This is a genomic window from Methylobacterium sp. Leaf118, from assembly GCF_920984675.1.
GTDB lineage: Bacteria > Pseudomonadota > Alphaproteobacteria > Rhizobiales > Beijerinckiaceae > Methylobacterium.
The window spans coordinates 1-56582 of sequence record NZ_CAKLBV010000013.1; the positions used below are offsets into that span (position 1 = coordinate 1).

The window sequence follows — 56582 nt, forward strand, 5'->3', positions numbered from 1 at the left end:
CGACGGCGGGGCCGGTCTGGCCGGGCATGGCGGGCGCGGCCTCGCCGGCCTCGACCGCCGCCTTGCGGATCGTCGGGCCCGCCTCCTCGGCCCGGCTCGCCGGAGCGAGGGCGAGCAGCGCGGCGAGCGCGACGGACAGAATCCGCCAAACGCCCGATCCGGCTCCGGTTTCAGCGCGCATGGCGGCTCTCCCTGGCGACGGCCGAATGCGCCGCGACCATCGTTAAAGATCATCGTTCGAAGCGCGGCCGTGTGCAACCGCACGGTGGAAGGGGCCTCGCGCCGGGTCCCGGACGACCCTGTCCGGGTCGTCCGGGGGCCGCCGTCAGGCCGCGTCCTCGGAGCGCTCCTCCTCGTCGAGGCCGAGCTCCTTGAGCTTGCGGTAGAGGGTGGATCGGCCGATTCCGAGGCGGCGGGACACTTCGGACATGCGGCCGCGATAGAATTGCAGGGCGAAGCGGATCGCCTCGGCCTCGATCACGTCCATGGTCTTCATCTCGCCGGTGTCCTCGACGACCAGCGACATGGCATGGGGATCGCGCACCTCGACCCGCACGATCTCGCGCACCGGCTCCATCCCGCCCGCGGGCAGGGACGGCTGGCTGGGCGCCGGCGGGATGCGCACGTCGAAGCCCTCCACCTGTGCGGCGATCTGCGGGAACTCCGCCACCGTCAGCTCGTCGCCGTCGGCGAGCACCACGGCGCGGAACAGCGCGTTCTCGAGCTGGCGCACGTTGCCGGGCCAGGCATAGCGGGAGAGCAGGGCCATCGCCTCCGCGCTGATCCCGCGCAGGCGCTTGCCCTCCTCGGCCGCGAAGCGGGCGCAGAACGAGCGCGCGAGGTCCGGGATGTCCTCGCGCCGCGCCCGCAGCGGGGGCAGGGTCATCGGGAAGACGTTGAGGCGGTAATAGAGGTCCTCGCGGAACTTGCCCTGCTTGACGAGATCGAGGAGCGAGCGGTTCGTCGCCGAGATCAGGCGGATGTCGACGCGCACCGCGCGCTTGCCGCCGACGGGATCGACTTCGCCCTCCTGGAGCGCCCGCAGCAGCTTCACCTGCGCGTCGAGGGGCAACTCGCCGATCTCGTCGAGGAACAGCGTGCCGCCCGAGGCCTCGACGAACTTGCCGACATGCTTCTCGGTGGCGCCGGTGAAGGCGCCCTTCTCGTGCCCGAACAGGGTGGATTCCACGAGGTTCTCGGGGATCGCCCCGCAATTGACGGTGACGAAGGGCTTGCCGCGGCGGTCGCCCGAGCCCTGGATCGCCCGCGCCAGCACCTCTTTGCCGACGCCCGACTCGCCCTCGATCAGAACCGGGATGTTGGATTTCGCCGACCGCTCGGCGAGCCGGATCACCCGGTCCATGTCCGGACTCTTCGAGGCGAGGTCCTTGAAGCCCAGCGACCCGGAGGCGCGGCGGCGCATCCGGCGCACCTCCTCCTCCAGCTGATCGACCCGCAGGGCGTTCTTGATCGAGACCTGGAGCCGCTCGGCCCCGGCCGGCTTGACCACGAAGTCGACGGCGCCGGCCCGCATGGCGTTGACGACGGCGTCGATCGAGCCGTTCGAGGTCTGGACGATGACCGGGGTATCGATGCCCCCCTTCCGCATCTCGGCGAGGACCCCGAGCCCGTCCAGGCCGCCGGGCATGACGAGGTCGAGCAGCACCACGTCGATGCCCTCGCCCGAGCGCAGCAGGTTGAGCCCGTCATGGCCGTTCTCGGCGATCCGCGGCTCGAAGCCGAGGCGGCGCACCATCGCCTCGGCAAGGCGGCGCTGCACGGGATCGTCGTCGATGATCAGGACGGTGGTCGACATGCGGGGCGCCTCGCTTTCCGCTGAACCCGGCCGCCCGCGCGCCGTCTCCCGCGGGGAACCGGTCGAGCGCTGGGCGGAGCTGTTTCGTTTCGGCGCACAAGGTCGCTCAGATGCGTAAAGCGGCGCTTAACGACAGCCTCACTTTCCGCTGAAGACCCCGCATGGGGGCTTGCGCGGCCGTTTGGTGCGCCCGGCCAACCCGGTTGATCGGGAGCGCGGACCGCTCGATATCAGGGGCGGGAACGCGGCTGGGTCTCCCGACCTTGTCCACGGCCCTTCCAAGGAAGCACCGACACCATGCCGAGCCGTACCAGCCTCTCCGCTCTCTTGAGGGACCTGCCGAGGGTACCCGACGGGGCCGCCGCCCTGCGCGGCGTGGCGCAGGCGGCCGAACTCGGCGTGCTGCCCGAATGGGACCTGAGCGACCTCTATGCCGGCATCGACGCGCCGGCCTTCCGCGAGGACCTCACCCGGGCCGAGACGGAGTGCCGCGCCTTCTCCGAGCGCTATGCCGGCCGGATTCGCGACATCGCCGCCGGACCGGATGCCCCGGTCGAGCTCGGCCGGGCGGTGATGGCCTTCGAGCGGATCGAGGACCTGATGGGCCGGCTGATGTCCTATGCCGGCCTCGTCTATTCCGGCGACACGACCGACGAGACCCGCGCCAAGTTCTACGGCGACACCCGCGAGCGGCTGACCGCGGCCTCCGGGCACCTGCTGTTCTTCGGGCTCGAACTCAACCGGGTCGAGGATGCGGTGATGGACCAGGCGACGGCGCAGGAGCCGCTCGCCCGCTACCGTCCCTGGATCGAGGACCTGCGCCGGGAGAAGCCCTTCCAGCTCGACGACCGCACCGAGAAGCTGTTCCTCGAGAAGTCGGTCACGGCCAACGCCGCCTGGGACCGGCTGTTCAACGAGACGATCGCCGCGCTCCGCTTCCCCGTCGGGGGCGAGCGGCTGACCCTGGAGCCGACGCTCAACAAGCTCCAGGACCCGGACGGCGCCGTGCGCCGGGAGGCGGCGCTCGCCATCGGCGACACCCTGCGGGCGAACCTGCGGGTCTTCACCCTCATCACCAACACCCTGGCCAAGGACAAGGAGATCTCCGACCGCTGGCGCGGCTTCAAGGACGTGGCGGATGCCCGCCACCTCTCGAACCGGGTCGAGCCGGAGGTCGTGGCCGCGATGGTGGACGCCGTGCGCGCCGCCTATCCGCGCCTGTCGCACCGCTATTACCGCCTGAAGGCCAAGTGGTTCGGGGTCGAGGCGCTGCCCTACTGGGACCGCAACGCCCCCCTGCCGAAGGTCGAACAGCGCACCATTCCCTGGGCGCAGGCCCGCGACACGGTGCTCGATGCCTACAACGCGTTCTCGCCCGACATGGCGGGCATCGCGAAGCAATTCTTCGACGGCGGCTGGATCGACGCGCCGACCCGCCCCGGCAAGGCGCCCGGCGCCTTCGCCCACCCGACCGTGCCGTCCTCGCACCCCTACGTGCTGGTCAATTACCAGGGCAAGCCGCGGGACGTGATGACGCTGGCGCACGAGCTCGGCCACGGCGTGCATCAGGTGCTCGCCGCCCCCAACGGCGCCCTCATGGCCCCCACCCCGCTCACCCTCGCCGAGACCGCGAGCGTGTTCGGCGAGATGCTGACCTTCCGCAAGCTTCTGGCCGAGACCACCGACTCGACCCAGCGCCGGGCGATGCTGGCGGCCAAGGTCGAGGACATGATCAACACGGTGGTGCGCCAGATCGCGTTCTACAGCTTCGAGCGCAAGGTCCATCTCGCCCGCGTCGAGGGCGAGCTGACCGCCGACGAGATCAATGCCCTCTGGATGTCGGTTCAGGCCGAGAGCCTCGGGCCGGCGATCACCCTGGATGCGGGCTACGAGCCGTTCTGGGCCTACATCCCGCACTTCATCCACTCGCCGTTCTACGTCTACGCCTATGCCTTCGGCGACTGCCTCGTGAACTCGCTCTACGGCGTCTACGCCCAGGCCGAGAGCGGCTTCGTCGAGCGCTACTTCGCGCTCCTCTCGGCCGGTGGCTCGAAGCCCTATGGCGAGTTGCTCAAGCCGTTCGGCCTGGACGCGAGCGACCCGGCCTTCTGGCAGATCGGCCTCGGGATGATCGAGGGCATGATCGCGGAGCTCGAGGGGATGGAGACCCACTAGCACCTCGGCCTGGGAGGGAACGCCGGCTCCTCCGAAAAAGCCGGCCACGAGCCCCCGCACGCACGCGGGCTCGTGGCCCGTACGTCGCGCGCGGGCAGCGCCGATTCCGAGACCCGCGACCGCGCGGATCTCGGCCCCGCAACCGGCCTGTCCGGCTCACTTCGGGACGACGGGCCGGGCCGGACGGTCCGCGGCGCGCCGTCCCAGCGCCCTGGGCGTGGGGCGGGGCAGGGCCTATCTCCGGACTGTTCCCCAGCAGGACAGATCCGCAAGGCCATGGCCGAGACCGACCGCGAAGCCAACCGCTTCACTGCCCGCGCGAGCCGCTACGCCAGCGTCGGGGCCAATGTCGGGGGCGTGGCCGCCCGCATGGCCGCCGCCCGGCTGTTCGGCGGCAAGGACGGCGCGGCCCCCACCAACGCCGCGGCGCTCGCCCAGGCGCTCGGCGGGCTCAAGGGGCCGATCATGAAGGTGGCGCAGCTTCTCGCCACCGTTCCCGATCTGCTCCCGCCCGAATATGCGGCGGAGTTGCAGAAATTGCAGGCGGACGCGCCGCCGATGGGCGCCGCCTTCGTCAAGCGGCGGATGATGGCCGAGCTCGGGTCCGACTGGCAGAGCCGCTTCGGGAGCTTCGATCTGAAGCCGGCGGCGGCCGCCTCGCTGGGGCAGGTGCACCGCGCCGTCTCCCTCGACGGGACGCCGCTCGCCTGCAAGCTCCAATACCCCGACATGCAGTCGGCGGTGGAGGCCGACCTCAAGCAGCTTCAGGTCGCCTTCGCCTTTCATCGCCGCATGAATTCCTGGCTCGACACCACCGAGATCGCCAAGGAGATCGGCGCCCGGGTGCGCGAGGAGCTCGATTACGAGCGCGAGGCCAAGCACGCCTCCCTCTACGGCAACGTGCTGCGCGACATCGGATCGGTGCGGGTGCCGAAGGTGCATCCCGACCTCTCGACCAAGCGCCTGCTGACCCTCGGCTGGCTCGACGGCGAGCGGATCCTCGACTTCGCCGGCGCCCCGATCGAGATCCGCAACCGGATCGCCCAGGCCATGTTCCGGGCGTGGTGGCATCCCTTCAGCCGCGCGGCGGTGATCCACGGCGACCCGCATCTGGGCAATTACACCGTCTTCTCGGAGGGCGGCGAGGCCCAGGGCATCAACCTGCTCGACTATGGCTGCGTGCGCATCTTCCACCCGCGCTTCGTCGGCGGCGTCGTCGATCTCTACCGCGGCCTTCTGACCAACGACCGGGATCGGATCGTCCACGCCTATCAGGTCTGGGGCTTCAAGCGCCTCGACAACGCGACCATCGACATCCTCAACATCTGGGCACGCTTCATCTACGGCCCGCTCCTGGAGGACCGCACCCGCACGGTCGCCGACGGGATCGAGCCCGGCGCCTATGGACGGCGCGAGGCCTTCTCGGTGCATCAGGCGCTCAAGGAGCGGGGGCCGGTGACCGTTCCCCAGGAATTCGTGTTCATGGACCGGGCGGCCGTGGGCCTCGGCGCGGTGTTCCTGCACCTGCGCTCGGAGCTGAACTACCATCGCCTGTTCGAGGCGGAGATCGAGCGCTTCTCCCTCGACACCCTGACGGCCCGCCAGGGCGAGGCGCTGGCGGCGGCGGGTCTGCCGTTGCCGGAGTGACGTCACGGGCGTGCCTCGACCGGCGCGACGTGTCGCGCGCGGCACTGTGCCCGCGATGCGGTCAGGGGCCGGACGCACGGCGCGCGGCGAGCGTTTCCGTCCGGCGTCGCGGAGTGTCCGCGCGGGGGCCGACCATGACGCCGCAGGCCGAAGCGGCCGCTGACGTTCGCGGCCGGCGATGCCATCGAAGAATCGGTCGGACGATTGCTGATCGAACCGCCGAGCCGGCTTGAGAAAACCCGGCTCGTGTCCTATCGAGCCCTCTGTCAAGCTGATTGCTCCCCGCGGTGCCTTGCGCTAAATCCGCGCGTGACAAGCAGAACGAATGTCGGGGACGGACACGCAATGGCGGAAACGAAGACCCTCTCGGGCTTGAGCTACAGCCCGGCGATGGACGAGAAGACCCACGAACAGACCTATCGGGGCTTCATCCGCTTCGTCGAAATCGGGACCGTGACGGTTCTCTGCTGGGTGCTGGCGCTGGCGATCGGCGGTGTGCACGAGGCGTGGATCACGGCGATCATGGCCGTGCTCGTCTCCTGGGGCCTCGCCGCTCTGGGCGCCTTCGTTCCAGCGATTGGCTGGAAGGCGCAGGCCGGACTTTTCCTGGCCCTTCTGGCCGTCCTCTTCCTGAGTTGAGGTTCCGACAGGGCCGGCCGCTAAACGGCCGGCCCTTTGCTTGAGAAACTGGCCGTCCAACAGCTCGGATACCGGCGCGCCGAATGGGCGGCTGTAAGAACGGGAGCAACCGAATGCGTATCGCCGTCCTGACGGAGGCGGACCCCGCGGAGCCGCGGGTCGCCGCCGTCCCTGAAACGGTCAAGAAATTCGTCGGCCTGGGCGGCGAGGTGGTGGTCCAATCGGGAGCCGGCAAGGATGCCGGCGTGCCCGACGCCGAATACGAGGCGGCCGGGGCCAAGATCGCGTCCTCGGTCGAGGAGACCCTGTCCGGGGCCGACCTCGTCCTGAAGGTGCGCCGTCCGAATGCCGAGGAGATCGGCAAGATCGGCAAGGGCGCCACCGTCATCGCCATCATGGATCCCTACGGCCACGAGGACGAGCTGAAGGCCATCGCCGACGCCGGCCTGGACGCCTTCGCCATGGAGCTGATGCCCCGCATCACCCGGGCGCAGGTGATGGACGTGCTCTCCTCCCAGGCCAACCTCGCGGGCTACCGCGCGGTGGTCGACGGCGCCGCCGAGTACGGCCGCTCCCTGCCGATGATGATGACCGCCGCCGGCACCGTGCCCGCCGCGCGCATCTTCATCATGGGTGTCGGCGTCGCCGGCCTCCAGGCGATCGCCACCGCCCGCCGCATGGGCGCCGTGGTGACCGCCACCGACGTCCGCCCCGCCACCAAGGAGCAGGTCGAGTCGCTCGGCGCCAAGTTCGTCGCGGTCGAGGACGAGGAGTTCAAGTCGGCCGAGACCTCCGGCGGCTACGCCAAGGAGATGTCGGCCGAGTACCAGAAGAAGCAGGCCGAGCTGGTCAAGGGCCACATCGCCAAGCAGGACATCGTCATCACCACGGCCCTGATCCCGGGCCGCCCGGCGCCGAAGCTCGTCTCCGAGGAGATGGTCGCCTCGATGAAGTCCGGCTCGGTGCTGATCGACCTCGCGGTCGAGCGCGGCGGCAACGTCGCGGGCGCCAAGGCCGGCGAGATCGTCACCGTCGGCAACGGCGTGAAGATCGTCGGCCACACCAACGTGCCGGGCCGCCTCGCGGCGACCGCGTCCAGCCTCTACGCCCGCAACCTCTACGCCTTCGTCGAGACCATGGTCGACAAGGAGGCGAAGTCGCTCGCGGTGAAGTGGGACGACGAACTCGTGAAGGCCACCAACCTCACCCGCGACGGTCAGGTGGTTCACCCGAACTTCCAGCCCAAAGCCTGACCGAGCGCGGAGGATCACGACATGGCTAACCTACCCGTCTCCGCCGCAGATCAGGCTCAGGCCGCTGCGGCGGCCGCTCGAGCCGCGGCCGATATCGCTCAGAAAAACGCCGAACAGGCGCAATCCATCGCCGATGCCCTCGGGCACGGCGTCGCCGCCGCCACCCACGGCGCCGTCGATCCCACCGTGTTCCAGCTCGCGATCTTCGTGCTCGCGATCTTCGTCGGCTACTACGTCGTCTGGTCGGTGACCCCGGCGCTCCACACCCCACTGATGTCGGTCACCAACGCGATCTCGTCGGTCATCATCGTCGGCGCGCTGCTCGCGGCCGGCGTGCCGCTCATCGAGAAGGGCACCGGCGTGGCCCGGTTCTTCGGCTTCATCGGTATCGTGCTCGCCTCCGTGAACATCTTCGGCGGCTTCCTCGTCACCCAGCGCATGCTCGCCATGTACAAGAAGAAGGCCTGAGGCGATGTCTGAAAACGTCTCATCCCTCCTCTACATCGTCGCCGGCGTCCTGTTCATCATGGCGCTGCGGGGGCTCTCGCACCCCACCACGTCGCGACAGGGCAACCTGTACGGCATGATCGGCATGGCGCTCGCCGTGTTCACGACCCTGATCGGCCATCCGCCGGCGGGATTCGGCGCCTGGATCCTGGTGCTGCTCGGCTTGGGACTCGGCGGCGGCGCCGGCGCGGTGATCGCCAAGCGGGTGCCGATGACGGCGATGCCGCAGCTCGTTGCGGCGTTCCACTCCCTCGTCGGCCTCGCCGCCGTGGCGGGCGCGGCGGCGACGCTCTACGCCCCCCAGGCGGTCGGCATCCTCGAGAACGGCCACATCCACAAGGAGTCGCTGTTCGAGATGGCCCTCGGCGCGGCCATCGGCGCGGTCACCTTCACCGGGTCGGTCATCGCCTTCGCCAAGCTCGACGGGCGCATGTCCGGCAAGCCGATCATGCTGCCGCAGCGGCATGCCATCAACATCGCCCTGGGCCTCGCCCTGGTGGTGCTGATCGCGATCTTCATCGGCAACGAGAGCAAGCTCGTCTTCTGGCTCATCGTGCTGCTGTCGTTCGCCCTCGGCGGCCTGCTCATCATCCCGATCGGCGGCGCCGACATGCCCGTCGTCGTCTCGATGCTGAACTCCTACTCGGGCTGGGCGGCGGCCGGCATCGGCTTCACGCTCGGCAACCTCGCGCTGATCATCACGGGATCGCTCGTCGGCTCCTCGGGCGCGATCCTGTCCTACATCATGTGCAAGGCGATGAACCGCTCGTTCATCTCGGTCATCCTCGGCGGCTTCGGCGGTGACACCGCGGCGGCCGGCAGCGGGCAGGTCGAGACGCGCCCCGTCAAGCAGGGCTCGGCGGACGACGCGGCCTACATCATGAAGAACGCCGAGAAGGTCATCATCGTCCCCGGCTACGGCATGGCGGTCGCCCAGGCGCAGCACTCCCTGCGCGAGATGGCCGACCTGCTGAAGAAGGAAGGCGTCGACGTGAAGTACGCGATCCACCCGGTCGCGGGCCGCATGCCGGGCCACATGAACGTGCTGCTCGCCGAAGCCAACGTCCCCTACGACGAGGTGTTCGAGCTGGAGGACATCAACGGCGAGTTCCCGCAGGCCGACGTGGCCTTCGTGATCGGCGCCAACGACGTCACCAACCCGGCCGCCAAGACCGACAAGGCCTCGCCGATCTACGGCATGCCGATCCTCGACGTGGAGAAGGCCAAGACGGTCCTGTTCATCAAGCGCGGCATGGGCTCGGGCTACGCGGGCGTCGAGAACGAGGTGTTCTTCCGCGACAACACGATGATGCTGTTCGGCGACGCCAAGAAGGTCGTCGACTCGATCCTCAAGAACCTCTGACCGAGTCATCCTCGGTCTCATCGGCGGGGCGGGCGAGACGATCGCCCGCCCCGCTGTCGTTTGCGGGGCGCAGTCACGGGCGGGGGAACCGGCTATGCTGGCGCCCGTGTCCGCCACCGCTCTCCCCCGCCCCGAACCCAGCTTCCTCGGCATCGACGCGTCGGTGCTCGGGCATCCCTGGCGCGAGCGCTGCGCCGATCCGGGGCTGCAGGCGCTCGCCACCACCATGACGCAGGGCTATGGCCTGCCCGACCTGCTCGCCCGGGTGCTGGCCGGGCGCGGCGTGCGTCCGGCGGAGGCCGAGCGCTACCTTGCCCCGCGCCTGCGCGACCTGATGCCGGACCCTGCCGTGCTGGTCGACATGGCGGCGGCGGTCGAGCGCCTCGCCGCAGCCGTACGGCGCAAGGAGCCGGTGGCGATCTTCGGCGATTACGACGTGGACGGCGCGGCGAGCGCGGCGCTCCTGGCCGCGTATCTGCGCGGGCTCGACGTGCCGGTGCGCATCCACATCCCCGACCGGATCACCGAGGGCTACGGCCCGAATGTCGGCGCCGTCACGGTGCTCGCGGAGGAGGGCGCGCGGCTCCTCGTCTGCGTCGATTGCGGCACGGCCGGCCACGAACCGCTCGCGGCGGCTGGCGCCCTCGGCCTCGACGTGATCGTGCTCGACCATCACGGCGCGCCCGAGGAACTCCCGCCGGCCCGGGCGGTGGTGAACCCCAACCGCCTCGACGACCTGTCTGGCCTCGGCCATCTCTGCGCGGCGGGCGTTGTGTTCATGACCCTCGTGGCGCTCGCCCGGCGCCTGCGGGCGGACGGCGCCTTCGGGGGCGGGGAGGGGCCGCGCCTCACCGACAGCCTCGACCTTGTGGCGCTCGCCACCGTGGCCGATGTGGTGCCCCTGGTCGGGCTCAATCGGGCCTTCGTGATCCAGGGCCTGACGGTGATGCGCGGGCGCGGGCGTCCCGGTCTCGCCGCGCTCCTCGACGCGGCCGGCCTCGCCGAGCCGCCGGAGGCGTGGCATCTCGGCTTCCTGCTCGGGCCGCGCATCAATGCCGGCGGGCGCATCGGCGATGCGGGTCTCGGCGCGCGCCTGCTGACCACCGCCGACCCCCTGGAGGCGCGCCGCATCGCCGAGGAACTCGACCGGCTCAACCGCGAGCGGCAGGCGATCGAGGCGCAGGCGGTGGCCGAGGCCGAGGCCGAGATGGACCGCCAGCTCCTGGCCGATCCCGACCGCCCCGTGCTGGTCGCCGCCTCGCTCGACTGGCATCCGGGGATCGTCGGGCTCATCGCCGCCCGCCTGAAGGAGCGCTTCGGCCGCCCGGCCTTCGCCTTCGCCGTGAAACCCGACGGCACGGCCGTCGGCTCGGGGCGCTCGGTGGCGGGCGCCGATCTCGGCGCGGCGGTGCGCGCCTCGGTCGAGGCGGGCCGGGCGCTGAAGGGCGGCGGCCATGCCATGGCGGCGGGGGTGACGCTGGCGCGCGGTGCGCTGCCGGGGTTCGGCGAGGGGCTCACGGGGGCCCTGTCCGCGGCGGTGGCGCAGGCCCGCGCGGCCGAGGCCCTGCTCATCGACGGGACCGTGAGCGCGGGGGGCGCCACCGCGGAGATGGTGCGCCTGATCCAGCGGGCGGGCCCGTTCGGGCAGGGGGCGCCCGAGCCGGTGATGGCGCTGCCGCGCCATCGCCTCGTCGATGCGGCCATCGTCGGCAACGGCCATGTCCGTGCCCGCTTCGCCAGCGGCGACGGCCAGACGCTGGGCGCCATCGCCTTCCGGGCGGTGCAGGGGCCGGTCGGCGCCGCCTTGCTCGGCGGGATCGGCCGCACCTTCCACGTCGCCGGCACGCTCTCCTGTGATCGCTGGCGCGGCGCCGAGCGGGCGCAGCTGCGCGTCTGCGATCTCGCGCCCTGTTCCTGACGGGCCGCGGCACCGGCCGCGGGGCGCGGTCCGGAGCGCCTCCGGGACCGTCCGGAAGCCGGCAAAGTCGGTGGGCGATCGCCGCGCGCCGATTGCTCCAGGATCGGTTGACACCCGCTCGCGCCCTCACCATAAGGGCCTCGCCCGCCGCGAAGCGCCATTCTCTGGCCGCGGCGAAAGCGGTTTGGGGGAATGTCCCGAGCGGCAAAGGGGGCGGACTGTAAATCCGCTGCGTAAGCTTCGTAGGTTCGAGTCCTACTTCCCCCACCAAACCTTCCTCACGGCGCCAGCACTCTCGGACGGCGGAGACAGCGATGTCTTTCGCGCATGGGAGCCATTGAGGCGGCCGATCGTTGTTGATGCGTATCGTTGATCTTTATGGTCATCGCGCTGTATCGGCAGATCGTGCAAAGCTGTGCCTCAGGCCGATCGCGCCTGCCTTATGCACAGCCGATTGAACGTTGCCGCACAGCCGCACGCCGCGCTCGACGAACGATGTAACCTTCGTGAATTCCGAAGGCTCCGACGGAGGCTAGGCTGTTGCGAATCGGTAAGGAGACCCTGTGGTCAACCCTCTCATTCGCAAGTTGGAGCACTTCGCTCGTCTCACCTCCGGGGAGAGGCAGGCGTTGGAGCGGGTTGTCCAGACCACGCGCCGTCTCGGTCCGCGGGAGGACGTGATCCGTGACGGCGATCGTCCGCGCCACGTCAACCTGATCCTCGAAGGCTGGGCCTGCCGGTACAAGCAGCTGGAAGATGGACGCCGTCAGGTGATCTCGATCTTTCTTCCCGGAGATCTGTGCGATCCGCACGTCTTCGTCCTGCGCAAGATGGATCATTCCCTCGGCACGTTGACACCCGTCCTCCTGGCCGAGATCCCCGAGGCGGCGATCCGCGAGATCTCGGCGGAGAGCCGGACCTTGTCGGAGGCGCTGTGGTGGGAGATGCTCGTGACCGCGGCCATCCAGCGGGAATGGACCGTGAGCCTGGGCCAGCGTCTCGCCACCGAGCGGTTGGGTCACCTGTTCTGCGAGCTGTTCATGCGGCTGAAAGCCGTGGGCCTGACCTCGGAGACGAGTTGCGAGTTTCCCATCACGCAGGCCGACCTGGGTGATGCCATGGGACTCTCGACGGTGCACATCAATCGCACCCTGAAGGAATTGCGGGCCGCCGGCCTGATCCGTTTGCGCGGGCGTCAGCTCACGATCCCCGACTTTGCCGCTTTGCGGGCCGCCTCGCTCTTCGATCCCGCCTACCTGCACCACGAGCGCGATCCATCGATCCTCCACGACGACTGACCGGTGACCACCGGCCGATGCTCCGAGAGTGGCCGAGACAAAGGCTGAGGCGATGACCCAGGACGGGCAGGACGCACGCATCGCGGAACTTGAGGCGGAGAACCGGCGCCTGCGACGGTTCCTCGACGAGAAGGGGCTTCCCGCCGAGCAGCGCCATCAGGTGCGCAACACCCTGGCCATGCTGCGCGCCATCATCCGCCGCTCGGCCGAGACCTCGGAGTCCGTCGAGACCTACGCGGCCCATCTCGACGGGCGGCTCGACGCCATCGCCCGCGTGCTCGGCGCCCTCCTGCGCAGCGTGCCCGAGGGCGTGGCCCTGCATGCGCTCATCGCCGACGAGCTGCTGGCCCATCTCGCCCGCGAGGGGGATCAGGTCGCGATCGCGGGACCGAACCTGCGCCTGCGCCCCGGCGCGGCGGAAATCATCGCCCTGGCGATCCACGAACTCACCGTGAACGCGGTCGAGCACGGGGCCCTGATGGTGCCGCACGGGCGCATCGCCATCCGCTGGACCCTCGTCCCGGGCGAGCCGCGCGGGGGGCTCACCCTGGTCTGGACCGAGACCGGACTGGAGAACCTCCCGGCCCAGCCGCCCCGGCAGGGCTTCGGCACCGAGGTGCTCGTGCGCAGTCTGCGCTACGAGCTGAAGGCGCAGACCAGCCTCGCCTACGAGCCGGACGGCCTGCGCTGCACGATCACCCTGCCCCTGCCGCCGCAGATCACGCTGATGGAGGAGGACGAGTAGCCGAAAGGTCACAGCGGGCGGGCGCCGGGCGCCGGGGGCCTCACCATCGCTTGAGTCGGCGCTGTGCCAACCGTGGCCGGGTAGCCCCGGCCCGCGGCGACGGGTAGTTTACCCAATGATGCTTTAACCGGAGGCATCGACCCCGCGCCAGACGACGGACCCGCCGCATCGCATGAATGTCCGGAAGAACTGCCCGCTGCGTTCGTCCGTGACCGGAGGCGTGTTCCTGGGTGTCGCCCTGGCGCTCGGCCATCCGCAGCCGGCGGCCGCCTTCGACCTGTTCGGCCTGTTCGGCTCGGAGGAGGCGCCGCCCGCCCCGAGCCCGACGGCGCTGCCCTACAGCCTGCGCATCACCGGCACCGACGATTCCGACATTCTGAGCGCGCTGCAGGACACCTCGACCCTGTACCGGCTGCGCCAGGAGGCGCCGCCCGACGGCGAGGGCCTGGTGCGCCGGGCCGAGGCCGACCTGCGCCGCCTGACCGACGTGCTGTCCGGCTACGGCTATTACCAGGGCACGGTCTCGATCCGCATCGATGGGGTGCCCGTCACCGGCGAGGCCTCCCTCGCCGCCGCCGCCCGGGCAGCGGAGGGCGCGCGGGCCCGGACGCTGGTGCCGGTGCGGATCGCGGTCGATCTCGGCCCCGCCTACACTGTGCGCTCCGTGCGCGCCCTCGATCCCCGCGGCAGACCCTTCCCCGACGAGGTCCTGCCCGAGCGCCTGACCCGGCCCGGCGACGACCTGCCGGCCCGCTCCGCCACCGTGCTCGCCCGCGAGGCGAGGATCGTCGACCGCTTCCGCAGCCTGGGCCATCCTTTCGCCAAGGCGGTCTCCCGCGATCCGGTGGTGGACGACGCCGCCCATGTCATGGACGTGACCTTCACGGTCGATCCGGGCCCCAAGGCGGGCATCGGCGCGGTGGCCGTGAGCGCGCCCGAGGGCGTCGACCCCGCGGTGATCCGCTCCTTCATCTATACCGAGCCGGGCGATCCCTACTCGCCCCAGGCGATCAGCGACATCCGCCGCTCGGTCGCCCGGATCGAGGGCCTCGGCGCCGTGCGGGTGCGCGAGGGCGAGCGCCTCGACGCGCAGGGGAACCTGCCGGTCTTCGTCGAGGTGACCGAGCGCGAGCGCAACCTCATCGGCGTCTCGGCCCGCTACTCCACGGTCGACGGCCCGGGCGTGCGCGCCTACTACGCCAACCGTAACCTGTTCGGCGGCTCCGAGACACTTCGGCTCGACGCCGACCTCTACTATCTCGGCCTCGGCTACGACCCCTTCGCGCAAGCCCGCAAGCTCGCCGGCATCAACACCTCGGGCCTCGGCGGGCGCCTCTCGGCCACCTTCGTGAAGCCGGCGCTCTGGGGCACCCGCAACGACCTGCTCGCCAACGCCTTCGTGACCCGCGAAGTGCAGCAGAGCTACTTCGTGGACGCCGCCGGCGTCTCGGTGGCGGTGCGCCACCGCTTCTCCGACACCTTCTCGGCCCAGGTCGGCCTCGACGGTCAGGTCGGCCGCTCCAAGGACGCGATCGGCACCGTCGATTACCGCCTGATCGGCGTGCCGGTCTCGGTCACCTACGATTCCACCGACAACCTGCTCGACCCGACGAAGGGCATCCGCTTCCAGGCCTCCGCCGCGCCCTATCCGGGCTTCCTCGGCTCGGATCCGGGCATCTTCGTCGCCAAGGCGCAGGGCTCGACCTATTACGCGCTCGACGAGGACGCGAACTACATCCTGGCCGGGCGGATCGGCTTCGGCTCGGTCTCCGGCGCGCGGCTCGACGAGATCCCGGACAATTTCCGCTTCTTCGCGGGCGGCGGCGGTTCGGTGCGCGGCTTCGCCTTCCGCACCCTCGGCCCGCGCGGTCCCTTCAACCTGCCGATCGGCGGGCGCAGCCTGCTCGAGGCCTCGATCGAGGCCCGCATCAAGGTCACCGACACGATCGGCATCGTGCCGTTCTTCGATGCCGGCACCGCCTTCGCCTCCGAGCTGCCGGATTTCGATGAGCGTATCCGCAAGGCCGTCGGCCTGGGTCTCCGCTACTACACCGGCATCGGCCCGATCCGCGTGGACGTCGCCTTCCCCCTCGACCGGATCAAGGGAAACCGCGAGCGCCCGGTCGCCCTGTACATCAGTCTCGGACAGGCCTTCTGAATGGGATTTTTTCGCAAGGCGCGCGGCTCGAGCCTCCCCTCCACGGATCGCGGGCCTGCCCGACCGGGGCGGCGGGGGCTCCGCGGGAAGATCCGCGGGGGCGTGGCCGCGCTCGCCGTGCTGGGTCTGCTCCTCGCCGCGGCCCTGATCCCGACCGACCGCACCCGCGCGGCCGACGGCGAGAAGACGGTGCTCGGCGGCCTCCTCTCCAAGGTTCTCTCGACCCCGTCCTCCCAGGTCACGATCGGCGGCATCGACGGGGCCCTGTCTTCGGACGCGACGATCCGCGACGTCGTGATCAGCGATTCCGAAGGGCCCTGGCTCAAGCTCGATCGCGCCCGGCTGGTCTGGCGCCGCCTCGCTCTGCTGGCCGGCCGGCTCGAGGTCGACAGCCTGGAGGTCGGCCGCCTCGAAATCCTGCGCAAGCCGGTGCCCGGCCCGGTTCCGGAGGAGGCCGAGCCCGACGGTAGCCTGCTGCCGGACCTGCCGGTCAAGGTCGAGATCAAGGCCTTCCGGCTCGCCGAACTGGTGCTCGGCGAGAGCGTCGCGGGCCAGCCGGCCCGGCTCGCGGCGGACGGCAAGGTCAAGCTCGGCAGCCCCTCCGAGGGGCTCGACCTCGCGGTCCTGGCCCGGCGCCTCGACGCGGCCGGGCAGTTCGACGCCCGCCTGCTGTTCGTGCCCAAGGGCGAGCGGCTGGAGGTGAAGGCGAGCCTCGTCGAGCCCGAGGGCGGCCTCCTGTCGAAGGCGGCCAACCTCCCCGGCACGCCGCCCATCAATTTCGATCTCGACGGGCGCGGCACGCTCGATTCCTTCAACGCGACGCTGGATTTCGACGCCGGCCCCGAGATCGGCGCCAAGGGCGGCGCCCGGCTCTCGCGCATCGGCAGCGACCGGCGCCTCAGCCTCGATCTCGCCTCGCGCATCGAGGGCCTCGTGCCGGGGCCGGCCGCCGCGATCTTCTCGGGTACGACCAAGCTCGAAGGCGGCATGGCCTTCGCCGATGCGGGCGGTTTCCGCATCGACCGGATGGACCTGACCTCGCGGACGGCGCGGCTCGGCGTCGCCGGCACCCTGACCGCCGATCGCAGCGCCGATTTCCGCATCGAGGCCCGCGCGGTGCCGACCGAGGGCCGCGTGACGAAGGCCGCCGAGACCGAGCTGGAGACGCTCGTCTTCGACGGCACGCTGAAGGGCCCGCTCACGGCGCCGCGGGTGCGGGGCGCCCTCAAGGCCGCGGGCCTGCGCACCAAGGGGTCCTCCCTGGAGCGGGTCGAGGCGCAGCTCGCCGTCGAGCCCGCGGGCCTCGACCCGAAGGCGCAGCGCTTCACGATCACCGCCGACGGCCAGGTGGAGGGTCTGTCGCTCGCCGATCCGGCCCTGCGCCGGGCGATCGGTGCCCGGGGGACGCTGGTGCTGCGGGCCAGTGCCGGCGCCGACGGCATCCTCGACGTCACGACCTTGACCCTCGACGCCGATACGGGCCGGGCCTCCTATGCCGGCCGGATCGGCCAGAACCTTCTGACCGGCACGCTTCAGGCGGCGCTCTCCGATCTCGGCGCCTTCTCGGGCGTCGCCGGCCGCGACCTTGCCGGTCGCCTTGAGGCCCGGGCGATCCTGAGCGGCGACCCGGCCCGCAAGGCGCTCGCCGCCGATCTCGATCTGCGCGGCGGCGGGATGGTGCTGGGTGATGCCGTCTCCGACCGCCTCGTCGGCCGCGCCCCCGTGCTCACGGGGCGCGTGTTCCAGACCTACGACGGCTACGGCTTCGAGCGCCTGCGCTTCGAAGGCGCGGAGATGGCCGCGACCCTCCAGGGACAGGCCACCGCCCGGTCCGCCGACGTGACCGGCCGGATCGACCTGAAGGCCCTGTCGGCCCTCGACGGGCGGCTCGCCGGGGCCGCGAGCGCCGATGCGCGCGTCACGGGCTCCCTGCGCAAGCCCGATCTGACCCTCGCGCTGCGGGCCCCGAACGCCATGGCAGACGGGCGTGCGATCCGCGATCTGCGCCTCGACGCGGCGCTGGCCGACCTCACCGGCGCCCTCGACGGCACCGTCCGGCTCGCCGGCGACGTGGCCGGCAAGCCCCTGCGGGCCGAGGCCCATCTCGCCCGGCCGACGAAGACCGACTACGCCCTCGACCGCCTCGCCTTCGCCCTCGGCTCGGTGACGATCGATGGGCGCGCGACCGTCGATTCGGAGAACCTCCTGGGGGAGGGCGCACTGACTGTGCGGGCGGGCGATCTCGCCGATCTCTCGGCGCTGGCGCTCGGCGCCATGGGCGGCAGCCTCGACGCCGCCGTGACCCTCTCCCGCGACGGCGGACGCCAGGACGCCGCGATCCGGGCGACGGGCACGAACCTGCGCTACGACCGCTACGGATTGGCCAAGCTCGATGCCGACCTGACCGGCCGGGATCTGCGGGCGCGGCCCGTCCTCGACGGGCGGGCGAGCCTCGACCGGCTTGTCGCCGCCGGCCAGACCATCGATACGGTCCGGCTGACGGCCGCGGGCACCGCCGCGGCGAGCGACCTCGCGCTCACCGCCCAGGCCCGCGGCTTCGCCCTCGACGGCGCCGCCCGGCTGATCCCGGCCGAGCGCACCCGCATCGAGATCGCCCGGTTCTCGGCCCAGCGCGGCGGCGACCGCCTCGCCCTGGCCGGCCCCGCCGCGATCACCCTCGACGGCGCGTCGGCGCTGATCGACAATCTGGTGATCGCCGCCGGCTCCGGCCGGGTCAGCGTCCAGGGCCGCGCGGGCGAGGCGCTGGACCTCAAGATCGGCATCCGCGCCCTGCCCCTCGCCCTCGCCCGGATCGCCTCCCCGAGCCTCGCGCTCTCCGGCACCCTGGAGGGCGAGGCCGACCTGCGGGGCAGCGCCGCCCGGCCCGAGGGACGCTACGCCCTCAGCGTCGCCCGGCTCGTCACGCCGGAAACCCGCAAGGCCGGGTTGCCGCCGATCGATGCCCGGGCCAGCGGCACCCTCGGCGCTGGCGCCGCCAGCCTCGACGGCCGCGTCTCCGCCGGACGCGGCGCCGAGGTGAGCGTGACCGGCTCGATCCCCGTCGAGCCCGGCGGCCCCTTGACCCTGCGCGCCCGCGGGACCCTCGATGCGGCCCTCGCCAACTCGATGCTGAGCACCGGCGGTCAGCGCGTGGCGGGCCGCGTCGCCCTCGATGCGGGCGTGACCGGCACGGTCGCCGCGCCGCGGGTCGAGGGCTCGGCGACCTTGTCCGGCGGCAGCCTCACCGATCCGCTCAACGGCATCCGCCTCACCGACATCACCGGCCGGGTGAGCGGCCGCGGCGACACCCTCGTGATCGAGCGCCTCACCGCGGCGACCCGCAACGGCGGGCGCCTCACGGTCGACGGCCGGGTCGCGGTCGAGCCGGCTTCGGGCTTCCCCGGCTCGCTGCGGATCACCGCGGATCGGGCCGAGCTGGTGTCGAGCCCGCTGATGACCGCGGTCACGAGCCTCAACCTCGCCCTGTCGGGCCCGCTCGCCCGCACCCCGAAGATCGCCGGCCGGGTCGATGTGGTCTCGATCGACGTCGCCGTGCCCGACCGGCTGCCCGCCACGGTGCAGCCGCTGCCCGGCATCCGCCACGTCAACACCCCGCCCGAGGTGCGCGCGCGCCTCGCCCAGCGCGGCGAGCGCAAGGCGCAGCTCGCCGCCGCCGCGAGCCGGAAGAAGGCCGCGGCCCCCTTCGACGCCACCCTCGACGTGATCGTGAGCGCGCCGAACCGCATCTTCGTGCGCGGGCGCGGCATCGATGCCGAACTCGGCGGCGAATTGCGGGTCACCGGCTCCTCGCGCGACCCCCGGGCCAACGGCGATTTCGAGATGCGGCGGGGCCGTCTCAGCCTCGTCGGCCAGCGGCTCGACTTCACCCGGGGGCGGGTGTTCTTCGCGGGCGACCTCGCCCAGCCCGATCTCGATTTCGCCGCCGAGACCAAGGCCGGTGAGGTGACCGCCCGGGTCGCCGTCACGGGCCCGGCCTCGCAGCCGGTCTTCGCGCTCACCTCCGATCCGAGCCTCCCGCAGGACGAGATTCTCTCGCGCATCCTGTTCAAGAAGGCGGCGGGCGGGCTGTCGCCGTTCCAGGCGCTGCAACTGGCCCAGGCCGTGGCGCAGCTCTCCGGCGGGGCGGGCGGACCGGACGTGTTCGAGGCGGCTCGCAAGGGGCTCGGTCTCGACAGCCTCGACGTCTCGACCGGGGCGAGCGGCGGCCCCGCGGTCGGCGCCTCGCGCTACATCAACGACCGGATCAGCGTCGGCGTGAAGGCCGGGGCCAAGCCCGCCGACACGGCGGCCACGATCAACTACGACGTGACCCGCCGGATCAAGCTCAACGGCGAGGCCGGCAGCGACGGACGCACGGCGGTCGGGGTCGGGGCGGAATGGGAATGGTAGGCCGCGCCGGGTGAGGGGGCCTCGCGCGACCCGAGTGCGGGGCGCGGGCGCGAGGATGGAGGGCGGGCGCTTCCGCTCGGATCCTCGACGCCGCCTCAGAGTTCGTCCGGGCTGGGGGATTTTGGACGCGCGTTCCGCGTCCTGTGCGGCATCGGCGCTTTTTTGAGAAGCGGCGTCCGCCTCTCGGGCCTGAGGGTCGGGTCTCCCCGATCCTGACACGGGGGCGCCGCCCCCCGGTCAGCTGGCCGCCTCGCGGGGGCGGGCCAGGGGGCGGGCCTCGTCGCTCGGCAGGGCCGGACTCCGCTCCAGGGTCGCGACCGACAGGCGGCGTCCGCGTCCGCGCAGCGCATGGCTGCCGAGGCCGCGGGCGGCGACGTCCTTGGGCAGGCGGGGCAGGCGGGCGAGCAGATCCTCGGAGATCAGCGTGTCGACGCCAAGCGGGCGGCACAGCGCCTCGACCCGGGCCACCACGTTCACGGCGTCGCCGAAATAGGCGATCTTGTGCCGGTCGACCCCGACTTCGGCTGTCACCACCGGGCCGCCATGCAGGCCCGCCCGCAGGCGCGGCACGGTGCCGAAGCGGGCCTCCCAGGCGGCGGCGTCCGCCTCGATGCGCTCGCGCACGGCGAACAGGCACTCGACGCAGCGCGCGTCCTTCAGGCCCCGCTCCATCGGCCAGGTGATCATGGCCATGTCGCCGATGTAATCGTCGACCGAGCCCTGGAAGCGGCGGACCGGCTCGGCGAGGGTCGCGAAGACCGCGCCGAGATATTCCTGCGCTCTCAGATCGCCGTGGGTCTCGGCAAAGGCGGTGGAGCCGACCACGTCGAGGAACAGGAAGATGCGCTCCTCCTCCACCGGCCGGTGGTAGCGCCCGACCAGGAAGTTGATGAAGACCTCCCCGCCGATGAGGTCGCGCATCCGGATCACGAAGACGAGCAGCGCCGAGACCGCCAGGGCGTAGGCCAGCACCCGCGGCGTCGTGCGCACGGCCTCGGCCAAGGGGTCCGGCGTCAGGCCGAACAGCCACACGAAGAAGCCGCCGAGCGCGTTGCCGGCGACGATCATCGCCACGTAGGACAGCTCCGCGGCCACCACGTAGAGCCCGGCCGGAAGGCGGCGGATGCGCGCCTGCATCCCGGCGAGCAGCACTCCCCGGTCGAAGGCCAGGGCCGCGGTGCCGACGCAGATGCCGTAGGTGAAGCCCGCGGCGGGGCTCGCACCGCCCGCGAAGATGACGTTGTAGAGGAGCCCCGCGCCGCCGCAGGCGAGCAGGATGAGGAGCCAGAACCAGCGATGGTGCGGCAGCATCAGACGCGGCTCCGGGAGCGGACGGGCGTCGAACCCGCTCCGTGCGCGAACGGCCTCGGGCCATCGGCGCGGCGGTCGGGCAGGGGGGACGACACGGGGGATCCTCTGAGGCGGGGGCGGCGACGGCGCGGCCGGTTCGCACCTTGCGAGGGTCATGCCCGCAAGATGGCGCGAATGTGGCGCAACCCGCCCCCACGATTCAATCCGGCGCGATGACGGATCCGTCGCCCCCGGCCGGCTCGGGAGGCCGGAGCGGTCGGAGGCGGCGCTACTCGCCGATCCCGAACAGTTTCTCGAGGAAGTTGCGGTCGTCCTGGCTCGGACCCTGGCCCCGCGCCGCGCCGCGTCCGGTGGGCCCCGGGCGGGGCGGCACGGAGGCCGTGCGCTCCGGTTCGCCGAGGAGCGCGCCGATCAGGCCGCCGGGACCGTCCTCGCGATCGCCCGCATTGGCCACCTGGGGGCGGGCGCGCCACCGGTTGATCCCGGGCAGCCCGGTCGGCCGGTCCGATTTCAGCGCGGTCGTCATGTAGGCCTTCCAGATCTCGGCGGGCAGGCTGCCGCCCGAGGCCTTCTTGGTCGGCTCGCCGTCGTCGTTGCCGAGCCAGATTCCGGTGACGAGCGTCGCCGAGTAGCCGATGAACCACGCGTCGCGGAAATCCTGGCTGGTGCCGGTCTTGCCCGCGAGCTCCCAGCCGGGGATGTCGGCCTTCTTGGCCGTGCCCGAGGTGAAGACCTCGTGCAGCATGGCATTCATCATGCCGACGGCGTTCGGGTCGACGACGCGGCCGAGCCCGCCCTCGTTGCGCTTGTACAGGACCTTGCCGGTGGCGCTCTTGATGCTGGCGATCACGTAGGGGATCACGCCGGTGCCGCCATTGGCGAAGGCGCAGTAGGCGCCGACCAGTTCCAGCGGGGTCACCTCGGAGGTGCCCAACGCGAGGGAGCCGTTGGCCTGGAGGGCCGAGCTGATCCCGAGCCGCTGGGCCGTCTGCACCACGGCCTTCGGCCCGACCTCCTGGCCGAGCCGCACCGCCACGGTGTTGAGCGACTGGGCCAGGGCATCGCGCAGGGTCACCGGGCCGCTGTAATTGTGCGAGTAGTTCTCCGGCGCCCAATTGCCGATGCGGACCGGGGCGTCCTCCCGCACCGTGTCGGGGGTCAGGCCCCGCTCGACCGCGGCGAGGTAGACGAAGGGCTTGAAGGCCGAGCCGGGCTGGCGCTTGGCCGTGGTGGCGCGGTTGAACTGGCTCTGCGCATAGTCGCGCCCGCCGATCAGGGCCCGGATCGCCCCGTCCGGCCGCATCGAGACGAGGGCGCCCTGGCCGACATTGTAGCGGGCGCCCTTGGCGTTCAACTCGCCCGTCAGTGCCCGTTCGCCCGCGCCCTGGAGGCCGGAATCGACCGTGGTCGAGACCACGATGTCGTCCTCGAACTTCGGCAGGAAGTCGTCGAGCACGTCCATCACGAGGTCGGCGACGTAATTGGGCGAGCCGCCGCCGCGGGCGGAGGCGGGGCGCGCGGGCTGGGCGAGCGCCAGCTTCACGTCCGGCGCCTTGGCGAAGCCCAGCTCCTCCATGGCGGCGAGCACGTGGGCGGCCCGGGCCTGGGCGGCCTTGAGATTGCGGTTGGGGGCCAGACGCGAGGGCGCCTGGACGAGCCCGCCGAGCATGGCGGCCTCGGCCAGTGTCACGTTCTTGGCGGGCTTGCCGAAATAGCGCTGCGCCGCCGCCTCGACGCCGTAGGCGCCGGCACCGAAATAGACCCGGTTGAGGTAGAGTTCGAGGATCTCGTCCTTCGTGTATTTGTGCTCCAGCCAGAGGGCCAGGATCGCCTCCTGGATCTTCCGCGAGGCGGACCGTTCCGGGGTGAGGAACAGGTTCTTGGCGAGCTGCTGCGTCAGGGTCGATCCGCCCTGGGCCAGACCGCGGCGGGTCAGGTTCTGGGTGACCGCGCGGGCGATGCCGACCGGATCGACGCCGAGATGGTCGTAGAAGCGCCGGTCCTCGATCGCCACGAAGGCGCGGGGCAGGTAGGGCGGCAATTCCTTGATCGACACGACCCGTCCGCCGGTCTCGCCGCGGTTGGCGAGCAAGCTTCCGTCGCTTGCCAGGATCGCGATGTTCGGCGGCCGTTTCGGCACGGCGAGCTGATCGATCGGCGGCAATTGCGAGGCGTGGTAGGCGACGAGGCCGGCGAGCGCGATCACGCCCCAGATGCCGAGCACGAGGAGGCCCTGGACGATCCGCCCGAGCCAGGAGCGCCGTCGCCGCGGCGGCTTCCCGCCGCCGCCGCCGGATTTCCTGCGAACAGGGGCGGGTGCGGCCCCGCCCGCCGCCCGGCCGGCTCCGCGCGAGGCGGCCCCCGCCGTGCGGTCGCCGCGCGACAGGCGCACGTCGAGGCGCGCCGGATCGCTCCCTTCCGGGATGTCGAAACTCGGTTCGCTGCGTGCTTTGCGTCCGCTTGCCTTCGCCATGCCGATCCATGCGTGCGGGTCGGGCGGGCTCCGTTCGGGAGCGCGCCCTGCCACCGTCTCTGACCGGAACCCTCGGGAGCGGGACGGGACGACCCTACCCGAGAGGCTCCCTCGCCCCGGCTCCCGAGCCGTCCGGCGGGACGGTTCCGGCCTCGTTTCGGCAGCCTAAATGCGGCGGGTTTAAGGGTTCTTAAGCCATGCCGACGCGCCCGGCCCCGCATCGGCCGGAGGCTGCGCGACGATCCCCCATGATGCCGATGCCCTGGCCTCGCGCGCGGAGGCGATCCGACGCCGGAGACACCAGCGTCGAAAGGCTTATCCCGGGCTCTTTCAACGGCAGGCCTCACCTTCGCCCAGGCATCGGCATGATTTCGCCCGAGGCCGAAACCTCGCCTTGACGGGACAGGACGCGGGGAACGCTTCGGGCCGGAGCCGTGGCGTCTCGATTCCGGCCCGATCCGGATCACGGGTGACCGGCGTGACGGTCGGGCGCGCCGCGCGGCGGTTTCGCGCGGGGTCGGGCGCGGGTCAGCGGACCTCGGCCGGCCGCTTTCGGCGGCGGCCCGGCTCGCGGCGGGGCTCGAGGTCGTCCAGGGCATCGTGATGCAGCAGCAGGACGCCGGTGGTGCCGGCGAGCTTGCGGGCCGCCGGGGTGAAGCCGGCATTCGACACGACCGCCGCCATGTCGGCCGACCAGTGCTGGGCGGCGGCGGCCACCTCCTGCACCGCCGCGTTGCCGACCGGCCGGCCGTAGCGCTTGCACTGGACCACGAGGCGCACGCCCGCCTGCTCGGCGATCACGTCGCAGCCCTGGTCGCCGCTGGCCCCCGTCGGCCGTGCCCGCCAGCCCGCCTCTTCCAGGCGTTCGGCGCAGAAGCGCTCGTAGGCGACGCCGTCCTCCGGCGCGTCCGAGGCCTCGGGCAGCACCTGGGCGCAGGCGACCCGCTCGACGATCTCCAGCATCGTCTCGAAGCGGCTCTCGGCCTCCTCCGCGAAGCCCCGCTCCTCGAGGAGCGGCACCACCGTGCGCTCGACGAAATAAGCCCGCTCCCGCCGCCAGCCATCCTCGATCGTGTTGCCGTAGGCATCGCGGAAGCGCTCCTGGCGGCGGCGCAGGGCCAGAATCGACCCGTGGCGTCGAGCGATCCGCCGCACGAGGGCGCGGAAGCGGCGCGGGCGGTCGAAGCGGTGGGCCAGGATGGCGAGGCAGGCCGTCCCCGTCGCCGCGAAGGCCGGCGCTCCGTACCAGAAGCCCGCGCTGGAGCCGACGACGAGGGTCCAGAACAGGCGGACGGCAGTGGGCGACCGGCCGGACATCGTAACTCCCGCGCAAAGCCGGGCGCGCGGCCCGGCAGAGGCGGGACTGTTTCAGCCGGGAGTTGCCCGACCTCTAACGGCGCCGGGCCGGGCTGTGGAGAGAAGGCTCCCTCCTTCGGCGCAGGCCCGGATCCCCTGTGGACAAGGCCTCAGGCATCCGCGGTCCGGTTGGTCCTGGCCCGGCGTCGCGGCGCGGCCTCCTCCAAGGCCTGGGGCTTGGCCGGCCATTTGCGGCGCTGCTGGCCGAGACCCATGGTGCGGGCCAGCTGCGAGCGGGTTTCCGCGTAGCTCGGCGCCACCATCGGGTAATCGTCGGGCAGGCCCCAGCGGGCGCGGTACTCGTCGGGCGAGAGATTGTAGCGGGTGCGCAAGTGCCGCTTGAGCGATTTGAACTTCTTCCCGTCTTCCAGGCAGATGATGAAATCTTGCGTGATGGAGCGCCGGATCGGCACGGCCGGTGTGAGCGGCGGCGATTCAGGTTCCGTCCCGCGGCCCGACAGGCGGGCCAGCGCCTCGTGCACCGAGATAACCAATCCTGGAAGCTCTCCCACCGGAAGCGAATTATTGCTCACGAAGGCCGACACAATGTCGACGGTCAGTGAAACATAATTGCCTGTGGGTTCGTCCTCAGGTGACATTGTCAATATCCTCCAAGCATACGCAAGCGCCCCTTCATAGGCCCCGTCACTGTGACGACGTGGCCTTGAACGGGAACGAAGTTATTGTGATGAGACGGTAATGATTTACCGCTTGACTGGGCTGTTCGCAAGGTGAATTTCCCCCACTTGTGCAAATTCAGTTGAAACTTGCACGCAATTCAATCATGGGCGGGAAGCATTGCCATGTCGGGGATGCAAAACCGCCGGTTTCGGGTCTCGCCCCGGACGCCCGCTGCGCCCACGCGGCCGAAGGGAGACGTCTCGGGGATCGGGCGTCGTGGGAAGCGTTGTTAAGGCGTGGCCTTGTCCCGGGGGCCGTAAGACTTGAAGCGCTCGACCGTCTCCGCGATCTCGGTGTCGGACAGGACGAGGGGCGTGCCGACCTGCAGGGCGAGGGCGTATTGGCGGCACAGCGCCTCGACCTCGACGGCCAGCCACAAAGCGCGCGGGAGGGTGGGCCCGGTGGCGATCATGCCGTGATTGGCGAGCAGGCAGGCGCTGCGGCCGGACAAGGCCGCGAGGGCCTGTTCGGACAGGGCCTGAGTGCCGTAGGGCGCGTAAGGCGCGCAGCGGATGTTCGGCCCTCCGGCCATGGCGATCATGTAATGCACCGCCGGGATCTCGCGGCCGCAGATCGCGAAGGCGGTGGCGTAGGGCGGGTGGGCATGCACCACCGCGCCGATCTCGGGCCGGGCCGCGAGAATGTCGCGGTGGAAGCGCCATTCCGAGGACGGGGCGAGCGGGTGATCGTAGCGCCCGTCCATGTCCATCGCGACGAGGTCGTCGGGGGCGAGGGTGTCGGCGGGGATGCCGGACGGCGTCACGAGCAGGCCGTCGCCCCAACGCACCGAGACGTTGCCCGACGTGCCCTGGCTGAGGCCGAGCGAGAGCAGGCTCCGCATGGCCTCGACCATGGCTTGGCGGGTCGCGAAGGGGGGCACCGAATTCTCCTTTTGCACGCGGTGAAGAGTGACGGTATCCGTCTTCGGAGGAAACCGCGGCATTCAGCTTCCGTTAGGGCGGCGTTGGATAGCTTCGCATAACAATGGATCGGGGGAACGGGTCGATGTTGAGCGGGTGGATGAGCCTGTCGGAACTGGCCCGGGCAATGCGGATATCGCTGAACGAGGCGCGCGCCCTGGCCGACCGCGAACATTGGCCGAAGGTGTTCCGTCTTCACGGGACCTTCGTCCTGCCGCCCAACCGCGCCGCCTGACCTTCGTCGCATCAGCCACGCCCCCCGTCTTGGACCGGCCGGGGCGCGCCCTGAGCGAAGCGTCCCCGAGACCGGACCCGGGACGATTTCCGAACTTCCTCGATCGCATCGAATTTTCCCGAGAGCCGGCGTTCCCCCTCGCACCGATGCGCTAGCTCAGGCCGAACTGGGCGTGCAGGATCCTGTCGAAGAGCGAGGACGGGAGAAAGCGACGGGCGAAGGCGCCCTGGCGCGTGGCCTTGCCGGAGGGGTAGCGCAGGCGTGGGGCCCCGTCGCTTGCCGCCCGCACGATCGTCTCGGCCACGCTCTGCGCCGTGTCGGCCGCCTTCATCGCCTTGGCATAGGCGACAGCGTATTTTCCGCGTAGCCCGTCGTAATCGGTCAGCGGTGCATCGGCGGCAACGGCGCTCGCCTCGAACGAGGTGTTGGTGGTGCCCGGTTCGATCACCGCGACACGGACGCCGAAGCTCCGAACCTCATGGTCGAGCGATTCCGAGTAGCCTTCCAGCGCGTGTTTCGTCGCCGCGTAATGGGCGTTGAACGGTGCTGGGATGAAACCGAGACCGGAGCCGATGTTGAGAATGCGTCCGCTGCCCTGAGCCCGCATGATCGGCAGCACCGCGTTCGTCACCCGGACAACGCCGAGGACATTGGTGTCGAACAGCGCCCGAACCTGATCGATCGAGCTTTCCTCGGCCGCTCCCAGGATACCGAAGCCGGCATTGTTGACGAGCAGATCGATGCGGCCGAGTTCCGCATGGGCCTGGGCGACGGCGGCGGCGACGGAGGCTTCGGACGTGACATCGCAGGCGATCAGCCGGAGGCCGTCCCGGATCTCATCGGGCTTGGCCGTGCGGCTCGTGCCGATCACCCGGTAGCCCGCCTGCGTCAGGGCCAGAGCGGCCGCTCGGCCGATGCCGCTCGATGCGCCGGTCAGGAACGCCGTTTTCTGCTGTCTGCTCACGCGGGTCATCTCTTCGTCATCGCGCTTGGCGGTGGTGGGGCTCGCCCGGGGAAGGGCTGGTGCAGCCCCGACCCGGCCATCGTATCCCTTTGATGATCAACGTCATCATAATTGATAAATGTTAGGTGCCATCAAAAATGTCAACTGGCTTTTCGCACGGCGCGCGGCAGAAATCCATCATTTGTAAGTCCATTCCTCGCCGGTGCGGCCGGACGGAGCGTGCTCAGAGCCTCGGTTTGGGCGATGCGCGCCCCGCCTTGGAGAAACGTCGCTGTGCAACAGCCTCACGGCGACGCGTCCCGGATTCGATCACCCAGGTGATGCTCCATCTCTAGCCGACCGCACGCAGAGCGATGGCCTCGTCGTCTGAGACAAGGGCGCCGGCCTCTCGGTCGAACCGCGCCTGCGCCGCCTCGATGCCCTCCTTGTGGACGCTCGCCCAGTGGAACAGGGCCTGGAACGGCTCGATCAGTGTCGTGCCCAGAGGGGTGACGCTGTATTCGACCGCCACGGGTGACACGGGGATCACGCGCCGGGCGATGATGCCGGAGCGTTCGAGGCGCCGGAGCGCCTGGGTCAGCGATTTCTGCGTGATGCCATGCACGTCGCGTCGAAGCGAATTGAAGCGCATCGGTCCGCGGCACAAAGCGGCGATGATCAGGATCGACCATTTGTCGGCGATCTGATCGAGGACCAGGCGGACCAGCTGTTCCGTGTCGCCAAGGGTGCAAGTCTCGGTGGCCATGTGGTTTCCTCGAAGATACCTGAGCGGCTTTTAGTGCCTAATTGACACTAAGTTTCCAGCATATACCTCGAGACTGCATCATGCCAAGGGAGAGACAAGCATGAAGGCAGTACGCTTCCACGAAACCGGCGGGCCGGACGTCCTGATCTATGAGGATGTCCCCGATCCGACGCCCGGTCCCGGCCAGATCCTCATTCGGGTCGAGGCCGCCGGCATGAATTATGCCGATGTCATGCGCCGCCGCGGCGACGATTATCCGGAGGCCTCGCCGGTCCCGTTCACGCTGGGAATCGAGGTTGCCGGCACGGTCGCTGCCCTGGGTGAGGGCGTGACGGCGCCGGCGGTCGGCACGCCGGTCCTGGCGACACCGGGCGCGGGCGGATACGCGCAGTATGTCGCCGTTCCGGCCGCGATGGTCATTCCCCTGCCCGAGGGCTTCGACGCGGTGAACGCGGCCGCCCTGGTCGCGCACGGCCTGACCGCAGCGATCGCCCTGCGCAAATCCGGCCGGATGGCCGAGGGCGAAACCGTGCTGATCGAGGGGGCGGCCGGTGGTCTCGGCTCGTTCTTCGTGCAACTCGCCAAGCTCTACGGAGCGGGCATGGTCATCGGCGCGGCGAGCACGCCCGAGAAGCGGGCGATCGCCGAGCGGCTCGGTGCCGACGCCACCGTCGACTACACCGCGCCAGGCTGGGCCCAGGCGGTGAAGGACCTGACCGGCGGCCGAGGCGTCGACCTGATCATGGAGACCGCCGGCGGCGAGACCGTGAACGAGGCCCTCGATGCCCTCGCGCCGTTCGGGCGCATGGTCTTCCTCGGCCAATCCAGCGGTCGGTCCGCCCAGATCGATCCGTGGCGGCTGACGACGTTCAACCAGAGCGTGATCGGGATCTACATCTCCGCCTACGCGGCCGTCCCGAATCTCATGAGCGAGACGCTGAACGAACTGGTCGGCTTTCTGATGGCCGGAAAGCTCTCGATCCATGTCGGCAAGGTGATGCCGTTGTCTCACGCGGCCGAAGCACATCGCCTCCTTGAGAACCGCCTCACCACCGGCAAGGTCGTTCTGAAACCCTGGGATCTCGTCTGATCCGAGCTCCGCTCGATCAAAGCGGAGTCCGTATCAGGCAAGCCCGCGCGGCGTTTGAGCGAAGCCCAAATCCGCCATCCCGAAGGGATCAACCGGATTTCGTATGACATCGATCGACGAGGACCACCCCGGTCCTCGTCGACGGCGCTTGCGGAGGCCGAGCCCGACCGCTCCGAGCAGACCCGTGTGTCCCGCTCACGCGCCTCGCAGGCCCCCCCTCGAACGCCCTCCTCGAACGCTCCCTTCAAACGCCCCCTGCGGGTCCGCCGAACGGGAGACGTCACTCCCACTCGATCGTGCCGGGAGGCTTCGAGGTGATGTCGTAGGTCACCCGGTTGATGCCCTTGACCTCGTTGATGATCCGCGTCGCGACGCGGCCCAGGAAGGCCATGTCGAAGGGGTAGAAATCGGCGGTCATGCCGTCGACCGAGGTGACGGCGCGCAGGGCGCAGACATGGTCGTAGGTCCGCCCGTCGCCCATCACGCCCACCGTCTTGACCGGCAGGATCACCGCGAAGGCCTGCCAGATCGTGTCGTAGAGGCCGGCTTGGCGGATCTCGTCGAGATAGATCGCGTCGGCCTTGCGCAGTGCCTCCAGCTTCTCCCGGGTGATGACGCCGGGGCAGCGGATGGCGAGGCCCGGGCCGGGGAAGGGATGGCGGCCGACGAAGGCCTCGGGCAGGCCGAGTTCACGCCCGAGCAGGCGCACCTCGTCCTTGAACAGCTCGCGCAGCGGCTCCACGAGCCGCATGTTCATCCGCTCGGGCAGGCCGCCGACATTGTGGTGGCTCTTGATCGTCACCGACGGGCCGCCGGAGAACGACACGCTCTCGATCACGTCCGGGTAGAGCGTGCCCTGCGCCAGGAAGGCTGCGCCGCCGATCTTCTTGGCTTCGGCCTCGAACACGTCGATGAACAGACGCCCGATCGTCTTGCGCTTCACTTCCGGGTCGTCGACGCCCTCCAGCGCGCCGATGAACAGGTCCTGCGCCTGAACGTGGACCAGCGGAATGTTGTAGTGATCGCGGAACAGGCGGACGACCTCGTCGCCTTCGCCGAGGCGCATCAGGCCGTGATCGACGAAGACGCAGGTGAGCTGGTCGCCGATCGCCTCGTGGATCAGCACCGCCGCAACGGAGGAATCGACGCCGCCGGACAGGCCGCAGATCACCCGCTCCGTGCCGACCTGCTCGCGGATCCGGGCGATGGCCTCCTCACGGTAGGTGCCCATGGTCCAGTCGCCGGAGCAGCCGGCGATGTCGCGCACGAAGTTGCGGATCAGGAGCGCCCCGTGCGGGGTGTGGTGCACTTCCGGGTGGAACTGGACGGCGTAGTAGTGGCGCGCCTCATCGGCGACGGCCGCGAAGGGCGCGTTGCGCGACAGGGCGATCGTGGTGAACCCGTCGGGCAGCTTCGTCACCCGGTCGCCGTGGCTCATCCAGACCGGGTAGCGCTCGCCCATGTGCCAGACGCCCTTGAAGAGCGGTGAATCCGACAGGATCTCGACCTCGGCGCGGCCGAACTCGGCATGGTGTCCGCCCTCGACCTGCCCGCCGAGCTGGGCCGCCATGGTCTGCTGGCCGTAGCAGATGCCGAAGACCGGCACGCCCGAATCGAAGATCGCCTGGGGTGCACGCGGGGACAGGTCCGACGTCACCGATTCGGGGCCGCCCGACAGGATCACGCCCTTGGGACGGTGCGCCGCGAAAGCCGCATCGGCCTTCGTGAACGGCACGATCTCGCAATAGACGCCTTCCTCACGCACCCGCCGTGCGATCAGCTGGGTCACCTGCGAGCCGAAATCGACGATCAGGATCTTGTCGTGGTGCGAGGTGTCGATGGTCATGCTGTCACGCGGGCCTTCCAAAGGCCTGGGTTAGACGAGGGGCTGGGGCGGCGCAACGCGTGCGGCGTCCGGTCACCCCGGACGGGCGGGGCTCGACCGGATCGGATTAACCGGACGTTCACGCTGCGGGCGCGACACCGCCCGCCCTCGCAACGGACAGGAGCCATCCGACCATGAGAGCTGCCCTCTTCGGACTCGCCGTCGCCCTCGCCGGGCTCGGCGCCGCCGCGCCGGCCTCCGCTCTTCCCATCCCGGGCGCCGTTCCGGGCCTGGCGGGCGCGCCGGATGGGCTCGTGCAGCCGGCCCGGGTCGTGCGCCGGACGGTGATCCGGGGCCCCCGCTGCGACACCGTCATCACCAAGCGCCGCGGACCCTTCGGCCGCACGACCGTGGTGCGCAAGCGCCGCTGTTTCTGATCGGACCGGACTGGGCGGCCCCGCGCGGGGCCGCCCTCGCCGGGCTCGGCCGGGACGCTCCATGCCGCGCTCGCGGCGGCGCGGAGCGCGGTGAACGGTGAGATTTCGCCCGGCCTGAAAGCATTTTTCTGCCAAACCACCTCCCCATCCGACACGTTATTGTGCGCGGGGCGCTTGCCAGTGCGGCAAAGGCGCCACACAATCGCCATAACGTGACCGCGGCCAACCCGGCCGACACCGCGCTCGCGTCGAGGGGCTGACGGCGCCGTCAATCAGGGAGGGGTTTCATGAGCGTTGCACGTATTCTTGCCGACAAGGGCGCGGCCGTCGAAACCGTGTCGCCCAACCGGACGGTCGATGAGGCCATCCACATGCTCGCCGAGAAGCGGATCGGCGCCCTCATCGTAAGCGATTCCGGGGGGCGCGTGATCGGCATCCTGTCGGAGCGCGACGTGATGCGGGCGCTCGCCTGCGACGGCGCCTCGGCCGTCGACCAGCCGCTCTCCCGCTACATGACCGCGAAGGTCGTCACCTGCACCCGCCGCGCCTCGATCGAGGACGTGATGGAAACGATGACCGAGGGCCGCTTCCGCCACCTGCCGGTGGTCGAGGACGGACGCCTCGTCGGCGTCGTCTCGATCGGCGACGTGGTCAAGCACCGGATCGCGGCCGTCGAGGCCGAGCACAAGGCGATGCGCGACTACATCACGATGGCCTGACGGCCGATCTCGGGTCCGGACGGCGGCCGACGCGGTCAGCCGCGCGCCGCCGCGCTCGCCAGGGTCCGGCGGATCTCCGGCATCGCGGCCCGAACCGCCTCCCGGCCCGCGGCGATGCCGAAATCGGCCCGGTGAAACTCGAACTGGCCGAACGCCACGAGGCGGGGCTGGATCGTCACGTCGGGCGGATCGGCCGCGAGACGCGCCCGGGAAATCCGGTCCTGGGTGATGTTGAACGCGTCCAGCATCACCCGGGCGACGCCGGGCGCCGTCCGGCCCGCGGGCTCGGGCGGGTGCGATCGCGGCCTGCGGCCCATGATGCGCTGTCCGGCGCCGCGCAGGAGCGCCCAGCGTCCCCTGCGGCGCATCGTGGCCTCCAGCGTCCGCTCGATCGCCGCCTCGGCCGGCTCGGCCTCCGCCGGCATCGGCTCGACCGGATCGAGGCCGGGGCGGATCACCCGTGAACGGGGCCGGGTCTCGCAGCTCAGGTTCACCCCGATCACGAGATCGGCGCCGAGTTCGCGGGCGAGGCGGACCGGCACCGGGTTGACCAGCGTGCCGTCCATGAGGAGCCGGCCTTCGAGGGTGACCGGCGGGAACAGGCCCGGGATCGCGTAGGAGGCCCGCACGGCCTCGACCAGGGAGCCGCGCGTCAGCCAGACTTCGTGTCCGGTGCCGAGTTCGGTCGCGACGGTGGCGAAGGCGAGCGGCAGGGTTTCGAGTTCGAAGCCCGTCAGTTCCCGGGCGAGGCGTCGGCGCAGGCGCTCCCCGGCGATCAGCCCCGAGCCGGTCAGGCGCGGATCGATCATGCCCATGACCCGGCGGCGTGTGAGCGAGAGCGCGAAGTCCTTGAGCGCGCCGATCCGCCCCGCCGCGTAGGCACCCCCCACCACCGCGCCGATGGAGCAGCCCGCGACCACCTCGGGATAGATGCCGGCCTCTTCCAGCGCCTCGATCACGCCGATATGCGACCAGCCGCGGGCCGAGCCGCCGCCGAGGGCGAGGCCGATCCGCGGTCCGCGCCGCTGCGTCGTCACGGGCTCCACGGCCCCATCGGGGAAGAGGGGCGGCGTCGGACGCAGCGCCTCCAGCCTCATCGCGACGGATCGGCCGGAATCAGGACGGCGGCACCGTGGGCGGGATCAAGCTCGACCCTCCGGTAGAAGCAGGAGCGGCGCCCGGTATGGCAACAGCCGCCATCCCCGCCGACCGCGACGCGGATCAGCACCGCGTCCTGATCGCAATCGACCCGCATCTCGACGATCCGCTGGATCTGCCCCGAGGTCGCGCCCTTGTGCCAGAGCTCCCCGCGGGAGCGCGACCAGTACCACGCCTCCCCGGTCTCCAGGGTGCGGGCGAGGGAGGCCGCGTTCATGTGGGCGAGCATGAGCACGCGCCCGTCCAGCGCATCGACGGCGATGCAGGCGATCAGCCCGTCCGGGCCGAAGCGCGGGGTCAGGTGGGTGCCCTCCTCGACCTCGGCGCGGGAGCCGGGTGTCTCGAACCGCTCGGTCATGGTGTCGATGCTGGCCCGGTCAGCCCTTGTTGTTCCGCACGAGGGTCAGGAAGCGGACCTGCTCGCTCGCGTCGTCCCGGTAGACGCCGCGGAACTGGGTGGTGATCGTCGAGACGCCGGCCTTCTGTACGCCGCGCATGGCCATGCAGAGATGCTCCGCCTCGATCATCACGGCGCAGCCGCGGGGCTGGAGGATGCTCTCGATCGTGTCGGCGATCTGGGCCGTCATCGTCTCCTGCGTCTGGAGGCGGCGGGCGAAGGCATCGACCACACGGGCGAGCTTCGAGAGGCCGACGACACCCTTGGTCGGGTAATAGGCGATGTGGGCGAGGCCCATGAACGGCACCATGTGGTGCTCGCAATGGGAATAGAACGGGATATCGCGCACGAGCACGACATCGGAATAGCCCTCGACCTCCTCGAACACCCGCTCCAGCAGGACTTCGGCATCGGTGCGGTAGCCGCCGAAGATCTGCTCGTAGGCCTTCACCACGCGGGCGGGCGTGTCGATCAGACCCTCGCGGGTCGGATCGTCGCCGGCCCAGCGCAGCAGCGTGCGCACCGCGGCCTCGGCCTCCTGGCGGCTCGGGCGGCCAAGCGCGACCTCGTTCGGCACCCGCTGGGCCGAATCGGGCAAGGGAGCGATATTGGGGGCGATGTCCGGACGGCCGGGATCATTGGCGCCGCGCATCCCGTCGAGGCCGACGGCGCTCAGGCGTCGCTCGTCGTCGCTCATGCCGTAAGAAAGGGATTTGAGGGCGGCATCCATGGCATCTCCGGCCTTCGCGACACGGGCCTTCATGGTCGTGCTGTCGGGCTTGGCGTACATCGTCGATCCGTCCCGGCGCCTTGCGGTATGAAGTGCCGACGCCCTCGACCGAACCGAATCCTGGGTCGGGGCGCGACCGGGGTCGATGGTGCCATTCTCGCGAAACGGCTTCGTCGGGCCTATATCGTCGCATTCGCGCCGTCGCGCAATGCGCGGCGCGCGTATCTGGCTCAACGTTTCCTTGAGACGTCCGTCAAGCCCGCCTCTGGCCTGGGCCCCGGACGAGAAGGTCCGTCATGATCGACGACATCTACAACCGCCGCATTCTCGAACTCGCCGCCGATATTCCCCGGCTCGGGCGGCTGCCCGCGCCGGATGCCACCGCCACCGCCCATTCGAAGCTGTGCGGATCGACCGTGACGGTCGATTTGGCGACCGATCCGGACGGCACCACGGTCACGGACTTCGCCCATGACGTGAAGGCCTGCGCCCTCGGGCAGGCCTCCTCGTCCCTGATGGCGCGCCACGTGGTCGGGTCGAGCGCCGCGGAATTGCGGGCCGTGCGCGAGCGGATGCGGGCCATGCTGAAGGAGAACGGCCCGGCGCCGGACGGCAAATGGGCGGATCTCGCCGTCCTCGAGCCGGTGCGGGCGTTCCGAGCCCGCCACGCCTCGACGCTCCTCACCTTCGACGCGGTGGTCGACGCCCTCGACCGCATCGCCGCCCGCAAGGGATCGGGCGCGCCCGAGGCCGCATGAACCACCCATGATCCGACACGCGGCGCATCTCGCCATCCGAGCCTACCAACTCACCCTGTCGGGGCTGGTCGGGCGCCAGTGCCGGCACTGGCCCTCCTGCTCCGACTACACCGACGAGGCGATCCGGCGGTACGGCCTCTGGGCCGGCGGCTGGATGGGGGTGTCGCGGATTTGCCGCTGCGGTCCCTTCGGCACCCACGGAATCGACCTCGTGCCCGCGCGCGTTCCCGAGCGCGCGGCCTGGCACCGCCCCTGGCGCTACGGCCGCTGGCGCGGGGTCGAGGCGCCGCCGCCGCTCACCTGCGAGGCGGTGGAGGAGGGGGCGGGACGCGCCGCGGAGGCCCAGCCATCCCCGTAGCCATCGATCCGCGGGCGTGGTCCCATGAAAAAGGGCGCCCGGCTCGCGCCGGACGCCCCTGAATTCAGCGCAGGATCGGGACGATCAGCGGCCCTGCTGGATCGCCGAGAGCATCCACGGCCCGTTGGGCTCGCGCAGGAAGGTCCAGAACTCCTTGGCCTCCTGGGCACCGTTCTCGACGTGGCGGTTGGTGGCCCGCTCGAAGACCTCGTCGCGCAGGGAATAGCGCATGGCGACGGTGGCGTACGCGACCGGACCCTCGCGCCAGGCCTCCGACAGGTCACCCTGGAGAAGCTTCACGTCGGAGATGCGGTTGACGACGCCGCGGGCGGCGTTGGCGCGCAGCTCTTCCTCGAAATAGCCGACCATTTCCGGCGTCGCGATGCGGCGCAGGGTGGCGAGGTCCTCGCGGCCATAGGCGCCCTGGACCTCGGAGAGGGTCCGCTCGAAGGCCTGGAAGTCCTCCGGCTTCACCTGGATCGGCTGCGGACGGGCCATTCCGGCGGAACCGGCGCCCATCGGGTTCAGGCCGCCAAGACCACCTGGCACAGGACCACCCGGCACCGGGCCGCTCTGCGTCGCCCCACCCGGCATTGACCCCGCTTGCGGCGGGCCGTTCGGGTCGAGGTTGGAGCGGGCATAGCCGCCGGTGTTGGCCATGGCGGGCTGCGCGCCCTGCTGGCGGCGGCGGAAGAACCGCACCGCGAACATGACGATCAGCGCGAGCAGACCGATCTGGAGGATCAGCCCGAGGAACGAGGCGATGCCGCCGAGGCCACCGGAGAAGCCCGCCCCGAGCAGCGCGCCGAACAGGCCGGCGCCGAGCAGGCCCGCCATGAAGCCGCCGCCGAAACGCGGGCGGTTGGGGGCCGCCATGCCGGGATTGTTCATCCCGGGGCTGGGGCTCGTCTGCGAGCGCTGCATCGGCGCGCCGCCCATCGTGCCCGGCGAGGTCGCCGTGCCGGCGGGCGGGGCATAGGTCTTGGAGCCGCGGGAGCCGAAATTCGATCCGCCTCCGCCCGGCCGCGCCTCGACGACGGGCGCCGCCACGGCAAGCGAGGCCGCGAGCGCGAGGAGGGTCACGACGCGCCTGCGGCGCGCGGGAGAGGAAGCCATCGGGTAAACCTCGGTCACCATCTGCAAGCGGGCGGGAAATCGCCCTCTCAAAGATGGTGACGGCCCAGCCGGGTTTTTAGTCCATCCGTTCAGCCCGCGGCCGGGAAGACGAGACGGACGGTCGCGCCCTCGCCGGGGCGGCTGTCGATCGAGATGGTTCCGTTCTGCCGCTTCATCAGCCCGTGGACGATGGCGAGCCCTGCCCCGCGCCCGGCCTCCCGGGTGGTGGCGAAGGGGGCGAGCGCCCGCGACTGCATCTCCGGCGTCAGTCCGTGGCCGGTATCCGTCACCGTGAGGACGACGGCGCCGGCCTCGGGGCGCTGCAGGGTGCGGTCCCCGGGCTCGACCATGGAAAGCACGAGGCTGATGCGGCCCTCGCCCGCCATCGCCTCGCAGGCATTGGCCAGGATGTGGGCGAGCGCCAGCTCGACCTGGGTCGGATTGCACAGGGCCGCCGGTAGTCCCTCCGGCACCGTCAGGTCGAGGCGAATGCCGGGCGGCAAGCCCGGGCGCAGGCCGGTCAGCGCCGTCTCCACCGCCGCGCCGAGATCGACCGGGCGCAGATCCGGCGCGATGCGGCGGGAATGGGCCAGCAGCTGGCGCGTCAGCGCGGCGGCGCGTTCGGAGGCCTCCGTCGAACGGGTGACCGCCCGCTGGATGAACGGCTCGGGCCGGTCGCCGAGACGGCGCTTCAGGCCGTCGATGTAGCCGATCAGGATCTGGAGGAAATTGTTGAACTCGTGCGCGACGCTGTTGGTGAGGAGCCCCAGCGCCTCCCGCTGCCGCGACAGGGCCAGCGCCCCTTCCGCCTCCCGGCGCCGGGTCGCGTCGACGATCTGGACGAGGAAGCGGCCCGCGGCCCCCGGCATCGGAGCCGCAAAGGTCTCGCCCCAGAACGAGGCGCCGTCCGCCCGGGCGAGGAGCAATTCGACCTGCACGCCCTCGCCGCGCCCGAGGGCGTCCCGCAGGGTGGTCCAGCCGGCATGGTCGGCGTGGCGGCATTCGAGCGAGGCGAAAGGCCGTCCGGCGAGCGCATCCCCCGGGAGCCCCGTCAAGGCGAGAAAGGGCGGGTTCGCGGCGGCGACGACCAGGCCGGCCTCCGCGGTCGCGAGGACGAGGGAGGGCAGCGGCAGGGCCGCCAGGACGACGTCCTCGGGAAGCGCGCGCATGCGATAGGTCAGGCTGCCGAAGGCCGGGCCGCTCGGACCCTGGAGCCCGATCGATAGCCGCTTTGCCCGCGCTTCGATACTGCCCGACGCCCGGCCGTGTCAGCGGTTCGCTGTCGTGACCGGCGAGGCGCCGTTGTTGAGCGTCACCCAGGCCCGCCCGTCCTGTCCCTCGCGCTTGACGAAGGAATAGCCGGTGCGCTGCCAGGGCAGGACCGCGTTGGTCTTGTTGTCGAGGATCAGGTCGCCCCGGTCGGTGCGGACCATGAGCACGGCGTGGCCCTCGCCGATCTCATCGATCACCACGGTCATGCGCAGGGCCCGACGGGGAAGACGCCGCTCGATCAGCATCCGGCGCTTGAGGAGCTGGATGTCCTCGCAATCGCCGAAGCCGTCGTCGGGGAAGTCCCAGCGGTCGACGACCCCCCAATGAGCCGCGTCGGTGATCGGCTTGATGCGGGCATTGACCCGGCGGTTCACCGTGGCCAGCGTCTGCCACACGGCGGGGGTGAGGGCGACGAGAGCGGGCTCGCTGGTGTCGACGGCGCACTCAGTCGGGTGGCGGGTGCAGAACTCGTTCCAGGCGGCCACGGGCCGGGCCGGCGCGCCCTGGTCGGCGGCGGTGCCAGCCTCGGGAAGGGATGCGACGGTCTGGGCCTGGGTGGTGGCGCCGCCGAGCAGCAGGGTCGCCCCGAGGAGGGAGAGGTGGGCGGTCCGGCGCAGGCGCTGCGCCACCGACCCGCGCAGGGCCGTCGAACCGTCGCCGACGTCCCGAAGCACCGCGTACCGCATGGCCGACCGTCCTGCCGCCCTCGTGTAATGGCAAAGCTTGCACGGGCTCGCATCCGGCTCAATATGCAAATGAAGGAAAGGTGAAGGCGCGAGGTCCCATTCCCGTGCCGAAGCGAGACATCCGGTGATCGGCTGGCAAACCGGCCACACCGGAATGTCTTACCGGTTGGCGGTGACGATCGGAGAGGTCGCGCCGCCGAGCGAGACCCAGGCCTGGCTGTCCTGGCCCTCGCGCTTGATGAAGACGTAGCCGGTCTCGTGCCACGCCGTCACGGCGCTGGTCTTGTTGTCGAGGATGTAATCGCCCCGGTCGGTGATCAGGGTGAGCACGGCGTGGCCCTCGCCCTTCTCGTCGATCACCACCGTCATCCGCATGGCGCGCCGGGGCAGGCCGGCCTCCGCCAGCAGGCGCCGCTTCAGCAACTGGAAGTCCTCGCAATCGCCCGCCCCGTCCTCGGCGAGGTCCCAGCGGTCGGGACGGCCCCAATGCTCCTGATCGGTGACCGGTCGGATCAGCCGGTTCACGCGCCGGTTGACCGCCACGAGGGTGGACCAGACCGACGGCGTGAGGGTGATGCGGGTGGGCTCGGCGCGGTCGAACGCGCATTCCTCCGGGTAGGACTGGCAAAAGTCGGTCCAGGCCAGGATCGGGCGGGCCTCGGCGCCGGGGGTGAGTCCGGCGCTGACGCCGGGCAGAGCCGCCAGGGTCTGGGCCGTCGCCGGGCCGGGCCCGAACAGACCGGCGCAGAGCGCGAGGGTGGCCAGGATCCCGCTCTTGAGGAGCCCGGTCCTGAGTAGTCCTGTATCGGCGTTGCGCATCGCAGCTGTCCTTGGAACGAAGCCAGGATGTCGCCGCACCCCCTCCGCCGCGCTGAAGCCGATGCGCGCAATTTTATCGATTCGCCCCCCCGGACCGGCGCTGCGCGGAAACGGCGAACCGGGGATCAGGGGGTTGGTGTAAATCCGCCGGATCGGATTAGCGGGGCGGAAACCATCCGCCCGTCGCGCGACGGGCCGGCACCCGCGCCGGCCGGGCGTTGCGCCCGCCGCCGCTCCGGGCAGAGCGGGGGCCGCCTGGGAAAAACCCGCGGCGGGGGCCGGGGACGGGATACGGGGGGACGACGGGCCCGATCGCGCGGAGGCGGCCACGCCGCTCCGGCTTCAGTCACGCAGGAGGCAAGTGTCGGGGGGGGCGTCGGCCCGGGCCCCGCGCGGCGGGCGGCCGAAGGTCGAGGCTCGAACACGCAAGGAGCGGGACGGTGGAGGCCGGCGGGCGCCGGACCGCGCCCGCTCAGAGCGTGATGCCCTCGTGGAAGCGGTCGGGGGAGATCGGCAGCATGAACTGGGCGCCGATGCCCCCCTCGAAGTAGCGCACGACCCGGCTCGGGGTCGAGCCGACCATGACGCTCGCGCCGATCGGCGGGGCGGTCGCGGTGGCCAGGGCCACGCCCGACATCGAGATGTCGATGACCCGCGCCGGGATGATCCGTCCGTTTTCCAGGCGGATCTCCACGCCGGGCTTGACCGGCACGAGACGCTCGTGCGTGCGCCCCTCGGGCAGCCCGAGGCTCTCGCGGTTGGCGAGCCACATGAGCTGGGAGGCGATCTTCTCGCGCTTGCGTGGCGTGGCGTTCAACTGAATCGCGAAGCCGGCCGGCGGGTGGCGCACGATCACGCCCTCCAGCCGCCCGATCTGCTCGAGGTAGAGCACCACGCGTTCGCCGATGGTGCCGAGCACCGCGCAGGTCACGCGCACGCCGCCCGGGGACATGTCCACGGTCTGGCAGGGATATTCCCGGCGGTCCGAGAGCATGTAGCGGCCGAGCAACTCGGTGCGCACGCGTTGGTGGCGCCGTTTGTCGAGGGTGCGGGCGGCGAGCGGGCGCGAGAGAGGCCCGCTCAGGGAGAGCTCGGTCATGCTGATTCGGCGGCCCGGAGATCGGACGTCTCGAATCGATCAGTACCGCCAGGGCCGTTACGAAAGGCTTGCCTCCGACGATTGAACTCCTTCCAGTTGCGCTCCGGTGCCGATTACGACCCGTTGCGTCCCCCTTCGTGGACGAGGAGATGCCCGAACCGGATCGGGCGCAGGTCGTTGGCGGGCTCGGGCAGGCCCTCGGGGAGGCCGCGCGCCATCGGATCGGGGAGGGGGGCGTCGAGGACCCGCTGCGACACCGTCTCGACCCGCAGGACCGGGCGGGTGCCGAGCCAGGTCGGGATGCAATGGGGGCTCAAGGCCCCGATCAGGCGCGCCTGCGTCTTGCCGCGATGGCGCAGGGGCAGGAGCATCAGTTCGAGGTCGATCGTCTCGTCCCGGGCGGTGACGCCGGTCAGTCCCGCCACCATGCCGATGGTGTCGCCGGTCACCGTCTCGACGAGGCGCATCGGATCGGCCTCGCTCCCGCGCGCCGCCTCGCCCCACAGGTGGGCGAAGGCGGTGCCCCGCAGCTCCCGCCCGAACAGGGCGCAGAGGCGGGTGCCCGCGAGCCGCACCGTACCGGTCCGCGACACCGGATCGATCTCCAGGATGAAACTGTCGGCGAGGAGATTGCGAATCGCGCCGGGCTCGATCTCGCCGCGCTCCGGAGCGGCGCGTTCGCCCCGCAGGCGGTCCCAATAGGCATGCAACTGGCGGCTCGTGGGATGCTTCATAATGTTCCGCATCGATACGGCCCGCCCCAAAACGGACCTCGGATTCGCGTCTTGGCGGAACGGTTCACTCGCTCCGTGCCGGCCTCGGGTGAGGCAGCGCACACCCTATGCCGCGGCCTTCGCCGGCGCCCGTGAAAGCCTTTCTTAACCTTAACGCGGCGGGCGCGGTCCCGGCCCTGCCGCACCGCCGTGCTGCCGGAGCCTTGGCGGGATCGAGGGCGGTGCCGCAGGAAGCGGCGGCCCGCGCGCAGCAAGAGCCCTGGATTCTCCGCAGCAGGCCCTTGCGGGGCGGGCGCCCACGCCGACATGGTGCGGGATGAACGTCTCTCCCGACCTGCCGCGACAGGGCCGCGTACCCGTCTTCAACATGCCGGGGATCGTCACCGCCTCGATCGCGGTGCTGGCGGCGATCCACCTCGTGCGCGCCGTGCTGCCGGACGACCTCGATCTGTCGCTGCTTCTCCACCTCGCCTTCATTCCGGCGCGCTGGACCGCCGCCCTCGACCCGGCCCGGGCCGCCGAGATCGTCAGCGCGGCCTCCGAGGCGGCGGGCGCCCCCGAACTCGCGGCGGCACGGCGGGAATTCGCGCGCTATCTCGTGTCCGATCCCGAGGCGATGCCGTGGAGCTTCGCCAGCTACGGGCTGCTGCACGGCTCGTGGATGCACCTGATCTTCAACAGCGTGTGGCTCGCCGTGTTCGGCACGCCGGTGGCGCGCCGCTACGGGGCGCTCCGGTACGGGCTCCTGGCACTGGCCGGGATCGTGGCGGGTGCGGTGCTGCACCTCCTCATCGATCCGCTGAGCACGATGCCGCTCGTCGGTGCCTCGGCCGGCATCTCGGCCCTGATGGCGGCCGCCGCCCGCTTCGTGTTCCAGCCTCCGCCGCCGTTCCCCGCCGCCGCCCCCTGGCAGCTGCCGCCGCGCCCACCCCTGCAGTCCATCCCCGAGCTGATGCGCAACCGCACCGCGGTGCTGTTCCTCGCCGTCCTGCTCGTCACCAACCTGCTGTTCGGCCTCCTCGCCCTGCCGCTCGGCGGCGCCGACGGACCGATCGCCTGGGATGCCCATCTCGGCGGGTTCCTGGTTGGGTTCTTCCTGCTGCCGCTGCTGGAGCCGCGCCTGCGCTGAGGGTCGGACAGGGCTGTGCCCTTCCTGCCACGGGGGACTGGGTTCGCGGCCGATGCCTCGCCGTGCCGGCAATGGACCGGTCCCTTCGCCCGTCAACGGAATGGGTCGCGAGCCGCGATCCGCGCGTCGCTGACGGAGCGTCCTGTCCGGTGAAGAACCCTTTTTCCGCTATCCGCCTCGGCCTCACCGCCGGCCTGACCATCCTGACGGCCGCGCCCGCGCTGGCCGGGTCCGCGGCCCAGCCGGGGCAGACCATCGGCCTTCCGGTGGGCGCGCAGCTTCCGGTCGGTCTCTACTTCGTCAACACGTCGAGCTTCGGCCTGCGCGAGACCCTGCCGCGGGATTCGGAGAGCAACGTCAATCTGCCGACCTTCGCCTGGGCGACGCCCTGGAACGTCCTGAATGCCCGGCTGCAGTTCTTCGTCACCCAGCCGGTCGTGGCCTCCAGCGTGCAGCGCGCGCCCTATCAGAGCGGCATCGGCCAGACCCTGCTCGCCGCCCAGCTCGCCTGGGACCTCGGCCACGATGTCGGCGTCAGTTACCTGTTCGGCGGCTACCTGCCGATCGAGACGCGCTTCCTCACGCAATCGGCCTCGCTGAGCCACCGTTTCGCGGTGAGCTACACCGGCAACGACTGGAACATCACCGCCAACCTTCTCTACGGCCTCTTCCTCGAGACCCGCTCGCCGTCGGGCACCCTCTATCCCGACTACCTCAACCTCGACCTGACGGTGACGAAGAAGTTCGGCAAGTGGCAGGTCGGACCCGTGGCCTTCGCGTCCACCGACCTGCCGACCGGCGTCGCCGGCTATCGGCCGCAGGGCCAGATCGCGGTCGGGGGGCTGGTCGGCTACAATTTCGGACCGGTGAACCTCCAGGCCTACGTCACCCGCGACGTGGTGGAGCGGAACTACGGCGGCCGCGAGACCCGCGGCTGGCTCAGGGCGATCGTCCCGCTCTATCAGAACAAGGCCGAGGTCGAGCCGAACCGCACGACGGTGACGCGACGCCAAGCCGAATGAGGCGGCGCCAAGTGGCGTGAGGCGGCGCCAAGTGGCGTGAGGCGGCGCCAAGTGGCGTGAGGCGGCGCCGCGCGCCATCGCGCGGCGCCCATCCCGGCACCGGGTCGGGAGCGACCCTCGGCTGTCAGACGCGCAGCATGCCGTGGCCGCGCATCCAGGCCATGAACAGGGTCGGCCAGGCCGCCGCCGGACTGCCGGGGACACCGAGGCCGAAGCCGTGGCCGCCGCGCTCGAACAGGTGCATCTCGGTCGGGACCCCGGCGGCGCGCAGGGCCGCGTGCATCAGCAGCGGGTGGTCCGTCACCGCGATCCGGTCGTCCGAGGCCTGGACGAGGAAGACCGGCGGAGTGCGGGCATTGACCTGCACCTCCACCGAATAGGCCCGGCGCCGCGCATCGGGCGGGTCGTCGCCGACGAGCACCTTGCGGCTCGAGATGGTGCGGTCGTAGGGCGCCCGCATGGTGACGATCGGGTAGATCAGTCCGGCGAAGCTCGGCCGGGCGCTCAGCCCGTCGGCCTCGTCGATGTCGTCGTAGAGGTCCTGCTCGGCATCGGTCGCGGTCGTGCCCATCAGGTGGCCGCCCGCCGAGAAGCCGAGCACGCCGACCCGGTCGGGATCGAGGCCGTAGGCATCCGCCCGCCAACGCACGAGGCGCATGGCCCGCTGCGCGTCCTGCCGGGGCGCGTCGGCCCCGTCGCGCCAGCCCTCGACCGGCAGGCGGTAGATCAGGACGAAGGCCGTGAGGCCGCCCCGGGCGAGCCATTGGCCGACCGGCAGCCCCTCGTTGCCGATGTCGATGCGCCGGTAGCCGCCGCCCGCCGCGACCACGACGGCGGCGCCGTTCGGGCGCTCCGGGCGGATGACGAGGAGGCAGGGCCGCGCGACGCCGGTGATGACGCCGGTCAAGGTCTCGTCGAAGCGATACTCGGAGCGGTAGGGGCCGCCCCCGCCCGGCGGATGGTCGGGCCAGAGATCGATGACCTCGAGGTCGGAGCCGGGGGCCGAATGCGGCAGCGGCTGCACGATGTCGTCGGAGACCCGCACGGGCGCCCGTTGTTGAAGGGGCGCCTGCGCCCGCGCCCGCTCGGCCCCGGTCAGGGCCGCCGCCGTGCCGGCGAGCAGGGCGCGCCGGTGCAGCGTCATTGGAGGTGCCTCGCCCGCATCGAACCGTCCCGTTGGCGCGGGCGCCATTGTGGATCGTGCCACCGACCCGCCCGCCGTCAGGCCGTCAACGGCGAAGGCGCCCCACCGATCCGTCGCGCGTCTATGTTTTGCGTGTCAGCGTCGCGACATAGAAGCCGTCGGTGCCGGTCAAAGCGGGGCTCATCTGGATCCCGCGGTCCGTCCGCCGGACTTTTTCGGACAGGCCCGGGGCGACCGAGAGGTCGGTAGCGACCGCCGCGATCGCGCCGCCGCTGCGCTGGAGGAGCCCGTCCACGGCCGCGTCGTTCTCTTCGCCGAGCAGCGAGCAGGTGACGTAGACCAGGGTGCCCCCCGGCCGCACCAGCCGGGCGGCGCGGTCGAGCACCTCCGCCTGCTCGGCGACCCGGGTGGCGAGGCTGCCCGGCCGCAGGCGCCACTTGGCGTCGGGGTTGCGGCGCCATGTGCCCGAGCCGGTGCAGGGCGCGTCCACCAGCACCCGGTCGACGGTGCCGTCGAGATCGGCCAGCACGTCGGCGCGGGCTTTTCCGACGCGCGGCGTGCGGACCTCCACCGCCGCCCCGGAGCGGCGCAGCCGCTCATGGATCGGCGCGAGGCGGCGCGGATCGGCGTCGGTGGCGATGAGGCGGGCGCCGTTGTCGGTGAGGCAGGCCAGCGCCAGCGCCTTGCCGCCGCCGCCCGCGCAGAGATCGACCACGGTCTCGCCGGCCTGGGCGCCCGCGAGCAGGCTCGCGAGCTGGGATCCCTCGTCCTGAATCTCGAAGCCGCCCTCCAGGAAGAGCGGATCGACGTGGAGCGCCGGCCCCCGCCCGTCCTCGCCGATCGGGACACGCAGGCCGAGGGGCGACAGCGGCGTCGGCTCCGCCCCGACATCCGCCAGGGATTCGGCCACCGCGTCGCGGCTCTGGCGCAGGGTGTTGGCGCGCAGATCGAGGGGCGCGCGGCGGGCGAGCGCCCGCAACTCCTCCAGCAGGGAATCGCCCAAGGTGGCGCTGAGCGCGGGCATCACGAAGGCCGGGGCGTCGCCCGCGACCTCGGGCGGCGCGTCGGCGAGGCTGCCGGTCGTCAGCCGCGTCCGCTCCTCCTCCGTGAGGGGAGGGGGGGCAAAGCGGGCGCCGTCGAACAGGCTGGAAATGGTCGACTCGGCGAGCCCCCGCTGCAGGCGGAGCATGCCGATCACCAGGGCGCGGCCGGTCTCGGCGCCCATGATCCAGGTGGCGGAGGCGCGCCGCCGCAGCCCGTCATAGACGAGGCTGGCGATGGCGGCCCGGTCGCCGGAGCCGGCGAAGCGGTGGGCGAGGCCCCAATCCTTGAGCGCGTCGGCGGCCGGGCGGCGGCGCGCCCCGATGTCGTCGAGGATCTCGATGGCGGCGGAGAGGCGGGCGGAAGGGGTCAGGATCGGCTCCGTGGTCGATGCAAGGCGTTGCGCGGGTTCGTGTCGCCCCGCATTGCCGGCCCCTGGCCCGCGGAAGCAAGCCCGATGTTGAAGGCGACCGGGCGGAACGGAACATCAGGCAGCGACGGAGGGGGCCGATCGTCGCTCGCGCGACGATCATCGATCGGTCCTGCGCGCGTCCGACCCCTCCGACTCTGTCAACCATGCCGCCGTGCGGCCACGCTTCCATCGAAGCGCCGCCACGATACGGTCGAGCTTCCGGCGTGTTGCCCCCTCACAACGGCACGATGGTCCTGTCCGCGAACGCGGGCGGGGCTCCGTGAAGAGGATGCCGATGCCCACCCTACGCCTTGCCGCGAGCGCCGCCCTGTTCGCGCTGACCGCCGCCTGCTCGACCGCGCCGGCGGCGCCCAGCCTCGATCCGACGCCGCCTCCGGCCCGCCGGCCCGACGCCAAGACCGATCTCGAATACGGCAGCCCGCCCCCGCCGCCGCCCGGCCGCTACTGAGGCGCCGCGCGCGGCCGCCGTTCAGGCCGCCTCGCGGGCCTTGCGGCTCTGATAGGCCTTCAGGCCCGTGAAGACCCGGTCCAGGATCGGCGTCGCGACGCCGGCCTTGCGCCCGCGCGCGATCAGGTCGCCGACGATATGGTCGGCCTCGATGCGGGCGCCGGCCTCGATGTCGCGCAGCATCGAGGCGGTCATGGCGGACCCCTCCGTCGTCAGGGTCTTGCGGGCGCCGGCCAGCACCTTCTCCCGCGAGCCCTGACCGTTGGCCTCGGCCACCGCCTGGCACTCGTCCAGCAGGCCCTCGATGAAATCCCGACCGCCGGGCGCGGCGACGATGTCGCCGATGGTGGCGCGCATCAGGGTGGTCGATCCGGCGAGCGTCGCCAGGAACACCCACTTCTCCCACATCTCGAGCAGGATCTTATCGGAGGCGCGGGCCTGGAAGCGCACGCCCTCCATTTGCGCCTCGACGGCCGCCACGCGCGCCGAGCGGGTGCCGTCGCGCTCGCCGTAGGTGAAGGTGTGCAGCTCGTTCATCTGGCGGATCTCGCCGGCCGGCGTCAGCGTCGCCACGATGGCGCAGGTTCCCCCGAGCACCTTCTCGGGGCCGAAGGCGGCGTCGAGGACGTCGAGATGGCGCAGGCCGTTGAGGATCGGCAGCACCATCGTGTCCGGGCCGATGCCGGCGGCGAGATCGGCCACGGCGGCGTCGAGGTCGTAGGCCTTGGCCGAGAGGATCACGAGATCGAACGGGCCGGCCTGCGCCAGCGCGTCCGCTGTCACGGTCCGCGGCTGGTCGATCCGGATGTCGCCGACCGGGCTCTTGACCACAAGCCCGTCGCGAGCGAGCCGTTCGGCCCGGGCCGGGCGCACCAGGAAGGTCACGTCGCGCCCGATCTCGGCCAGTCGCGCGCCGAAATAGCCGCCCGTCGCCCCGGCGCCCACAACGAGAATTCGCATCGTCCGTTCCTCACTGCCTCACGTCCGCCGCGGAGCATCGGCGCACACGCCGCCCCTGTGCAAGACTGGGGGCGCGGGGCGCGCCGGAGCCTGACTCCGCTGGCGACGGTCGAATACGACGGCTAACTTGGTTGCACCAGATGGCCCCTGCATTCCGCACCGGCGAAACCTGGATGACCGGGAGTCGACACGTGCGCAGGTTCGCGATCTCATGGCTGGCGGCCGGCCTGTTTTCGATCTGGGTGTCGCCGGCCTCGGCCGGGCCGCGCCAGCCCTTCGAGACGGTGAAGGGCTGGCAGGTCGAGCGCGTGGTCGGCGACACTAGCGCCGATTCCTGCCTGATGACGCATGTCTACGAGGACGAGGACGACAACAACGCCACCAACGCGATCGTCTTCGCGCTCGACGGCAACAAGGCGGTGCTCGCGCTGGTCTATCAGGGCTGGAGCTACGACAAGGACGAGACCCGGACCGTCCCGCTCTACCTCGACAAGAAACTCATCAAGGCCAAGAGCCAATGGGTGGGCGACGGCAAGGTGCTGACCGCGCAGCTCCCGGACTCGATCGTGCCCGACCTGCTCGCCGCCAAGCGGATCATCCTGCGCTTCGAGGATGGCGACGCGGATTTCAACATTCCGCATTTCGCGGCCGGCTACGAGTCGCTGCGGCGCTGCAGCGCGGCCCCGAAGCCCGGCGTCGCGGCCGCGCCGGCGCTCCCGTCCAAGGAGCGCATCGCGGCCTACATCATGGGATTGACGCTCCAGACCGCGGTCGCCGACTGCGAGGTCAGCACCACGGGCAAGCAGCGCGCGGCTCTCGAGGCCCGGATGGCCGCCCTGAAACCCGAGATGGCGCCGATCGAGGATCGCCTCCGGGCGGAAGCGAAGAAAGCCTCGATCGGCTGCCCCAAGGCCGCCGAGGAGGCCGAGTTCAAGGAGGCCCTGACCCTGTTCGTCGATCTCGGGCCCGACGAGTTCGCCGCCGCCATGGACAAGGCCTCCGCCGCGCGGGCCGCGAGCGCCGCCCCGAAGCCGTGAGTCGCCCGCGTCGGCGCGATCGCACCGGCGAAACAGGTTGACAGCCTTCGGCGATGCCTTGGCGCCGCGCGGCCGCAGGCTAAGCTCGGCTCGGCCCCGGACAATGTGGGTCCGCCGCCCATGGAGACCTCCGGTGCGCCGATCCCTGCTCCTGGCGGCCACGATCGCCGCGACCCTGCCCGGGGCACCGGCCGGGGCCGCGCAGCGGACGCCGTTCGAGACGGTGCGGGGCTGGGTGGTCGAGCGCACGGTCGGCGAGACGGGCGCCAATCCCTGCCTGATGACCCACGCCTATACGGACAAGGAGGACGGGAACGCCGCCAACGCGGTGATCTTCGCCCGCGACGGCGACAGGGCCGTGCTGGTCCTCGTCTATCAGGGCTGGGCCTTCGACAGGGGGGCGGTCCTCGCGCTTCCGCTCTCGCTCGACGGTCGGGCCGTGACGGCCAGTATCGCGTGGCGCGGCGACGGCACGACCCTGCGGGCGCGCCTTCCCGAAGCCCTGGTCCCGGATCTGCTCGCGGCCCGGACATTGGTCCTGCGCTTCGACGACGGCGACGCGGATTTCGAGATTGCCGGCTTCGGTGCCGGCTACGAAGCCCTGCGCCGCTGCGACGCCGGGGCCCCGGCGCTGTCTCCCGGGGGGCCGCCCGCCGCCGCGGTGGCCACGCCCGCCCTGCCGCCGCGTCCTCGGATGGCGGCCTACGCGGTCGGCCTCGTCCTCCAGCGCGTCCTTCGGGATTGCCGCGTCACCGCCACGCCCCGGCAGCGCGCCGCGGTCGAGGACCGGTTGGCGGCGCTTCAGCCCGAGATGGCCGCCTTCGAGACGACCGTGCGGAGCCAATTGCAGGCGAAGGGGTTCCGCTGCCCTCCCGCCGACAAGGAGCCGGAGTTCCAGCTGGCCCTCCGCCGCTTCATCGAACTCTCGCCGGAAGCCTTCGCGGCCGCCATGGAGCGGCAGGTCGAGGCGGAGACGCCCGTCACCGCGAAGCCGTAGGACGGCCCTTCGCGGCGCGGCGGCGTTGCGTGGTCCTGCCGCCCGCGCATCCGGGCAGCGACGACGCCCGGCATCGCGGGTCGCGGGTTACGCCCGGCTCGGGTAGTTCGGGCTCTCGCGGGTGATGGTCACGTCGTGGACGTGGCTCTCGCGCAGGCCCGCATTGGTGATGCGCACGAACTGCGCCCGCTCCTGGAACTCCGGCACCGTGGCGGCGCCGACATAGCCCATGGCGGCGCGCAGGCCGCCGGCGAGCTGGTGCAGCACCGCCGCGACCGGACCCTTGTAGGGCACCTGCCCCTCGATGCCCTCGGGCACGAGCTTGTGGGTGTCGCTCACCTCCGCCTGGAAGTAGCGATCGGCCGAGCCGCGGGCCATGGCGCCGACCGACCCCATCCCGCGGTAGCTCTTGTAGGAGCGGCCTTGGTAGAGGAACACCTCGCCCGGCGCCTCGTCGGTGCCGGCGAGCAGAGAGCCGAGCATCGCCACCGAAGCGCCGGCCGCGATCGCCTTGGCGAGGTCCCCGGAAAACTTGATGCCGCCGTCGGCGATCACCGGCACGTCCGCGCCGTGGGCCGCCTCGACCGCCTCCAGCAGCGCGGTGAGCTGGGGCACGCCGACGCCCGCGACGATGCGGGTGGTGCAGATCGAGCCCGGGCCGATGCCGACCTTGATCGCGTCGGCCCCCGCGTCGATAAGCGCCCGGGCGCCTTCGGCGGTGGCGACGTTGCCGGCGATGATCTGCACGGCGTTGGAGAGCTGCTTCACCCGTGCGACGCTGTCGAGCACCTTGCGGGAATGGCCGTGGGCGGTGTCGACCACGACCACGTCGCAGCCCGCATCGATCAGGCGCTCGGCGCGCTCGAAGCCGCTGTCGCCCGTCGTCGTCGCGGCGGCGACCCGGAGCCGGCCCTGCTCGTCCTTGACGGCGTTCGGATAGGTGACCTGCTTCTCGATGTCCTTGACCGTGATGAGGCCGATGCAGCGGTAATGGTCGTCGACGACGAGCAGCTTCTCGATGCGGAACTGGTGCAGCAGCCGCTTGGCCTCGTCCTGGGTCACGCCCTCGCGCACGGTGATGAGCCGGTCGCGGGTCATCAGTTCGGAGACGGGCTGGCCGGGATTGGTGGCGAAGCGCACGTCGCGGTTCGTCAGGATGCCGACGAGCTTTCCGCGGGAGCCGTTGGGGCCGCGCTCGACCACGGGGATGCCCGAGATCCGGTTCTTCTTCATCACCCCGAAGGCGTCGGCCAGCGTCTCGTCGGGGTGGATCGTGATCGGATTGAGCACCATGCCCGACTCGTACTTCTTGACGAGGCGGACCTGCTCGGCCTGCTCGGCCGGCTCCAGGTTGCGGTGGATCACCCCGAGCCCGCCGTTCTGCGCCATGGCGATGGCCATCGGCGCTTCGGTCACCGTGTCCATCGCCGAGGCGATGATCGGCAGGTTGAGGTGGATCGTGCGGGTCAGCCGCGAGGCGACGTCGACCTCGGTCGGCATCACCGAGGACGCGGCGGGGCGCAGCAGCACGTCGTCGAAGGTCAGCCCCTCGATGATCGAATCTGCGCTGATACGGGCCATGAGCCAACTCCGGAACGGGCTTGAAGACACCGGCGCCGCCGGTCGGCCGGCGTGGTCGGGTTGGCAAGCGCCAGTATCACGCGTGGGGGCAACGCGCAAAGGCGCCGCGACGGTGCGCCGCGCATGGGTGGGGACGGTTTTCGGAAGGGGCGGCCCCGCGGCCCTGTCCTGACGGGTCGCCGGCCTCGTGCCTGCCTCCGGGATGTGTCGCGCGGGATCCGTCACGTGGGCGTGTCCGAGGCCGGACGCATCGACTCCGCGGCGGCAAGGGGCCGTTAACCCTTCCGCTTCACCATCCGCGCCGGCCCCGCCCCACCGGCGGGCCGACGGAGAGCGCCTGTCAGCCATGATGTCCCGCGCCGAACGCAGCCCCCTGACGGATTGGTGGTGGACCGTCGATCGCGGCCTGCTCGCCGCCCTCGGCTGCCTGATGGTGGCCGGCCTCGTCTTCCTCATGGGCGGCGGACCGCCGGTCGCCGAGCGCATCGGTCTGCCGACCTTCTACTTCCTCAACCGGCAGGCGCTCTATCTCGCGCCGACGATCCTGCTCATCATCGCGGTCTCGTTCCTGTCGGTGCGCCACATCCGGCGCTTCGCCCTGCTCACCTGGGTGATCGGAGTGGCCCTCTGCATCGCGGCGGGCAAGTTCGGTCCGGAGATCAAGGGCGCCCACCGCTGGATCCAGCTCGGCCCGTTCGGCCTGCAGCCGTCCGAATTCGTGAAGCCGGCCTTCGTCGTGGTGGCGGCCTGGGCCTTCTCGGAGGGCGCGCAGCGCCGGGACATGCCCGGCGGCCTGCTGGCGATCCTGCTCCTGCCGATGACGATCGTGCCGCTGATCCTCCAGCCCGATTTCGGCCAGACCATGCTGATCACGATGGTGTGGTGCGCCCTGTTCTTCGTCGCCGGCCTGCACTGGTTCTGGGTGGCGGGTCTCGGCGTGCTGGGCCTGACCGGCGTGTTCGCCGCCTACACCTTCCTCCACCACGTGCGCGAGCGCATCAACCGCTTCATGGACCGCGATTCGGGCGACAGCTTCCAGGAATTCTGGTCGCGGGAATCCTTCAATTCCGGCGGCTGGTTCGGCACCGGCCCGGGCGAGGGCGTGGCCAAGCGCCACCTTCCCGACGCGCATACGGATTTCATCTTCTCGGTGACCGGCGAGGAGTTCGGCGTGCTGGTGTGCCTGGGCCTTCTCGGCCTCTTCGCCTACATCGTCATGCGCGGGCTGAAGCTCGCCCGCCGCACCGACGACACCTTCACGAGGCTCGCCATCACCGGTCTGACCACGCTCTTCGGCCTCCAGGCCTGCATCAACATGGCGGTGAACACGCAGCTGATGCCGGCCAAGGGCATGACGCTGCCGTTCGTCTCCTATGGCGGCTCCTCGCTGATCTCGCTGTCGCTCGGCATGGGCTTCCTCGTGGCGCTCACCCGCAAGCGCCCGCGCACCACGGCGATCAGCCAGCGCCCGCCCGGCACGCTGCCCTCCGCCGTGCCCGGGGCCGTACCGTGACGGCGGCCAACCCCATCGGCCCCCATGGCCGGCTGAGCCGCGGAGCGTCTTCGAGGCGTGCGCATCGAGGACGAGGGATATGACCGTTCTGACACCGCTGGTCCTGGTCTGCGCGGGCGGCACCGGCGGCCACCTGTTCCCGGCCCAGAGCCTCGCCTACGCGCTCCGCGAGCGCGGCATCCGGGTGGCTCTCGCCACGGATGCGCGGGTCGATGCGATCGCGGGCGACTTCCCGGCCGAGGAGGTCGTCACCATCGCCTCGGCCACGCCGTCGGGCCGCTCGCCCCTGCGGCGGGCGGGCGCCATGGTCACGCTCGGGCGCGGCTTCGCCCAGGCGGCCGGCGCGGTGCGGCGGCTGAACCCGGCCGCCGTCGTCGGCTTCGGCGGCTACCCGACCGTGCCGCCGATCCTCGCGGCGCAGCTCCTGAAGGTCCCGACCGTCCTGCACGAGCAGAATGCCGTGATGGGCCGGGCCAACGGCTTCCTCGCCAAGGGCGCCCGCGTCATCGCCACCGGCTTCAAGGAGGTGCGTGGCGTGCCCGAGAAGGCCACGGCGCGCCGCGTCCATACCGGCAACCCGATTCGCCCAGCGGTGCTCAGCGTCGCCGAGGTGCCCTATCCGGCCCTCGATGCGGCGTCGCCCTTGCGCCTCCTCGTCTTCGGCGGCAGCCAGGGCGCCCACGTGATGAGCGAGATCGTGCCGGCGGCCCTGGAAAAGCTTCCGGCCGACCTGCGCGCCCGCCTCTTCCTCGTCCAGCAGGCCCGGCCCGAGGACCTGACGGCGGTGCAGAACCGCACCCTCGCCATGGGGCTCGCGGGAATCGAGGCGGCGCCGTTCTTCAAGGATCTGCCGAGCCGCATGGCCGCGAGCCATCTCGTGATCGCCCGCTCGGGCGCCTCCACGGTCTCGGAACTCGCCGCGATCGGCCGGCCCGCGATCCTGGTGCCGCTGCCCGGCGCGCTCGATCAGGATCAGGCCGCCAACGCCGCGACCTTGGCCGGGATCGGCGCGGCCCTCTCGATCCCGCAATCCGCCTTCACCCCGGATCGGCTCGCCGCCGAGCTCGTGGATCTGTTCGAGGCGCCGCGGAAATTGACCGAGGCGGCGGCGGCGGCCAAAACCGCCCGCATCCTCGACGCCGCGGAGCGCCTCGCCGCGCTCGTGGTCGAGACCGCCGCGACGCCGTAAGACCGTTGCGTCCGGTGGACGAAAGCCGCACCGAGGCCGCCTCTCCCCGCGGGAGAGCGGTCGCGCACGGCCGACGGCGAAACGCGATGACCGGAAGCTCAGGCGTCCGGGACCCAAAAGGTTCGTGACATGAAGCTGCCCGAAAAGCTCGGCCCCATCCACTTCATCGGCATCGGCGGCATCGGCATGTCCGGCATCGCCGAGGTGATGGCCAATCTCGGCTATACGGTGCAGGGCTCGGACGCCAACGACAACGCCAATGTCCGGCGCCTGTCCGAGAAGGGCATCCGCACCTTCGTCGGGCACACGGCCGAGAACGTCGAGAACGCCGCCCTCGTCGTGGTCTCGACCGCGATCCGCCGCGACAATCCGGAGCTGGTCGAGGCCCGCGAGCGCCGCCTGCCGGTGGTGCGCCGGGCCGAGATGCTGGCCGAGCTGATGCGCTTCAAGTCCTGCGTGGCGGTGGCCGGCACCCACGGCAAGACCACGACGACCTCGCTCGTCGCCACCCTGCTGGATGCCGGCAACCTCGACCCCACCGTGATCAACGGCGGCATCATCAACGCCTACGGCACCAATGCCCGCATGGGGGCGGGCGAGTGGATGGTGGTGGAGGCCGACGAGTCCGACGGCACCTTCCTCAAGCTGCCGGCCGATGTCGCGATCGTCACCAATATCGACCCCGAGCATCTCGACCATTTCGGCTCGTTCGACGCCATCAAGGACGCCTTCCGGCGCTTCATCGACAACATCCCATTCTACGGCTTTGCCGTGATGTGCATCGATCACCCGATCGTGCAGGACCTCGTCGGCCATATCGAGGACCGGCGCATCATCACCTACGGCGAGAACCCGCAGGCCGACGTGCGCCTCCTCGACATCGACCTGAAGGGCGGACAGAGCCGCTTCCGGGTGATGATCCGCGACCGGCGCCCAGGCTTTCGCCTGGAGATGCAGGACCTCGTCCTGCCGATGCCGGGCAAGCACAACGCGCTCAACGCCACCGCGGCCCTCGCGGTCGCCCACGAACTCGGCGTCTCCGAGGACGCGATCCGCAAGGCGCTCTCGGGCTTCGGCGGGGTCAAGCGCCGCTTCACCCGCACGGGCGAGTGGAACGGCGCCACGATCTTCGACGATTACGGCCACCACCCGGTCGAGATCGCGGCCGTGCTGCGCGCGGCCCGCTCCTCCACCGATGGCAACGTGATCGCAGTGGTGCAGCCGCACCGCTACACCCGCCTGCAATCGCTGTTCGAGGATTTCTGCACCTGCTTCAACGATGCCGACACGGTGATCGTCGCCCCCGTCTACGCGGCGGGCGAGGCCCCGATCGAGGGCTTCGACCGCGATTCCCTCGTTGCCGGCCTGAAGGCCCGCGGGCATCGCGACGCGCTCGCCCTCGACCGGCCGGAGGACCTCGCCGGGATCGTCGCGGGGCGCGCGCAGGCGAGCGACTACGTGGTGTGCCTGGGCGCCGGCACGATCACGCAATGGGCCTACGCGCTGCCGGGGGAACTGGCCGCCGCGAAGGGGTGAGGGGCGCTCCGCGGACGATGCGCGGGACCGTTCCGACGGCGATCGCGGCGTGACCCGAGGGAGGCCGGGCGCCGCGTGGGGTTTCGCGCTCGCGATCGTCGTCTCAATCCATTCCCATTCGTGCGGCAGGGGAGCGTCGGGCGTAGGGGGCCGATCTCGGCGGGCGCGAGGGGCGATCGATCTCGGGTCTCGACGTCCGCCCGCACGCCGAAAGCGCCTCTGATCCCGACAGGGATGCGTGGTTGTCAAAGCTGGGCTATCGAGTGGTGCGTTTTCTGGAACTCTGAGGTCTCGAACACCGTCTTCGGTGTCTTGGACACCTTCCTCGCCGCGACGAGCCCGCAGGGCGATGGTGCGGGGGCCTTTCCCGAAAGCGCCTCTCCCGGCCAAGCCCCCTCACCCCCGGCGGCCGCCTCGCTTCGGCGACGATGCGCTCACCGAAGCCCTCTTCCCGCCCGCGGGGAGGGGGGGAGACACTGGATGACCGCCTTTCCGAACCTTACCGACGCCCTCCGCGCCGCGGCTCCGAACCTCCGCGGAAGGCTCCTCGAGAACCAGTCGCTCGCCGACCTCACGTGGTTCCGCGTCGGCGGGCCGGCGCAGGTGCTGTTCAGCCCCGCCGACGAGGAGGATCTGTCTCAGTTCTTCGCCGCCCTCGATCCCGCCGTGCCCGTCACCGTGATCGGGCTCGGCTCGAACCTGATCGTGCGCGACGGCGGCCTGCCCGGCGTGACGATCCG

50 protein-coding genes and 1 tRNA gene (1 of these 51 running past the window's edge) are annotated in these 56582 nt (G+C 71.1%); 28 read left to right on the forward strand and 23 right to left on the reverse strand.

The window, feature by feature from the left end; all coding sequences use genetic code 11:
• Positions 1-181 (reverse strand): hypothetical protein (locus LW587_RS07760; RefSeq protein WP_232629014.1); only part of this gene is annotated, 181 nt, incomplete at its 3' end.
• Between the two features lie 144 nt (positions 182-325).
• Complete coding sequence (locus tag LW587_RS07765) at positions 326-1816, reverse strand: sigma-54-dependent transcriptional regulator (RefSeq protein WP_232629015.1); 1491 nt, start codon at positions 1814-1816, stop codon at positions 326-328.
• Between the two features lie 297 nt (positions 1817-2113).
• Here LW587_RS07765 and LW587_RS07770 point away from each other — a divergent pair, with 297 nt between their 5' ends.
• From LW587_RS07770 to LW587_RS07825, 12 genes are all read left to right on the forward strand, one after another.
• Positions 2114-3991 carry a M3 family oligoendopeptidase gene (locus LW587_RS07770; RefSeq protein ID WP_232629016.1) on the forward strand — a complete coding sequence of 626 codons (1878 nt, stop codon included), beginning with the start codon at positions 2114-2116 and terminating at the stop codon, positions 3989-3991.
• Positions 3992-4267: 276 nt separating this feature from the next.
• The gene (locus LW587_RS07775; protein ID WP_232629017.1) at positions 4268-5638 is read left to right on the forward strand and encodes an ABC1 kinase family protein; all 1371 of its coding nucleotides are present in this window, start codon (positions 4268-4270) and stop codon (positions 5636-5638) included.
• Positions 5639-5983: 345 nt separating this feature from the next.
• On the forward strand, positions 5984-6277 hold the full coding sequence (locus LW587_RS07780) for an aa3-type cytochrome c oxidase subunit IV (RefSeq protein WP_232629018.1): 294 nt from the start codon (positions 5984-5986) through the stop codon (positions 6275-6277).
• A 113-nt stretch (positions 6278-6390) separates the two neighbouring features.
• Positions 6391-7530 (forward strand): Re/Si-specific NAD(P)(+) transhydrogenase subunit alpha, encoded by a 1140-nt coding sequence (locus LW587_RS07785; RefSeq protein ID WP_232629019.1) that lies wholly within the window; start codon positions 6391-6393, stop codon positions 7528-7530.
• A 21-nt stretch (positions 7531-7551) separates the two neighbouring features.
• Positions 7552-7998, forward strand: coding sequence for a proton-translocating transhydrogenase family protein (locus LW587_RS07790; RefSeq protein WP_232629020.1), 447 nt, complete (start codon positions 7552-7554; stop codon positions 7996-7998).
• A 4-nt stretch (positions 7999-8002) separates the two neighbouring features.
• Complete coding sequence (locus LW587_RS07795) at positions 8003-9400, forward strand: NAD(P)(+) transhydrogenase (Re/Si-specific) subunit beta (protein WP_232629021.1); 1398 nt, start codon at positions 8003-8005, stop codon at positions 9398-9400.
• A 94-nt stretch (positions 9401-9494) separates the two neighbouring features.
• Positions 9495-11318 carry a single-stranded-DNA-specific exonuclease RecJ gene (gene recJ, locus LW587_RS07800; protein ID WP_232629022.1) on the forward strand — a complete coding sequence of 608 codons (1824 nt, stop codon included), beginning with the start codon at positions 9495-9497 and terminating at the stop codon, positions 11316-11318.
• A gap of 186 nt (positions 11319-11504) precedes the next feature.
• Positions 11505-11588, forward strand: a tRNA-Tyr gene (locus LW587_RS07805).
• A gap of 293 nt (positions 11589-11881) precedes the next feature.
• Positions 11882-12616: a Crp/Fnr family transcriptional regulator gene (locus tag LW587_RS07810; RefSeq protein WP_232629023.1), complete on the forward strand. Its 735-nt coding sequence runs from the start codon at positions 11882-11884 to the stop codon at positions 12614-12616.
• A 52-nt stretch (positions 12617-12668) separates the two neighbouring features.
• A complete protein-coding gene (locus LW587_RS07815) occupies positions 12669-13361 on the forward strand; it encodes an HWE histidine kinase domain-containing protein (RefSeq protein ID WP_232629024.1) in 693 nt (230 codons plus the stop codon).
• A 172-nt stretch (positions 13362-13533) separates the two neighbouring features.
• Complete coding sequence (locus LW587_RS07820) at positions 13534-15519, forward strand: autotransporter assembly complex protein TamA (RefSeq protein WP_232629025.1); 1986 nt, start codon at positions 13534-13536, stop codon at positions 15517-15519.
• On the forward strand, positions 15520-19929 hold the full coding sequence (locus tag LW587_RS07825; RefSeq protein WP_442919101.1) for a translocation/assembly module TamB domain-containing protein: 4410 nt from the start codon (positions 15520-15522) through the stop codon (positions 19927-19929). It begins immediately after the preceding gene.
• A gap of 237 nt (positions 19930-20166) precedes the next feature.
• Here the strand turns inward: LW587_RS07825 and LW587_RS07830 are convergent, their stop codons facing one another.
• From LW587_RS07830 to LW587_RS07850, 5 genes are all read right to left on the reverse strand, one after another.
• Positions 20167-21240, reverse strand: a complete 1074-nt coding sequence (locus LW587_RS07830; protein ID WP_232629027.1) for an adenylate/guanylate cyclase domain-containing protein — start codon at positions 21238-21240, stop codon at positions 20167-20169.
• 268 nt (positions 21241-21508) lie between these two features.
• On the reverse strand, positions 21509-23713 hold the full coding sequence (locus LW587_RS07835) for a transglycosylase domain-containing protein (protein ID WP_232629028.1): 2205 nt from the start codon (positions 23711-23713) through the stop codon (positions 21509-21511).
• Positions 23714-24241: 528 nt separating this feature from the next.
• Positions 24242-25030 (reverse strand): restriction endonuclease, encoded by a 789-nt coding sequence (locus tag LW587_RS07840; protein WP_232629029.1) that lies wholly within the window; start codon positions 25028-25030, stop codon positions 24242-24244.
• A 149-nt stretch (positions 25031-25179) separates the two neighbouring features.
• Entirely contained in the window at positions 25180-25668 is a 489-nt protein-coding gene (locus tag LW587_RS07845) for a MucR family transcriptional regulator (protein WP_232629030.1), read from the reverse strand.
• A gap of 311 nt (positions 25669-25979) precedes the next feature.
• Positions 25980-26630 carry a class II aldolase/adducin family protein gene (locus tag LW587_RS07850; RefSeq protein WP_232629031.1) on the reverse strand — a complete coding sequence of 217 codons (651 nt, stop codon included), beginning with the start codon at positions 26628-26630 and terminating at the stop codon, positions 25980-25982.
• Positions 26631-26770: 140 nt separating this feature from the next.
• Between LW587_RS07850 and LW587_RS24015 the strand changes: the two genes are divergently transcribed.
• Positions 26771-26905 (forward strand): hypothetical protein, encoded by a 135-nt coding sequence (locus tag LW587_RS24015; RefSeq protein ID WP_269780307.1) that lies wholly within the window; start codon positions 26771-26773, stop codon positions 26903-26905.
• A 151-nt stretch (positions 26906-27056) separates the two neighbouring features.
• Here the strand turns inward: LW587_RS24015 and LW587_RS07855 are convergent, their stop codons facing one another.
• Both LW587_RS07855 and LW587_RS07860 read right to left on the reverse strand, forming a co-directional pair.
• Positions 27057-27878, reverse strand: a complete 822-nt coding sequence (locus LW587_RS07855; protein ID WP_232629032.1) for an oxidoreductase — start codon at positions 27876-27878, stop codon at positions 27057-27059.
• Positions 27879-28200: 322 nt separating this feature from the next.
• On the reverse strand, positions 28201-28614 hold the full coding sequence (locus LW587_RS07860; RefSeq protein WP_232629033.1) for a winged helix-turn-helix transcriptional regulator: 414 nt from the start codon (positions 28612-28614) through the stop codon (positions 28201-28203).
• A 100-nt stretch (positions 28615-28714) separates the two neighbouring features.
• On the opposite strand from LW587_RS07860, the gene LW587_RS07865 reads away from it, so the two are divergent.
• Positions 28715-29704, forward strand: coding sequence for a quinone oxidoreductase family protein (locus tag LW587_RS07865; RefSeq protein ID WP_232629034.1), 990 nt, complete (start codon positions 28715-28717; stop codon positions 29702-29704).
• Between the two features lie 280 nt (positions 29705-29984).
• Here the strand turns inward: LW587_RS07865 and guaA are convergent, their stop codons facing one another.
• Positions 29985-31550, reverse strand: coding sequence for a glutamine-hydrolyzing GMP synthase (guaA, locus tag LW587_RS07870; RefSeq protein WP_232629035.1), 1566 nt, complete (start codon positions 31548-31550; stop codon positions 29985-29987).
• Between the two features lie 173 nt (positions 31551-31723).
• Here guaA and LW587_RS07875 point away from each other — a divergent pair, with 173 nt between their 5' ends.
• Positions 31724-31966, forward strand: coding sequence for a hypothetical protein (locus tag LW587_RS07875; protein WP_232629036.1), 243 nt, complete (start codon positions 31724-31726; stop codon positions 31964-31966).
• Positions 31967-32253: 287 nt separating this feature from the next.
• Entirely contained in the window at positions 32254-32685 is a 432-nt protein-coding gene (locus tag LW587_RS07880) for a CBS domain-containing protein (protein ID WP_232629037.1), read from the forward strand.
• A gap of 35 nt (positions 32686-32720) precedes the next feature.
• Here the strand turns inward: LW587_RS07880 and LW587_RS07885 are convergent, their stop codons facing one another.
• From LW587_RS07885 to folE, 3 genes are read right to left on the reverse strand one after another with little or no spacing between them, the layout of a single operon-like run.
• Positions 32721-33782: a patatin-like phospholipase family protein gene (locus LW587_RS07885; protein ID WP_232629038.1), complete on the reverse strand. Its 1062-nt coding sequence runs from the start codon at positions 33780-33782 to the stop codon at positions 32721-32723.
• Positions 33779-34201 carry a phosphoribosyl-AMP cyclohydrolase gene (gene hisI, locus LW587_RS07890; RefSeq protein WP_232629039.1) on the reverse strand — a complete coding sequence of 141 codons (423 nt, stop codon included), beginning with the start codon at positions 34199-34201 and terminating at the stop codon, positions 33779-33781. Before hisI ends, LW587_RS07885 begins: the two co-directional genes overlap by 4 nt.
• Before the next feature lie 19 nt (positions 34202-34220).
• Entirely contained in the window at positions 34221-35030 is an 810-nt protein-coding gene (gene folE, locus LW587_RS07895) for a GTP cyclohydrolase I FolE (protein WP_232629040.1), read from the reverse strand.
• A 236-nt stretch (positions 35031-35266) separates the two neighbouring features.
• On the opposite strand from folE, the gene LW587_RS07900 reads away from it, so the two are divergent.
• Complete coding sequence (locus LW587_RS07900; protein ID WP_232629041.1) at positions 35267-35728, forward strand: iron-sulfur cluster assembly scaffold protein; 462 nt, start codon at positions 35267-35269, stop codon at positions 35726-35728.
• A 7-nt stretch (positions 35729-35735) separates the two neighbouring features.
• Positions 35736-36086, forward strand: coding sequence for a membrane protein insertion efficiency factor YidD (gene yidD, locus LW587_RS07905; protein WP_232629042.1), 351 nt, complete (start codon positions 35736-35738; stop codon positions 36084-36086).
• Between the two features lie 84 nt (positions 36087-36170).
• Here the strand turns inward: yidD and LW587_RS07910 are convergent, their stop codons facing one another.
• The 6 genes from LW587_RS07910 to LW587_RS07935 form a co-directional block, all read right to left on the reverse strand.
• On the reverse strand, positions 36171-37202 hold the full coding sequence (locus LW587_RS07910) for a TIM44-like domain-containing protein (protein WP_232629043.1): 1032 nt from the start codon (positions 37200-37202) through the stop codon (positions 36171-36173).
• Positions 37203-37291: 89 nt separating this feature from the next.
• A complete protein-coding gene (locus LW587_RS07915; RefSeq protein ID WP_232629044.1) occupies positions 37292-38371 on the reverse strand; it encodes a two-component system sensor histidine kinase NtrB in 1080 nt (359 codons plus the stop codon).
• 99 nt (positions 38372-38470) lie between these two features.
• A complete protein-coding gene (locus LW587_RS07920) occupies positions 38471-39160 on the reverse strand; it encodes a transglutaminase-like cysteine peptidase (RefSeq protein ID WP_232629045.1) in 690 nt (229 codons plus the stop codon).
• A 159-nt stretch (positions 39161-39319) separates the two neighbouring features.
• Entirely contained in the window at positions 39320-39979 is a 660-nt protein-coding gene (locus LW587_RS07925; protein WP_232629046.1) for a transglutaminase-like cysteine peptidase, read from the reverse strand.
• Between the two features lie 472 nt (positions 39980-40451).
• Positions 40452-41078, reverse strand: a complete 627-nt coding sequence (locus tag LW587_RS07930; RefSeq protein WP_232629047.1) for a PilZ domain-containing protein — start codon at positions 41076-41078, stop codon at positions 40452-40454.
• A 113-nt stretch (positions 41079-41191) separates the two neighbouring features.
• Positions 41192-41812 (reverse strand): PAS domain-containing protein, encoded by a 621-nt coding sequence (locus LW587_RS07935; RefSeq protein WP_232629048.1) that lies wholly within the window; start codon positions 41810-41812, stop codon positions 41192-41194.
• 316 nt (positions 41813-42128) lie between these two features.
• Here LW587_RS07935 and LW587_RS07940 point away from each other — a divergent pair, with 316 nt between their 5' ends.
• Entirely contained in the window at positions 42129-42941 is an 813-nt protein-coding gene (locus tag LW587_RS07940) for a rhomboid family intramembrane serine protease (protein WP_232629049.1), read from the forward strand.
• A gap of 149 nt (positions 42942-43090) precedes the next feature.
• Entirely contained in the window at positions 43091-43963 is an 873-nt protein-coding gene (locus LW587_RS07945) for a transporter (protein ID WP_232629050.1), read from the forward strand.
• Positions 43964-44087: 124 nt separating this feature from the next.
• Here LW587_RS07945 and LW587_RS07950 read toward each other — a convergent pair whose 3' ends face one another.
• Positions 44088-45107, reverse strand: coding sequence for an alpha/beta hydrolase (locus tag LW587_RS07950; RefSeq protein WP_232629051.1), 1020 nt, complete (start codon positions 45105-45107; stop codon positions 44088-44090).
• Positions 45108-45228: 121 nt separating this feature from the next.
• Positions 45229-46521, reverse strand: coding sequence for an RsmB/NOP family class I SAM-dependent RNA methyltransferase (locus LW587_RS07955; protein WP_232629093.1), 1293 nt, complete (start codon positions 46519-46521; stop codon positions 45229-45231).
• A gap of 334 nt (positions 46522-46855) precedes the next feature.
• On the opposite strand from LW587_RS07955, the gene LW587_RS07960 reads away from it, so the two are divergent.
• Complete coding sequence (locus LW587_RS07960; protein WP_232629052.1) at positions 46856-47029, forward strand: hypothetical protein; 174 nt, start codon at positions 46856-46858, stop codon at positions 47027-47029.
• A 21-nt stretch (positions 47030-47050) separates the two neighbouring features.
• Here LW587_RS07960 and panE read toward each other — a convergent pair whose 3' ends face one another.
• Complete coding sequence (gene panE, locus LW587_RS07965; RefSeq protein WP_232629053.1) at positions 47051-47989, reverse strand: 2-dehydropantoate 2-reductase; 939 nt, start codon at positions 47987-47989, stop codon at positions 47051-47053.
• A 191-nt stretch (positions 47990-48180) separates the two neighbouring features.
• Here panE and LW587_RS07970 point away from each other — a divergent pair, with 191 nt between their 5' ends.
• Together LW587_RS07970 and LW587_RS07975 are read left to right on the forward strand one after the other, a co-directional pair.
• Positions 48181-49026, forward strand: a complete 846-nt coding sequence (locus tag LW587_RS07970) for a hypothetical protein (protein WP_232629054.1) — start codon at positions 48181-48183, stop codon at positions 49024-49026.
• 133 nt (positions 49027-49159) lie between these two features.
• Positions 49160-50023 carry a hypothetical protein gene (locus LW587_RS07975; protein ID WP_232629055.1) on the forward strand — a complete coding sequence of 288 codons (864 nt, stop codon included), beginning with the start codon at positions 49160-49162 and terminating at the stop codon, positions 50021-50023.
• Positions 50024-50110: 87 nt separating this feature from the next.
• On the opposite strand, the gene guaB is transcribed toward LW587_RS07975, so the two are convergent.
• The gene (gene guaB / locus LW587_RS07980; RefSeq protein WP_232629056.1) at positions 50111-51604 is read right to left on the reverse strand and encodes an IMP dehydrogenase; all 1494 of its coding nucleotides are present in this window, start codon (positions 51602-51604) and stop codon (positions 50111-50113) included.
• A gap of 346 nt (positions 51605-51950) precedes the next feature.
• On the opposite strand from guaB, the gene LW587_RS07985 reads away from it, so the two are divergent.
• The 5 genes from LW587_RS07985 to murB all read left to right on the forward strand — a co-directional run.
• Positions 51951-53117 carry an FtsW/RodA/SpoVE family cell cycle protein gene (locus LW587_RS07985; RefSeq protein ID WP_232629057.1) on the forward strand — a complete coding sequence of 389 codons (1167 nt, stop codon included), beginning with the start codon at positions 51951-51953 and terminating at the stop codon, positions 53115-53117.
• Positions 53118-53196: 79 nt separating this feature from the next.
• Entirely contained in the window at positions 53197-54306 is a 1110-nt protein-coding gene (gene murG, locus LW587_RS07990; protein WP_232629058.1) for an undecaprenyldiphospho-muramoylpentapeptide beta-N-acetylglucosaminyltransferase, read from the forward strand.
• A 129-nt stretch (positions 54307-54435) separates the two neighbouring features.
• Entirely contained in the window at positions 54436-55842 is a 1407-nt protein-coding gene (murC, locus tag LW587_RS07995) for a UDP-N-acetylmuramate--L-alanine ligase (RefSeq protein WP_232629059.1), read from the forward strand.
• Positions 55843-56021: 179 nt separating this feature from the next.
• Entirely contained in the window at positions 56022-56129 is a 108-nt protein-coding gene (locus LW587_RS08000; protein WP_232629094.1) for an endonuclease domain-containing protein, read from the forward strand.
• A 193-nt stretch (positions 56130-56322) separates the two neighbouring features.
• Positions 56323-56582, forward strand: partial view of a UDP-N-acetylmuramate dehydrogenase gene (murB, locus tag LW587_RS08005; RefSeq protein ID WP_232629060.1) — the start only. 673 nt of this gene lie beyond the right edge of the window; only the first 260 of its 933 coding nucleotides appear in the window; its start codon is at positions 56323-56325; its stop codon lies off the right edge, out of view.

Bases quoted from the DNA above. Each gene is read 5' to 3' on its own strand.
- LW587_RS07765 (WP_232629015.1), bottom strand. From the start codon at position 1,816: ATGTCGACCACCGTCCTGATCATCGACGACGATCCCGTGCAGCGCCGC.
- LW587_RS07770 (WP_232629016.1), top strand. From the start codon at position 2,114: ATGCCGAGCCGTACCAGCCTCTCCGCTCTCTTGAGGGACCTGCCGAGG.
- LW587_RS07775 (WP_232629017.1), top strand. From the start codon at position 4,268: ATGGCCGAGACCGACCGCGAAGCCAACCGCTTCACTGCCCGCGCGAGC.
- LW587_RS07780 (WP_232629018.1), top strand. From the start codon at position 5,984: ATGGCGGAAACGAAGACCCTCTCGGGCTTGAGCTACAGCCCGGCGATG.
- LW587_RS07785 (WP_232629019.1), top strand. From the start codon at position 6,391: ATGCGTATCGCCGTCCTGACGGAGGCGGACCCCGCGGAGCCGCGGGTC.
- LW587_RS07790 (WP_232629020.1), top strand. From the start codon at position 7,552: ATGGCTAACCTACCCGTCTCCGCCGCAGATCAGGCTCAGGCCGCTGCG.
- LW587_RS07795 (WP_232629021.1), top strand. From the start codon at position 8,003: ATGTCTGAAAACGTCTCATCCCTCCTCTACATCGTCGCCGGCGTCCTG.
- recJ (WP_232629022.1), top strand. From the start codon at position 9,495: ATGCTGGCGCCCGTGTCCGCCACCGCTCTCCCCCGCCCCGAACCCAGC.
- LW587_RS07815 (WP_232629024.1), top strand. From the start codon at position 12,669: ATGACCCAGGACGGGCAGGACGCACGCATCGCGGAACTTGAGGCGGAG.
- LW587_RS07820 (WP_232629025.1), top strand. From the start codon at position 13,534: ATGAATGTCCGGAAGAACTGCCCGCTGCGTTCGTCCGTGACCGGAGGC.
- LW587_RS07825 (WP_442919101.1), top strand. From the start codon at position 15,520: ATGGGATTTTTTCGCAAGGCGCGCGGCTCGAGCCTCCCCTCCACGGAT.
- LW587_RS07830 (WP_232629027.1), bottom strand. From the start codon at position 21,240: ATGCTGCCGCACCATCGCTGGTTCTGGCTCCTCATCCTGCTCGCCTGC.
- LW587_RS07835 (WP_232629028.1), bottom strand. From the start codon at position 23,713: ATGGCGAAGGCAAGCGGACGCAAAGCACGCAGCGAACCGAGTTTCGAC.
- LW587_RS07840 (WP_232629029.1), bottom strand. From the start codon at position 25,030: ATGTCCGGCCGGTCGCCCACTGCCGTCCGCCTGTTCTGGACCCTCGTC.
- LW587_RS07845 (WP_232629030.1), bottom strand. From the start codon at position 25,668: ATGTCACCTGAGGACGAACCCACAGGCAATTATGTTTCACTGACCGTC.
- LW587_RS24015 (WP_269780307.1), top strand. From the start codon at position 26,771: ATGAGCCTGTCGGAACTGGCCCGGGCAATGCGGATATCGCTGAACGAG.
- LW587_RS07855 (WP_232629032.1), bottom strand. From the start codon at position 27,878: ATGACCCGCGTGAGCAGACAGCAGAAAACGGCGTTCCTGACCGGCGCA.
- LW587_RS07860 (WP_232629033.1), bottom strand. From the start codon at position 28,614: ATGGCCACCGAGACTTGCACCCTTGGCGACACGGAACAGCTGGTCCGC.
- LW587_RS07865 (WP_232629034.1), top strand. From the start codon at position 28,715: ATGAAGGCAGTACGCTTCCACGAAACCGGCGGGCCGGACGTCCTGATC.
- guaA (WP_232629035.1), bottom strand. From the start codon at position 31,550: ATGACCATCGACACCTCGCACCACGACAAGATCCTGATCGTCGATTTC.
- LW587_RS07875 (WP_232629036.1), top strand. From the start codon at position 31,724: ATGAGAGCTGCCCTCTTCGGACTCGCCGTCGCCCTCGCCGGGCTCGGC.
- LW587_RS07880 (WP_232629037.1), top strand. From the start codon at position 32,254: ATGAGCGTTGCACGTATTCTTGCCGACAAGGGCGCGGCCGTCGAAACC.
- LW587_RS07885 (WP_232629038.1), bottom strand. From the start codon at position 33,782: ATGAGGCTGGAGGCGCTGCGTCCGACGCCGCCCCTCTTCCCCGATGGG.
- hisI (WP_232629039.1), bottom strand. From the start codon at position 34,201: ATGACCGAGCGGTTCGAGACACCCGGCTCCCGCGCCGAGGTCGAGGAG.
- folE (WP_232629040.1), bottom strand. From the start codon at position 35,030: ATGTACGCCAAGCCCGACAGCACGACCATGAAGGCCCGTGTCGCGAAG.
- LW587_RS07900 (WP_232629041.1), top strand. From the start codon at position 35,267: ATGATCGACGACATCTACAACCGCCGCATTCTCGAACTCGCCGCCGAT.
- yidD (WP_232629042.1), top strand. From the start codon at position 35,736: ATGATCCGACACGCGGCGCATCTCGCCATCCGAGCCTACCAACTCACC.
- LW587_RS07910 (WP_232629043.1), bottom strand. From the start codon at position 37,202: ATGGCTTCCTCTCCCGCGCGCCGCAGGCGCGTCGTGACCCTCCTCGCG.
- LW587_RS07915 (WP_232629044.1), bottom strand. From the start codon at position 38,371: ATGCGCGCGCTTCCCGAGGACGTCGTCCTGGCGGCCCTGCCGCTGCCC.
- LW587_RS07920 (WP_232629045.1), bottom strand. From the start codon at position 39,160: ATGCGGTACGCGGTGCTTCGGGACGTCGGCGACGGTTCGACGGCCCTG.
- LW587_RS07925 (WP_232629046.1), bottom strand. From the start codon at position 39,979: ATGCGCAACGCCGATACAGGACTACTCAGGACCGGGCTCCTCAAGAGC.
- LW587_RS07930 (WP_232629047.1), bottom strand. From the start codon at position 41,078: ATGACCGAGCTCTCCCTGAGCGGGCCTCTCTCGCGCCCGCTCGCCGCC.
- LW587_RS07935 (WP_232629048.1), bottom strand. From the start codon at position 41,812: ATGAAGCATCCCACGAGCCGCCAGTTGCATGCCTATTGGGACCGCCTG.
- LW587_RS07940 (WP_232629049.1), top strand. From the start codon at position 42,129: ATGAACGTCTCTCCCGACCTGCCGCGACAGGGCCGCGTACCCGTCTTC.
- LW587_RS07950 (WP_232629051.1), bottom strand. From the start codon at position 45,107: ATGACGCTGCACCGGCGCGCCCTGCTCGCCGGCACGGCGGCGGCCCTG.
- LW587_RS07960 (WP_232629052.1), top strand. From the start codon at position 46,856: ATGCCCACCCTACGCCTTGCCGCGAGCGCCGCCCTGTTCGCGCTGACC.
- panE (WP_232629053.1), bottom strand. From the start codon at position 47,989: ATGCGAATTCTCGTTGTGGGCGCCGGGGCGACGGGCGGCTATTTCGGC.
- guaB (WP_232629056.1), bottom strand. From the start codon at position 51,604: ATGGCCCGTATCAGCGCAGATTCGATCATCGAGGGGCTGACCTTCGAC.
- LW587_RS07985 (WP_232629057.1), top strand. From the start codon at position 51,951: ATGATGTCCCGCGCCGAACGCAGCCCCCTGACGGATTGGTGGTGGACC.
- murG (WP_232629058.1), top strand. From the start codon at position 53,197: ATGACCGTTCTGACACCGCTGGTCCTGGTCTGCGCGGGCGGCACCGGC.
- murC (WP_232629059.1), top strand. From the start codon at position 54,436: ATGAAGCTGCCCGAAAAGCTCGGCCCCATCCACTTCATCGGCATCGGC.